This window comes from Streptomyces sp. NPDC000229 (genome assembly GCF_040300825.1).
In the GTDB taxonomy this organism is placed as follows: Bacteria; Actinomycetota; Actinomycetes; order Streptomycetales; family Streptomycetaceae; genus Streptomyces.
On the sequence record NZ_JBEPEL010000053.1, the window covers coordinates 1 to 50,269 of the forward strand.

Here is a 50,269-nt window from a genome sequence, read left to right on the forward strand (position 1 = left end):
GTCTGGCCGACGACGTTCGACCGTCGGCCCCACGGCGTCTCCCTGTACCTGGGCCGTCCCTGGGCCGTCGGTGCGGCTCATCGATTGATGCCCGCTCCACGGTGTGTGGGGCGACGGCAGACGGGATGGGAGCTGGGGAGGGCGGTGGCTGAGGAGAGCGAGCATCTAACGGGCTGTCAGTGCTGGCGCCTACCCTTCCGTCATGCGCAAAGGTGCGATCAGTCGAGAAGCCGTTCTCAAGGCCATGGCCGAGTACGACGATTGGGGCCGTGACCGGTTCCTGGACGAGTATGGGTACAAGCCGGCCACGGGATACCTCCTGATACACGAGGGCAAGACGTACGACTCGAAGGCCATTGCCGGGGTCGCCCACGAGTTCGATCAGGGTCGAGCGCTGAGGCCGGATGAGTTGAGCGGTGGAAGATCCCACGCCGCCAGGTGGCTCGCCCGAGTCGGCTTCGTGATCCGTTCGTCCCGAGATCCCGACTGGACGCGTGACGAGATCATCCTCGCCTGCGACCTGGCGATGGCCATCGGCTGGAAGCGGCTGGAGTACAACGACCCACGCGTGATCGAGCTGTCTGCACTGCTTCAGACCATGCCGATCCACCCTGAAGAAGTGCGTACCGAGCTGTTCCGGAACCCCAACGGCGTCGCTCGCAAAACCGTCGACATCACCTCCCGACACCCGGACTGCCGCGGCAAGCCCACGAACGGCAACGCGCTCGATGTCGAAGTCCTGGAGCCCATCAGGTCGCCGCGCGCCATGAGCCCTGGAATGTCGGCCAGGGGAACCCACTCGATGTGGCCGGCTTCTTCGAGGTCGGTCGGCGTACCTACCTGTTCAGCCCCGTAGCCCACGAAGATTTCGTGTGGCGAGTCAACCATGCCGATCATAGGCTGATAGGTGACCACGTGTTCCAGTGACTTCGGTCGCCAACCGGTCTCCTCGACGACTTCCCGGAGCGCCGTCTCGGCGGCGTCCTCCCCTTCGTCCACGATGCCGCCGGGAAGCTCCCAGCCGAATTGGTGCGGAACGAAGCGGTACCGCCACATCATGAGCACGCGGTCCTGGTCGTCCACGACGGCCGTAATGGCGACGTGGTGCAGCTTCACCACGTGGTGCTCGAACCGCTCAACTCCGGGCGGCTCTACATCCCAGATCTGTAGCTTCACCCACCGGTTGTCGTAGAGGTCGCGCTCACCGTGGATGCGCCCACGGTTCCAGTCCCTCCGGGGTCTACACGCTCACCGCTCCCGGTACGCGGTAAGCGCTCCGTCCGCGCACCTCCAACGCGCCCTCGGATACGAGACGGGCAAGTACCTGGCGCAACGCCGTTCGGCCGATGCCGAGTTCCTCGCTCAGGGTGCGTTCCGACGGGAACTTGGTACCGGGGGCGTACTCGCCTGAGGCGAGCCGTTCGCGGAGCGTTTCGTAGACCTTCGTCGTCTTCGGGCCCATGCGCGGAACACTCTCCGTTCTGCCGTGGTGTGTACCAGCGTAGCGGCCACGTGCAAGGTCGCCCGAAGCCAGGTCGATCTGCTCCGCCTGGGACGCGGAGTGACGGCACTGATGCTTCTAGGAAAGCCAGACCTCCAGAGCAGCTGAAAAGTCGCCTTCGGTCGCTTTGCGGACATTGGCGTGAGCAATGGCGGTACCGATAGCAGTGTTAGTGCAATTCGACAGCGACTTGGCATTGTATGCGTCTATTATCTCACCCAGCGGCGGACTGTAAGTTCGTAGTTCCGCTATGATCGTGTCTCCATTCACCGGCCTTGCAGTGAGGGCTCGCTGCAATGCGGACTCGTATTCTTGAAGTCCAGCCTCTTCTATGAGTCGATCCAATTCCTCGCTATTTACGGCGGCGATTTGAAACCTTGTAGGATCTCTGAGACTCCGCGCTACTGCTGGGGTGTCCTTCAGTTTACTGATGACGGATTCGGGTCCGGTTTCTGCAGTCCCACTCAGTTCCTGGGGGGCAGTGCTGATATCGATTCCTTCGAAGAACAGGCCGGGGTAAGTCGTCTGCAAGATCTGATGAATGGGATTCGATCCCATGGAGATCGTGATGCATCCCAGTGCCGCCAAGTACTGAACATCCGAGTCAGAAAGGCGCACCATGTCGTCCCGCAGAGGGGTCAGACACTGGGCAATCCGCCGATAAACCTGTTCATGGTGGGTGGCTCCGACGAGCCTGAGCTGCTTGAACACGAACAGCGCACTCAGGGCTGCAAATTGGCTGCCCGTGAGTTTTTGTGCAGTGGTAACTGCGGCGCTTAGAGCGAGTGTGGCCGTAGTTCTATCTGTCCTCGCTGTTCTGTCGACTAGTATATCGACGAGCACTTCACCAAGATCTTGGTCGCCACTTTTCGCGAAGCCAGCCTGTGCTTCCAGGATGTCAGACTGAACTCCAGGATCTTCGATATTCCCGACTGCTTGCGGCTCCCTTTCGTGGAGTTCGGCCAAGTAGTTCACGGTGAACTCGTCTGCTCGTTCGATCGCTAGTCGGTGAGCGTTCTGGGATAGTTTGGCAAAATTTTCCTTGAAGACATCCATAGCGATAGCTTTAGCGTCGCCATAGCTAACGCCATATTGCACTACTTGAGCCTGGATGTTTGTCGATCCGTCCCCGCCACGCTGCTTCTGTCGCCAGATCAACTACTGCCACCCACATTGTTACTGTCTCCAAACGTGATGCTTCCACCACTTTGGATGTTCGTGGAGTTGTCCCCACCTCTCTGCACTTGCCGAGGCGTGGAGCCGTCTGCCGAGCTTCCCGCGGACTGGGTGAGCTGGTACAGGGCCACAGCCAATGAGCCGAGTCCAGCGACAGCGCTCACGATGCTGGCGACCTTGTCTGCTCGATCCAGCCCCAGATAGACGCTGGCGGCTAGACACGCCAATCCCACGGCTGCCGTACTGCACACCAAGATGGTCCGTTGTGTTCCGGTCATTCCAGCATTTTGGGCCACTGGAGCTTCGCTGTGGGCGACTTCAGTGCTTCCAGCAGCAGGACGCGCGTCGCGTGCCGGTGGACGAGGCGTGGACGGATCCATGGTGCCGAGCTAGGCCGACTGACATTACCGCTGGTCAGGCACGGTCGATGGGGGGATGCTGCCCAGACTGTAAATCTGCCGTGTTCCGGGAGCGGGGCCGTCTGTGGGCCGTCGAAGGGCGGCCCAGGGTGACCAACGACGACCAACGACGACCCCTTGCGTTTCTGTCAGTGCTGGGTGGACGTCGATCACGCGAGGTCGCTCCCGACCCCTACTACTTCCTCCGCAACAAGAAGCAGGAGTGGGAGGAGTACCGCTCCGAGGTCACCGCCTTCGAGCTGCGCAAGAACCTGCCGGTGCTGTAAGCCCGTGTGGGCCGGCGGTCGTGAACCGCCGGCCCTGTGGAGTCCCCCGGTCAGACGGCCAACGGCACGTGCTCGCCTTCCGCGCGGTGGCCGTGGAGGGCCCATATCTGGTTCATCTCGTGCTGGTAGTACAGCGGGTGCAAGCTGAAGATGAACACCAGGATGAGGCCGATCCACGGATTGCAGGTCGGCTGCATCCCGGCCGCCCGCTGCATGCGGGCGATGCGCTCACCCGTGTTGTACACCGAGATGAACGGCGGCACGATCAGGATCCAGCCCAGCGCGATGGCCACCACCGCCATTCCCGGCTGGACTTCGATGCGCTTGTCGAAGTCACGCGCCTCGCGGTTCACCTTGTAGTACCAGACCAGGTGATAGATCCCGAGGGTGATCAGTGGCCACACGAGCCACACGAGCCAGATGTTGCGGGTCTTGCCGACGCGGCCGGTCATGAGCACCTCCGCTGTGGTCCCTACGTTTCCAGTGCAGCACGACGGGCTGCGGGGCGCGCGTCAGGGCCTCACCGGGCCGTTCGGGGCGGGCTCGACGACCCGCTCCGGATCGTGCAGCCACACCTGCTGACCGCGTGCGGTCACGGTCAGCCCGAAGTCCCCGGCCTCGGGCGATCCCAGGGTCCAGTACTCCTGATAGACCCGTTCGATCTCCTGCCACAGGTCGCGGGCTCCGTACTCGTACGCGTCCTCGCCGGTGACGGCCGTGGCGGCGCAGCCGTCGTAGTCCTGCAACCACACCTGAGCGGCGTCACCGTCACGGTCGGCGTGGACCATGCGTACCCCGGGCAGGCGGGTGCCGGCGTACAGCGCGAAGCCGAGGCAGAGCAGGTCACGCGGGTTCACGGCGGCCGTGGCCGATCTCGCGGTCGCCTCGTCGACCGGAGCGGGCGCGGGTGGTCGGTGGGACCGCATCGGCATGTACGAGGCGGCGCTCTGGAAGCGTCCCGAGGCAGCTCCCTTGCCGTCGGCGGTGAGTTGGACGATGGCTCCGCTCCAGAAGTCGCGCACCACGGGGGCGACGAGGACGCCGCCCGGGGTGAGCTGCCGTACCACCTGGTGGGGGACCGTTCGAAGGGCGCAGGTGGCGATGATGCGGTCGAACGGCGCCTGGTCGGGCCAGCCCGCTTCGCCGTCCGTGCACCGCAGGTGCGGCTCATGTCCGGCGGCGCGGAGGATGGCGGCCGCGTGGTGAGCGAGGCCGGGGTCGATCTCGACGCTGTACACGAGGTGGTCACCGAGGCGACGGGAGAGAAGCGCGGCGACGTATCCGGTAGCGGTGCCGATCTCCAGTACCCGGTGGCCGTCCTCGACGAGCAGGAGCCGCAGCATACGGGCGACCATGCTCGGCTGCGAGTTGGACGAAGTGGCGATGCCGGGACCGCCCGGCTTGCCGTCGTCGAGCTGGATGACGACCGGTTCGTCGGAGTGGATGAGGGCGAGGCGGTCGGCCTCGGTTTTCAGCGGTTCACATGCGGTCGGGGTCTGGCGCCACGCCTGACGGGGGATGAAGGGTTCGCGGGGGACGGCGTGCCACACGGCTCGCCATGTCTCGTCGAGCAGACCGTGCTCGTAGAGCGTCTCCACGAGCACGGCGTGCCCGCCCGCTTGTGCGGTGGTCACATCAGCTCCCGTCGGTGTGCTTGCTGGGGCCGGAGCCGTCGGGGAGGGCGGAGTGGGCGGCAGCGTCCAGGGCTTGTCGGACGGCTCGCCGCCGTGCTTTCCTCCGTCGGCCATGGTGTTGCTCATCGGTACCTCCTCGGCGGGGTGTGGCGGGGGGCAGTGGGCGGGACTCAGGGGTGGCCCCGGCGTCGGCTCTGGTACCAGGCCAGGGCGGACAGCGCGTCATCGAGAGGCGCGGCCAGGAGTGCGGCGTGCTCGGGGCAGGCGCGGACGTCCCTGCCGTCCCCGACGGCGACGACGCGCAGCTCCTGCGTGGATCCGCACGAGGCGCACCCGGCGCTCATCGAGCGGTTGCCGGACGGCAGCACCGGCGGCATCGACAGGGTGGGTACGAGGTGAAAACCGGCGGTGGGGCGCCGGTGGGCCGTACTTCGCGCTCTCGTCGGATGGTGTATGTCGTGCCGTCCGGGCGTACTTGGTACACCTTGATCGTCATCACGAGTCACTCCCCGTCGTGTCAGGGTGGAATCAGCCTTGCCACGACGGTAGGAGTGTGTGACCCGGAACAGGGGCCGGGTTTCGGCCCCTTGCTCAGGCCGCGAGCATGCCGATCTTCACCGCCAACTGCGCCGCCCGCTGCCGCCGTTCGGGCAGGCGGGACTCGGCTTCCTCCAGCACGATCCGGCGCGCGTACCCGTTGTAGCGGATGGTTTCGGGCGCGGCTTCGTAGGCCTGTTCCAGCGTGGACAACGCCGTCTGCGCCTGGCCGTCCAAGTGATACGCCCGGGCCTGCTCGATCCGGTGCCGTGCTCGACGCGGCCGGGACGGGATCGCGCTCGCCTCCGCACGGGCCGCCTGACGTACCGACTCCCCACCCGTACGGAGTTCCACGGCGACCGTCACCGCGTGGGCGCCCATGATGGCCTGCCCGAAGGACGTGACCGGGTGGGAGTACCCGGCCGGCAGGCCGGCGGCCATCCGCTTCGCCCGGTCCCACCACCCCCATGCGGTCCCGGTGTCGGCACGGCGAGCAGCGGTGTACCCCGCCTCGAAGGTGAGCGCGCCCGCAATGGCACGCACCTCCACCGCTGCCTCGGGCAGGAGCGGCTCCAGGAAGGCCAGTGTCTCGCGCGTGACCTCGTCGGCCGCGTCGAAGTGGCCGGGGCCCGAGTCGCGGTGGGCCTGTGCGGCCAGCCATGCCGCGACACCGATCGCGTGGGGGTCTTCCGACTCCTGGGCGGCCACCATGCCGCGGTCCGCGACGCGCCACAGCAGGGCGGCGTCCGGCTGGTAGGCCAGGAAGAACTGGGCCAGCGCGTACACCTCCGACAAGACCGCTTGCGCCGCCCGCCGGTCGGCGGCGGATTCCGCCTGGCGAACCGCGTTTTGGGCATCGCGAATCAGATCCGGGAGCAGATCGCCCAGCACCTGCCGGTGGTTGGGCGCGGAGTGGCGCGCCGACCACGCACGCGCCAGGCGGGCGTGCAGGTGTGCAGCAGGAGGCGCGGGCCGATCATCGCGCAGCCGCACAGAGTTGATCGCCGCCGCGACAGCGGGCAGCTTCTCGTGTCCTGGCCCCACGAACAACTGCACCTGCCGGTCATCGACATCGCCGACGAGGTCGTTCAGCTGACGCACCCGGAGGATCTCGGCGATGCGAAGGATCTCCGGCAGCCGAGGCATTTTCATCTTCCCGGTCTCGACCTTCTTGACCCAGGACGGGTGATGCCCGAGGAGCCCGGCGAGCTGCTCGCGCGTCATCCCCCGGCGCGTCCGGAGGATCTGGACTCTCTGCCCGAAGCGGACGGGGTCCTCGTACGGGTCCGGGGTAGCGTCAGACGGCACGGCCTTGCCCCTCTCTGCGGCTTCGTCACCGTCAGGGTATGGGGGAGGACCGCTCCCGCGTGAGCCCGAACAACGAACTTTCGTTGTTCCGTCCCAGGGCGCGAGAGCGGCGGTTGTCTCCGCCCTGTTCAGGCGCGAGTGCCACGTTCACCGCCGCCCAGGTCTTCACGCATGCGGAGCCGCAGGGTCGTGAGTGCGTCGTCGTAGCTGCGGCGCCCGTCCACATACGCCGGATCGGTGGCCAAGGTTCCCTCCATCACGCGGTCGCGGAGGTCGCGCAGCCGGCGGAAGGCATCCTCGGAGGCGGCCACCACAGGGGCGGGCGCGGTGATGGTCATCTGGTACCGCATTCCGATGCACGGCCCGAACGCCTCACGGGCGGTCGTACGCCGCGCGGAAAGCCGCATGTCCGGGTCACGGGCCACGTTGCCGCACGTGTGGCGCGCCTCGGAGAGGCTCGCCAGGTAGTCCCCGTACAAGGTGCGTCGCATCTGCGTGTCACGATCCAGACGCTCCCGCTGCCATCGGCGCCCGTCGAGCAGCATGGTGGATCCTGTGGCGATCGCTGCGCCCACCACGGTGCTGATCAAGGTGATCCACTGCAACATGGCCGGACCGTATCCACGGACGACCGCAGATATGCGCCGGCGCGGAAGGCGGCTGAGCGGGCCGCACCGCGTCAGCCGTGGCCGTGCGCGGTCGGCCCGGGCGACGACGTACGCGTGACCGCCTGGTCCCCCCGCGGACCGAAGAGGTGGAGGATCTCCACGGCGGTCGTGGTGGCCGGGCCGAACCAGTGGGGTTGCCTGGTGTCGAACTCGGCCACTTCGCCGGGGTGGAGGACGCACTCCTGGTCCCCGAGGACGAGGCGGAGCTCGCCGGCGAGGACGTAGAGCCATTCGTAGCCGTCGTGGGTGACCAGCTTGGGCTCGCGGGGGGCCAGTACCTGCTTGAACACCTGCACCCGGCCCGGGTACTGCGTCAGGGGCACGAGGACGCTGCCGGGGCCTTTGGACAGGGGCTTCAGGTGCACCCGGGGGTCGCCGGTGACCGGGGCGGCCACCAGCTGGTCGAGGGGGACGCGGTGCGCACGCGCGAGGGGGATCAGCAGGTCCAGGGTCGGGCGCCGTTTGCCGGATTCCAGACGGGAGAGGGTGCTCACCGAGATCCCGGTCGCCGTGGCGAGTGCCTCCAGGGTGAGTGCGCGGTCCCGGCGCAGCGTGCGCAGCCGGGGGCCGATGCCGTCGATCGTCTGCCGCAGTTCCGCGTCCATGCGCCCAGTTTTGCAGTCTTCGCAAAGTTCCTGGGTGCCGGCCGGCCCCCGGGCCGAGCATGGCCGGGCCAGACGCTTTGTGGACGTGAGAGGCAGGCCGTGACCGCGACGACGCATCCCCTTCAGCTTCAGCCCGGGTTCAGCGCGCGAAGGCGCTGGACGGTGCTGGCCGTCTGCTGCCTCAGCATGTTCCTGGTGGGCCTGGACACCACCATCGTCAACGTGGGCCTGCCGGAGATCGGGCGCGCCCTGGGGGTCGGGACGCGGAGCCTCGAATGGACCGTGGACGCGTACACCCTCGTCCTGGCCGGTCTGCTGATCTCCTCCGGTGCGCTGGCGGACCGCTTCGGACGCCGACGGGTGTTCCAGACCGGGCTGGTCGTCTTCGGCGCCGCCTCGCTGGTCTGCGCGATCGCGCCCTCGGTGGGTGTGCTGGTCGCGGCCCGCGCCCTCCAGGGGGTGGGCGCCTCGATGCTCAGCCCGGTGGCCCTCGCGATCGTGGTGAACGCGGTGCCCGACCCGAAGGAACGCGCGCGGGCGATCGGCGTCTGGGCGGCGGTCTTCGGGCTCAGCATGGCTGCCGGTCCCGTCGTGGGCGGCGCCCTGATCGAGGGCTTCGGCTGGCGGGCGCTGTTCTGGATCAACGCGCCGGTCGTCGTCGCCGCCCTCGTCCTCAGCGCGGTGTTCGTGCCGGAGTCCCGGGCCCGGCGGGCGCAGCGGCCCGACCTGCCCGGTCAGGCGCTGCTGACGGCGGTCATCGCCGTGTCGGTCGGCGTCCTCATCGAGGGACCGCACATCGGCTGGACGTCACCCCTGGCGCTGGGCGCGTACGCCTTCACCGCCGTGGCGGCGGCCGGGTTCGTGTGGGTCGAGTCCCGCCGCCCCGAGCCGCTGATGGATCCGAGGCTGTTCCGGCACCGGGCCTTCAGCGGTGCCGTCCTGGGGGCGGTGGCCGTCTTCGTCGCCCTCAACGTGACCCTGCTGCTCAACACCCTGTACCTCCAGGACGGCCGGGGATGGACGCCTCTGGCAGCCGGGACGGCGACCCTGCCCATGGCGGTCGGCGCGACCGTGTGCGCCCCCTGGTCCGGCCGCCTCGTGGGCCGGAGAGGACCGCGCCCGCCACTGCTGCTGGCGGGCGGTTTCCTGACGGCCGGCGGGCTCTGCCTGGTCGGCCTCGACCAGGACACCGGCGTGCCACTGCTCCTGCTCGCCTACGCGCTCATCGGCATCGGGTTCGGCTTCGCCAACGCCCCGCTCACCAACACCGCGATCAGCGGGCTGCCTCCCGGCCGCGCCGCCGTCGCCGGGGCGATCACGTCCACCGCGCGCCAGTTCGGCTCCGCGCTCGGCATCGCCCTCGCCGGCGGCCTGGTGGCGGGCACCGCACCCACGGGGCTCGCAGAGGCGTCCCGGCCGGGCTGGGCCCTGGTCGCCGCCTGCGGACTGTTCCTGTTCCTCGTGGCCCTCGCGTCGCGGCCGGGGAAGGCCCCCGCGGGCTCTTGACGGTACGTCGGAAAACCCGGTGCGCGCACCGGCCGGCTGCGCTAGCGTCCGCGCGCATGACTCTTCCCCGTATACGTCCCCCCTTCGTCGCGGACGAGCGGACCCAGCTCGTGGGATGGCTCGACGCACAGCGCGCGATCGTCCAGTGGAAATGCGAAGGGCTGTCGGAGGAGGACGCGCACCGCGCCGTCCTGCCGCACTCGCCGAACATGACGGTCGCCGGTGTCATCTCCCACCTGCGGTGGGTGGAGAACTCCTGGTTCGAGGTGCTGTTCCTCGGCGGGCCCGCCGAGGGCCCCCAGTTCGACGAGAGCGACGAGGACCTCGACATGAAGGTCGAGGGCGTGCCGCTCGCACACCTCCTGGAGGAGTACGAGCGGCAGTGCGCCACCTCGAACGAGATCATCGCGGCGCACGACCTCGACGAGGTGGGCCGTCACCCGGACTACCGGTCGGCGCGGGCGAACCTGCGGTGGATGCTGATCCACATGGTCGAGGAGACCGCGCGGCACGCCGGGCACCTGGACGCGATGCGGGAGCTGCTCGACGGGCGGAAGGGCTACTACTGAGCGCTAGCGCTCCGACAGCTCGGAGGGGGCCTCCTGGACCGTCCAGCCGTTGCCGTCCGGGTCCTTGAAGAACATGAACGAGTTCCAGGTCTCGCCCTTGCCCTCCGTCCAGCCGTCCGGGCCCACGTGCTGGACGGGGCTCACCTCCACACCCCGCGAGAGGAGCTGCTCACGGGCCGCCTCGATGTCGGTCACGCACAGCTGGAGGCCATGGAGCGAGCCGGGGGCCATCAGCTTCTCGCCGGGCGCCGCGGGCATACCGCTCTGCAGGGCGACCGAGCAGCGGGAGCCCGGCGGGGTCAGCTGGATGATGCGGATCCCCGGGGCCACCTCCGTGTCCAGGTCGACCGTGAATCCGCACTTCGTGCCGTAGAAGTCCTTCGCCCGGTCCAGATCGGTGACCGGGACCAGGACCACTTCGAGTGTCCAGTTCATGCGTTCTCCTCCATCGGTGAATACATCCATGAAAGCCGGACTCGACGCGGCGCGCCGACTCATCGCTCCCAGGGCGACCAGTTCAGCCGGCCGTCCAGGCCCAGCGTCGCGAAGCCCGCCGGGCCGGCCGCCGGGGCACCGGCGAACAGCGGCCCCCCGCTCACCCACCGGCCCCCGTCCCGAGCCGTCGCCACCGCGCCGGTGCGCCCGCGCACGGCGAGCCGGTCGCCCGACGCGGCCACCGCGCCGTGGCCACCGACACCGCCCGGTACGTCCCGCGCCTGCGAGGGGTGGCCGCTCCCGGCGAAGCGGGCCGTGCGGACGTCGCCGGATGCGGGCTTGCGGAACCAGAGCCGGACCCCGTCGGCGCCGTCCGGCGTGGCGCTCAACGCCACCGTGGTCGCCGGCAGCCCGGTCGGCACCGGCCCGCTCACCGGCCCGCCCGGGGCCGCCTGCGTCCATGCCAGAACCGTCTTCGGGGTGCCCGCGAACACATGGCCGCGCCCCTTCGCGTCCATCGCCGCCACCGGGTCGCCCCGCAGGTCCCGGCCCCCGGCCGACCGCCACGGCGCCCAGCCGCCGTCCGCCCGCTGGGTGCTCACCCGCATCGTGTGGCCGGCGTCGCGCACGTACACCGACATCAGACCCGCCCGGTCCACCAGGACCGCCGGCAGGCTGATGTCGGACGTCCCGGTCTCGTCGTCCGGCTCCGGGGTGCCCAGCGAACGCCACGCGCCGAACGCCCCGCCCGGCGCCGCCTGCACGGACGTCACGACCTCGCGGCGGTACTCCCCGTCCAGTTCGGTACGCGTGCCGAACACCGCGATCCGGCCGTCCGGCAGCCGTACCGAGGTCACCCCGCTGTCCAGGCCGGTGCCCTGCTGGAGGACCGGGCCGGTCCACGCCGCCGTGCCGTTCTTGCGCCACACCGCCAGGCGTCCGTCGAGCACCGAGAACGCGTACAGCTCACCCTCCCCCGCGCCCTGCTGCACCCAGGAGGCCGAGCCGCCGCGGGAGTAGCGGATCGACTGGGCCCAGCCGTGCCCGGCGGGACGCGCCGCGACCTTGCGGTCGCCGCAGCCGGCCGGGTCGTCGCAGTAGTCGGTGTGGTCCCACCACGCGTACGTCTTCAGCGTGCGCAGCTTCGCCTCGGTGGTCCGCGGGTCCAGGGAGTGCGGCATGCCGCCGGTCGAGTAACCGAGGTAGTTCTGTACGGAGAAGGCGGGGCGCCCCGGCTTCTCCGCGTACCGGGCGAGGGCCGCCTGCGCGAAGCGGGCGCCGTACATGTGGTCCTGGTGGTCGGAGAGCTTGCCGGTCTTGTCGTTGCGGCCCGGCGTCGGGTCCATGAGCCGGACGAAGGTCGGCCTGAACCGGTCGAGGACGCCGGTGATCGTCTCGATGGTCCCGGCCTTGGTGTACGAGAAGTCCTCGCGGACCGGGGAGCCCGCGGCCAGCTGAGACTCCAGGTGCTCCACGCGGCCGTCCCACAGGCCGTGCAGGCTGTGCGGCCGGTCGCCGGAGATGCTGCCCGCCTCGCGCAGCTGGAGCCAGACCAGGCTGATCTGCGGCTTGGCGCGCAGCGTGTCCAGCTCGGCCCGGCCGCCGCCGGCCGTGGCTATGGAGGTGCGGTCCCAGGGGCTGGTGCGGTTGCCGGTCGCCATCTCGGCGTACGCGGCGCGTATGCCGTTCTGCCGGGCCTCCGCGTACGCCGCCTTGTCGGAGGGCGGCTCGGGGTCCTGGCGGCGCGCGTTGCGGCCGTCGGACTCACCGGCGGTCAGGTAGACGGACGTGAGGCTGCGGCCGGAGGCTATGGACAGGCTGGTGTCCGGGTTCATGAAGAACAGGTCGTCGTCCGGGTGGGCCATGACCTGCACGACCGCCTCCCCGCTGGTCCGCACCGGCTTCACCGCCTCCGCCTCGGGCACGCCCCGGCTCGGTACGTCCGACGCGTCCGACGGCCCGGCGGTCAGCGCCAGGGTCCCGCCCGTGATCCCGGCCAGCACGGCGATCGGCGCGGCCAGGAACAGGCCACGGCGGAAGGAGGACAAGGCGGGGCGAGGCATGGCGGCGGCTTCCGTTACGCGGGTGGAGTGGGGCGAACCGGGAGAGAAGAGGGGCATGGCCGCCATCCGGTTCATAGGAGGCCGTGTGGGGTGCCTCACGCCGCGCGTGCGGGCGGGGCTTGCTTCGCGGATGGGCCCGCGCCGGTGGCGGGGTGCCGGGGGCCGGGCCTGGCACTGGCACCGGCACGGGAGTGCACCCCCACGAGGGCGTGACCATGCGGTGCCTGTGGGGGCCGATAGGCTCGGGAGGTGGGAGCCGACCACGTGGAGGGAAGCCGATGACCGTGCCGGTGCCGGGGCGCAGGAGCAGCACCTTCACCCGACTGCTGCGGCACGGCTTCACCGATCCGTCCGCCGCCGAGCGGCTCCTCGACCTGCCCGTGCTGTCCACCGTGCGCGGCGACCCGGTCCTGCTGGACGCGCTCGGTGCCACCGCCGACCCCGACCTGGCGCTGCGCGGGCTCGTCCGGCTCGCCGAGGCGCAGGGCGACGACGGGCGGCAGCTGCTGGGTACCGTCCTGAGCGCCAAGCCGCTGCGCGACCGGCTCCTCGGTGTGCTCGGCGCCTCCGAGGCGCTGGCCGACCACCTGGCCCGGCACCCGCGCGACTGGGAGGCGCTCGTCACGTACGAGGCGGCCGACCTGCACCCGGGCGTCGACGACTTCGAGCGGGGGCTGGCCGGGGCGACCGACCCCGTGTCGCTGCGCGTCGCCTACCGCCGCTGCCTGCTGGCCATAGCCGCCCGCGACGTCTGCGGCACCACCGACATCGCCGAGACCGCCGCCGAGCTCGCCGACCTCGCCACGGCCACCCTCCGCAAGGCCCTCGCCATAGCGAGCGCGGCCGCTCCGGAGGACGCCGCGCTGTGCCGGCTCGCGGTCATCGCGATGGGCAAATGCGGCGGCAACGAGCTGAACTACGTCTCCGACGTGGACGTCATCTTCGTCGGCGAGCCCGTCGACGGCGCCGACGAGGGCAAGGCGATGCAGGCCGCGACCCGTCTGGCCTCCCACCTGATGCGCATCTGCTCCGAGCAGACGGTCGAGGGCACGATCTGGCCGGTCGACGCCAATCTGCGCCCCGAGGGCAGGAACGGGCCCCTCGTGCGCACCCTGTCCAGCCACCTCGCCTACTACCAGCGCTGGGCCAAGACCTGGGAGTTCCAGGCCCTGCTCAAGGCCCGCCCGGTGGCCGGGGACCCGCAGCTGGGCGCCGCGTACATCGACGCCGTCTCACCGCTGGTGTGGCAGGCAGCCGAGCGGGAGAACTTCGTCACCGACGTCCAGAAGATGCGCCGCCGCGTGGTGGACAACATTCCGGTCACCCAGGTCGACCGTGAGCTGAAGCTGGGGCCGGGCGGGCTCAGGGACGTCGAGTTCGCGGTGCAGCTCCTCCAGCTGGTGCACGGTCGCAGCGACGCCACCCTGCACAGCGGAACCACCCTGGAGGCGCTCAAGGGGCTGGCGGCGGGCGGCTACGTGGGGCGCGCCGACGCGGCCCAGCTGAACGAGGCGTACCGCTTCCTGCGGGCGATGGAGCACCGCATCCAGCTGTTCCGGCTGCGGCGGACGCACCTGGTGCCGGAGGCCGAGGAGGACCTGCGGCGGCTGGGCCGGTCCCTGGGGCTGCGCACCGACCCGGTCGCCGAGCTGAACCGGGAGTGGCGGCGACACGCGGCGGTGGTGCGCCGGCTGCACGAGAAGCTGTTCTACCGGCCGCTGCTGGACGCCGTCGCCCAGCTCACGCCCGGGGAGACCCGGCTGAGCGCCAAGGCCGCCGGTCAGCGGCTGGAGGCGCTCGGGTACGCCGATCCGGCGGCCGCCCTGCGTCACCTGGAGGCCCTGTCGTCGGGCGTCACCAGGAAGGCCGCGATCCAGCGGACGCTGCTGCCCGTGCTGCTGGGCTGGTTCGCCGACTCCGCGGACCCGGACGCCGGGCTGCTGGGGTTCCGCAAGGTCTCGGACGCGCTCGGGAAGACGCCCTGGTACCTGCGGCTGCTGCGGGACGAGGGCGCGGCGGCGGAGAACCTCGCCAGGGTCCTGTCCGCCGGGCGCCTCGCCCCGGACCTGCTGCTGCGGGCTCCCGAGGCGGTGGCCATCCTGGGCGCGCCGGAGGGGCTCCGGCCGCGCGGCCGTGACCATCTGGAACCGGAGATCCTCGCGGCCGTCGGCCGTGCGGAGGACGCCGAGCTGGCCGTCGCCGTGGCCCGTGGCGTACGGCGCCGGGAGCTGTTCCGCACCGCCGCCGCCGACATCATCGGTTCGTACGGCACCGAGGACAGCCCCGCCGAGGCCGACCCCGGCGCCCTGGTCGACCGCGTCGGCCAGGCGGTCACCGACCTGAACGCGGCGACCATCGCGGGCGCGCTGCGGGCCGCCGTGCGCGAGCAGTGGGGCGACCGGCTGCCGACCCGGTTCGCCGTGATCGGCATGGGCCGCTTCGGCGGCCACGAGTTGGGCTACGGGTCGGACGCGGACGTGCTGTTCGTGCACGAGCCGCGCGAGGGCGTCGACGAGCAGGAGGCGGCGCGGGCCGCCAACACCGTGGTCGCCGAGATGCGGCGGCTGCTCCAGCTGCCCACCGCCGACCCGCCGCTGCTGATCGACGCGGACCTGCGTCCCGAGGGCAAGAGCGGGCCGCTGGTGCGCACCCTCAAGTCGTACGCGGCCTACTACCGCCGCTGGTCGCTCGGCTGGGAGAGCCAGGCGCTGCTGAGGGCCGAGCCGATGGCCGGCGATCCCGACCTCGGCCGCCGGTTCATCGAGCTGGCCGACCCGCTGCGCTACCCCGAGCGGGGTCTGGACGACGCCGCCGTACGCGAGATCCGGCGGCTGAAGGCCCGGATGGAGACGGAACGGCTGCCGCGCGGCGCCGACCCGGCCCTGCACACCAAACTGGGGCGCGGCGGCCTGTCGGACGTCGAGTGGACCGTCCAGCTCCTCCAGATGCGCCACGGCCACGCCGTGCCCGCTCTCCGCACCACCCGCACCCGCCGGGCCCTGGCCGCCGCCCGCGAGGCGGGCCTGATCTCCGACCAGGACGCCCGGACCCTGGACGAGGCCTGGGTGCTCGCCACCCGGGTCCGCAACGGCGTGATGCTGGTACGCGGCCGGGCCGGCGACACCTTCCCGTCCGACACCCGAGAGCTGGCCGCCGTCGGGCGGTACCTGGGGTACGGGCCCGGGCACGTCGGCGAGATGGTCGAGGACTACCGCCGTACGACGCGCCGGGCGCGGGCGGTGGTGGAGGAGCTGTTCTACGGCGGGTGAGCCCGCCGGCCGGGCCCCGGGGCCACGGCTGCCGTCAGCGGCGTGCCTTCAGCAGGGCCGGCGCGGCGGCCCGGGGCACCACGTGGCGCGGCAGCCGGTGCGGCACCTTGCCGTACCAGGCGTATGCCAGCGTGTAGCCGAACGCCAGGCAGATCAGGCCGCCGACCGCGTCCAGCCAGAAGTGGTTGGCGGTCGCGACGATGACGACGAGCGTCGCGGTCGGGTAGAGCAGGCCGAGGATCCTGCCCCAGGGCGCTTTGGCCAGCGCGAAGATCGTCAGCCCGCACCACAGCGACCACCCGATGTGCATGGACGGCATCGCGGCGTACTGGTTCGACATGTTCTTCAGGTCGCCCGACGCCATCGATCCCCAGGTGTGGTGCACCAGGACGGTGTCGATGAACTTCTCGGAGGTCATCAGGCGCGGAGGAGCCAGCGGGTACAGGTAGTAGCCGAGCAGGGCGATCCCGGTGGTGGAGAACAACACCAGGCGGGTGGCGGCGTACCTGCCCGGATGCCACCGGTACAGCCACACCAGGACACCGACGGTGACGATGAAGTGCAGGGTGGCGTAGTAGTAGTTCATGCCCACGATCAGCCACGTCACCGAGTCCACGGCGTGGTTGACCGTCTTCTCGACGGCGATGCCGAGGGACTGCTCGGCCCGCCAGATCCAGTCGGCGTTGCGCAGCGCCTCGGCCTTCTGCTCCGGCACGGCGTTGCGGATCAGCGAGTACGTCCAGTAGCTCACCGCGATCAGCAGGATCTCGAACCAGATGCGGGGGCGGCGCGGAGCGCGCATCCGCTGCCACACGGTCCGGCTGTCCGCCACGCGGGCCGGACCTTCGTCGATGGGTGATTCCACCGGTGGTGCCGGGGCCTCGCGGCCTTCCAGTGTCCTCACAGTCGTGTCACCCATGGGCCAAGAGTCTGCCAGATAGGTCTACTCGGTCGATCATCCGTCAGTCTGGTCCTCGACGCCATCGCTACGCCTTTCGGAGGAGGGCCTCGGGGAGGACCGCTGCCCCTCGGGGCCGGATGCGGTGGAACCGCGGACGACCAGCTCGGGCATGAAGACGAATTCGCTGTGGGGGGCGGGGGTGCCGCCGATCTCCTCCAGCAGGGCCCGCACCGCCGCCTGGCCCATCGCCTGGACGGGCTGGCGGATGGTGGTCAGCGGGGGGTCCGTGAAGGCTATGAGGGGCGAGTCGTCGAATCCGACGACGGAGACGTCCCGGGGGACGTGCAGGCCCTTCTGGCGGGCGGCGCGGATGGCACCCAGTGCCATCATGTCGCTGGCGCAGACGACGGCGGTGCAGCCGCGGTCGATCAGCGCGGTGGCCGCGGCCTGCCCGCCCTCCAGGGTGTACAGCGAATGCTGGACGAGTTCCTCGCACTGGTCCGGCGCCAGCCCGAGCCTCGCCTGCATGCCGAGCCGGAAACCCTCGATCTTGCGCAGAACGGGCACGAACCGCTTCGGGCCGACCGCGAGGCCGATACGGGTGTGGCCCAGGGAGGCGAGGTGGGTGACGGCCAGCTGCATCGCGGCCCGGTCGTCGGGGGAGACGAACGGCGCCTGCACCTTCGGGGAGAAGCCGTTGATGAGGACGTACGGGACGCCCTTGCCGCGCAGCTGGTCGTAGCGCGTCATGTCGGCGGTGGTGTCGGCGTGCAGTCCGGAGACGAAGATGATGCCGGAGACGCCCCGCTCGACAAGCATTTCGGTGAGTTCGTCCTCGGTGGAGCCGCCGGGGGTCTGGGTGGCGAGGACGGGGGTGTAGCCCTGGCGGGTCAGGGCCTGGCCGATGACCTGGGCCAGGGCCGGGAAGATGGGGTTGTCCAGCTCGGGGGTTATCAGCCCGACCAGTCCGGCACTGCGCTGGCGCAGCCGTACGGGGCGTTCGTAACCGAGCACGTCGAGGGCGGCCAGCACGGACTGACGGGTGGCCGCCGCCACGCCGGGCTTGCCGTTGAGCACGCGGCTGACTGTGGCTTCGCTGACCCCCGCCTGGGCTGCGATGTCGGCTAGCCGCGCGGTCATGGGATGCGACTGTACCGGCCGCACGTCAGCTTGCCCACCAGACGCAGGACTCGGCGGCGAGGAGCACGGTCCGCCCGCCGTCGCCCTGTCCCGCCTCGACCGCCAACTCGCGTGCGGGCGGCGGCACTTTCCCCGCCAGGGCGGCGGTCCCGTCCGCAGGCTCACCGCCGTTGCCGGGTACGGCGCTCCGGCTCTCGGCCCGGCCGTCGCCGTCGGCCGTGTCGGGCCGCGAGCCGTCACGTGCGCCCTCGCCGTCCGGTCCGCCGCCCGGACCGGTGCCCACCGCGTTGTCCGGTGGCGGGACGGCCGCCGGGGCGTCGGCCGGTGACGGGGGAGCCGTGCTGGACAGGAGCACCCGGCTGCCCGGGGCGCGGAGGGCGACCGGGCGGTCCGTGAGGTTGACCGTGCAGATCAGGTCGCCCTGCCAGGGGCCGGTGCCGGCGCCCCTCGCGCGGCGGCGGAAGGCCAGGACCCCGTCGGGCGCCGGCAGCCATTCCACCGCGTCGCCCGCGCCGAGTGCCGGGTGGTCGCGGCGCATCGCGAGCGCGCTGCGGTACAGCTCCAGCGTCGAGTCCGGGTCACCGGTCTGGGCCTCCACCGACAGCTCACGCCACGACGACGGCTGCGGGAGCCAGCTGCCGCCGGGGCCGAAGCCGTACGAAGGGCCCTCCACCGTCCACGGGATCGGCACCCGGCACCCGTCGCGCAGCCCGTCCTGGCCCTCGCCCCGCTGGAAGGCGGGGTCCTGGCGGACCTCGTCGGGCAGCTCCGTGACCTCGGGCAGTCCGAGCTCCTCGCCCTGGTACACGTACGCCGAGCCGGGCAGCGCCAGCATCAGCAGCGCGGCCGCCCGCGCCCGCCGCAGCCCGGCGGCGCCCTGGCCGTACCGCGTGGTGTGGCGGACCACGTCGTGGTTGGACAGCACCCAGGTGGTCGGCGCGCCCACCGACGCGGTGGCCCGCAGCGAGTCGTCGATGACCCGCCGCAGCGCGGCCGCGTCCCAGGGGCAGTTCAGGAACTGGAAGTTGAACGCCTGGTGCAGCTCGTCGGGGCGTACGTACAGCGCGAGCCGCTCCGCCGTCGGCGCCCACGCCTCGGCGACGGCGATGCGCTCGCCCTCGTAGGTGTCCAGGAGCCGCCGCCAGACGCGGTGGATCTCGTGGACGCCGTCCTGGTCGAAGAACGGCAGCTGCTGGGTGCCGATCAGCCGGGCCTGCTCCCCGTGCCCGATGTCCGGCATCCCGGGCGCCTTGACCATGCCGTGCGCGACGTCGACGCGGAACCCGTCGACCCCGAGGTCCAGCCAGAACCGCAGCACGGACTCGAACTCGGCCTTGACCTCCTCGTTCTCCCAGTTCAGGTCCGGCTGCTCGGGGGCGAACAGGTGCAGGTACCAGTCGCCGTCGGGCACGCGGGTCCAGGCCGGGCCGCCGAAGACCGACTCCCAGTCGTTGGGCGGCAGGCAGCCGTCCGGGCCCTTGCCGGGGCGGAAGAGGTAGCGGTCGCGGCAGGCCGGATCGCCGGCGAGCGCCTCACGGAACCAGGGGTGCCGGTCCGACGTGTGGTTCGGGACGATGTCGACGATCACCCGCAGCCCCAGGTCGTGGGCCGTGCGCACCAGGTCGTCCGCGTCCGCGAGGCCCCCGAAGACCGGGTCGACGGCGCGGTAGTCGGCCACGTCGTACCCGCCGTCCGCCTGCGGCGAGGCGTAGAAGGGGGTGAGCCACACCGCGTCCGCGCCCAGCCGCGCCAGGTGGGGGAGCCGCTCGCGGGCCCCGCGCAGATCGCCGATGCCGTCCCCGTCGCTGTCCGCGAAGGACCGGACGTACACCTGGTAGATGACGGCCTCGCGCCACCATCCCGGGCGGTCGCTGGAAGAGCTTGCACGGCGCAGATCCTCCGGCGCCTGGACGGACGAGGTCAGCTCGTGGGCCATGTGCGGTGTCCCTCTCGGTGGGCCGGGATGGGGGCTACATACATTCAACGAGGTGAGAGCGGTAATGAAACGGTCCTGCAAGCCCTTACGAAAAAGCTTGCAGAGCGCTCCCGACCCGCGCAACCCCGCCTCGCCGCGTCTGTCAAGCGATGCATCGGCAACTGTAGGGACACGCGGATGTAACGATCAGCGTGCCTTGCAGAAATTTGCCGCAAGGTCTTTCGGCGCGTTTTCATCCCTGTTACGTTCCTGGCAACCCGGCGCACCGCGAGGGAGCGGTCTGCAGGAGGCACGAGATCCAGACATGTGATCCGCCTTCGTCTTCCCGGGATCAGTTGAAGGAGTTCACATGCGGCGTGGCATAACGGCCACCGCGCTGGTCGCGGCCCTCGGTCTGACGACGGCGGCGTGCGGAGGCGGTGGCGGCGACCAGGGCGGGTCCAACAGCTCTGGCGAGCTGTCCGGCACGGTCACCTTCTGGGACACCTCGAACGAGGCCGAGAAGGCGACGTACCAGTCCCTGGCCGAGGGCTTCACCAAGCTGCACCCCAAGGTGAAGGTCAAGTACGTCAACGTGCCGTTCGGCGAGGCCAACGCCAAGTTCAAGAACGCGGCGGGCGGCAACTCCGGAGCCCCCGACGTGATGCGCACCGAGGTCGCCTGGGTCGCCGACTTCGCCAGCCTCGGCTACCTCGCCCCGCTCGACGGCACCCGCGCCATCGAGAACCAGGGCGACTGGCTGCCGCAGGCCGCCGCGAGCACCAAGTTCAACGACAAGACGTACGCGGTCCCGCAGGTCATCGACACCATGGCGCTCTTCTACAACAAGAAGATGCTCAAGGAGGCCGGCGCGGAGGTCCCCACGAACCTGAAGGCGCTGAAGGACGCGTCCGCCAAGGTCAGCAAGAAGTGGCCCGGCAAGACCGGCCTCTACCTCCGCGGTGACGACCCGTACTGGTTCCTGCCCTTCCTCTACGGCGAGGGCGGCGACATGGTCGACGCCGAGGCCAAGAAGGTCACGATCGACGACCCGGCCGGCGTCAACGCGTACAAGACCATCAAGGACCTGGTCGACTCGAAGGCGGCGATCACCGACGCCTCCGACGGCTGGAACAACATGCAGAACGCCTTCAAGTCCGGCAAGGTCGCGATGATGCTCAACGGCCCGTGGGCCATCGCCGACTCCCGCGCCGGTGCCGAGTTCAAGGACCCGAAGAACCTGGGCATCGCGCCCGTCCCGGCCGGCAGCGCCGGGCAGGGCTCCCCGCAGGGCGGCTGGAACCTGTCCGTCTACGCCGGTTCCAAGAACCTCGACGCGTCCTACGAGTTCGCCAAGTACATGAGCTCGGCCAAGGTGCAGCAGCAGACCACCGAGAAGCTCAGCCTGCTGCCCACCCGCCTCTCGGTGTACACGAAGCCGACCGTGTCGGACAACGAGATGGTCCAGTTCTTCAAGCCCGCCGTCGACAAGGCCGTCGAGCGCCCGTGGATCCCGCAGGGCAACGCCCTCTTCGAGCCGATCCGCCTCCAGATGGCCAACGTCCTCGGTGGCAAGACCACCCCGGAGAAGGCCGCCCAGGAGACCGGCGACGCCTACCGCAAGATGCTCAAGGACTACAAGTAAGCAGTGGGAAGGGCTGACCGACCAATGGCTGTCGAGACCAGCCAGTCGGTGGCGAAGGCCGCGGGCGCCAGCAGCGCCCGCGGCCGCGGCCACCGCACTGACAACACCCCGGGATCACCCGGTCCGGGCCGGCTGCGCAGAGCGCTGAGCACCCACTGGTACGCCTGGAGCATGGTCGCTCCGGTGGTGACCGTGATCGGCGTGATCATCGGCTACCCGCTGGTGCGCGGCATCTATCTGTCGCTGACGGACGCCAACGAGGCCAACGTCGAGCGCACGATCGGCATCAACCACATCCCCGCGACGTACGAGTTCGTCGGCCTCGAGAACTACAAGGCCGTCCTCACCGACAACGTCTTCTGGGACCGGCTCGGCTGGACCGTGGTCTGGACCGTCAGCTGTGTGGCCCTCTCCTTCACCCTCGGCCTCGTCCTGGCCAACATGCTCAACCGCAAGCTCAAGGGCCGCACGTTCTACCGCATGGCCCTGATCCTGCCGTGGGCCGTCCCGGCCTTCGTCTCCGTCTTCACCTGGCGGCTGCTGTTCAACGAGCGCAGCGGCCTGTTCAACGAGCTCCTCGCCGGCGGCGGCATCGACGCGATCTCCTGGCTGAACGACCCCACCTGGGCCAAGGTCTCCGTCATCGCCGTCAACGTCTGGCTCGGCGTGCCCTTCATGCTCGTCGCCATGCTGGGCGGCCTCCAGTCCATCCCCGGTGAGCTGTACGAGGCCGCCGAGATGGACGGCGCGACCGCCTGGCAGCGGTTCCGCCACATCACGCTGCCCGGGCTGCGGCCGGTCTCCGGCACGGTGATCCTGCTCAGCGCCATCTGGACGTTCAACATGTTCCCGGTGATCTTCCTGCTCACCCGGGGCGGGCCGGGCGACGCCACCGAGATCCTGGTGACGTACGCCTACAAGCTTTCCTTCGTCGTCAGCCCGCGCGACTTCGCGGGATCCGCAGCCTGGGGCGTACTGATCCTGGCGCTCCTGTCGCTCTTCGCGGTGGCCTACCGCCGCGCGCTCCGCAAGCAGGGAGACATGTGGTGAGCACCAGCACGCAGACTTCTCGGACGCGCAAGGTACGGACCCGGGGCGAGCGTTCCCCGCTCGCCTCCCTGGGGCTGCACCTGACGCTGCTCGTCGCCGCCCTCGTCGCGGTCTTCCCGCCGCTGTGGCTGGTGATCACGTCGTTCAAGCCGAAGACCGACGCCTTCGACACCTCGGTCGTCAAGAACTTCACCTTCGGCAACTACAGCCACGTCCTCGCGGACACCCAGTTCTTGGCCTGGCTCGGCAACTCGCTGGTCGTCGTCGGCATCACCACCGTCATCGGCGTCTTCATCTCGGCCACCACCGGCTACGCCGTCAGCCGCTTCCGCTTCCCGGGACTGAGGCCCCTGATGTGGCTGCTGCTGATCACCCAGATGTTCCCGGTCGCGGTCCTGATCGTGCCGCTGTACAACCTGCTGGCCTCGCTGGGCATGCTGAACCAGCCGGTCGGCCTGGTCATCACGTACCTCACCGTCGCCGTGCCGTTCTGCGCCTGGATGATGAAGGGCTACTTCGACGGCATCCCCGCCGAGATCGACGAGGCGGGGCGCGTCGACGGGCTGACCCCGTTCGGCACCTTCTGGCGGCTGATCATGCCGCTCGCGAAGCCCGGCCTGGCCGTCACCGCGTTCTACACGTTCATCACCGGCTGGGGCGAGGTCGCCTACGCGTCGGCGTTCATGACCGGCGAGGAGAACCTCACCCTCGCCGGCGGTCTGCAGACCTTCGTCAACCAGTACACGGCCGACTGGGGTTCGCTGACCGCCGCGGCCGTACTGATCGCGGTGCCCGCCGCGGTCGTCTTCGGCCTCGTCCAGCGCCACCTGGTCTCCGGCCTGACGGCCGGCGCCACCAAGTCGTAGGGGGACGGCGTCATGGACCTCGCGCACCGTGGGCGCCCGGCGCCGCACGGGCACGTCGTCCCGGCGCCGCCACCACCGGCCGGCCGGACCGTGCCGGGCAGACCGACCCCGGCCGGCCCGGCCGCGCACGGGCGTTCCGCCCGTCACCGGCCGGCCGCCGGTCCCGGCTGAACCGCCGACCCCCCTTCCGTATCCCGGTCCGCGGCGCCGGCCCGGCCTGTTCCCGGGCCGGCGGCCGCTCCACTCCTCCACTCCAGGGAAGACATGACCCAGCACCTCGCTGCCCCCGCCGCCCCCGCAACCGGTACCACCGGCACGGACACCGGCTGGTGGAGAGACGCGGTGATCTACCAGGTCTATCCGCGCAGCTTCGCCGACGGCAACGGCGACGGCATGGGCGACCTGGAAGGCATCCGCAGCCGTCTGCCGTACCTGAAGGACCTCGGCGTCGACGCCGTGTGGCTCAGCCCCTTCTACGCCTCGCCGCAGGCCGACGCCGGGTACGACGTCGCCGACTACCGCGCCATCGACCCCATGTTCGGCAACCTCCTCGACGCCGACGCGCTGATCCGCGAAGCCCACGAACTGGGGCTGCGCATCATCGTCGACCTGGTGCCCAACCACTCGTCCGACCAGCACGAGTGGTTCCAGCGCGCGCTGCGCGAGGGCCCCGGGTCGCCGCTGCGCGAGCGCTACCACTTCCGCGCGGGACGCGGCGCGGACGGTTCCGAGCCCCCGAACGACTGGGAGTCGATCTTCGGCGGCCCGGCGTGGACGCGGGTCGAGGACGGCGAGTGGTACCTGCACCTGTTCGCCCCCGAGCAGCCCGACTTCAACTGGGAACACCCCGCCGTGCGCGACGAGTTCCGCTCCATCCTCCGCTTCTGGCTCGACATGGGCGTCGACGGCTTCCGCGTCGACGTCGCCCACGGCCTCGTCAAGGCGGCCGGCCTGCCCGACATCGGCGCCCACGACCAGCTCAAGCTGCTCGGAAACGATGTCATGCCGTTCTTCGACCAGGACGGCGTCCACGAGATCTACCGCAGCTGGCGCAAGGTCCTGGAGGAGTACGACGGGGAGCGCGTCCTGGTCGCCGAGGCCTGGACCCCGACCGTGGAGCGCACCGCCAACTACGTACGCCCCGACGAGATGCACCAGGCGTTCAACTTCCAGTACCTGGGCACCTACTGGGACGCGGCCGAGCTCCGCAAGGTCATCGACGCCTCGCTCGCCGCGATGCGCCCCGTCGGTGCCCCGACCACCTGGGTGCTGTCCAACCACGACGTGACCCGGCACGCCACCCGGTTCGCCAACCCGCCCGGTCTCGGCACCCAGCTGCGCACCCCCGGCGACCGGGAGCTCGGGCTGCGCCGGGCGCGCGCGGCGACCCTGCTGATGCTGGCGCTGCCCGGCTCCGCCTACGTCTACCAGGGCGAGGAGCTCGGCCTGCCGGACGTCACGGACCTGCCCGACGAGGTGCGCCAGGACCCGTCGTTCTTCCGGGCGACCGGCCAGGACGGGTTCCGCGACGGCTGCCGGGTGCCGATCCCGTGGACGGTGCGGGGCTCCTCGTACGGGTTCGGCAACGGCGGCAGCTGGCTGCCCCAGCCGGCGGCCTGGGGGTCCTTGAGCGTCGAGGCCCAGACCGGTGACCCGGGCTCGACCCTGGAGCTGTACCGCAGCGCGCTGGCGGTGCGCCGCGAGCAGCCCGGACTGGGTGCGGGCGACGGCGTGGAGTGGCTGGACGCGCCCGAGGGCGTACTGGCGTTCCGGCGCGGTGCCTTCATGTGCCACGCCAACACCACGGCGAGCCCGGTGCGGATAGCGGTGCCCGGCCGGATGCTGCTCTCCAGCGAGCAGGTGCGCGTCAGCGTGGACGGCACCGCCGAGCTGCCCGCCGACACCACCGTCTGGTGGGCGGTGTGACGATCGTGTCGCCCCGTGGCGACGCACGGACCGAGCCGCGGGGCGACGGAGGAGGGGGCGCCCCGCGGCTCGCGGACATCGCGGCACAGGCCCGCGTCAGCGAGGCCACGGTCAGCCGGGTCCTCAACGGCAAGGCGGGCGTCGCCGGACCCACCAGGACCCGGGTGCTGGCCGCCCTCGACGTACTCGGCTACGAACGGCCGGTGCGGCTCAAGCGGCGCAGCGCCGGCCTGGTGGGCCTGGTCATCCCCGAGCTGACCAACCCGATCTTCCCGGCGTTCGCCCAGGTCATCGAACAGGTGCTGGCCGGGCACGGCTACACCCCCGTGCTGTGCACCCAGATGCCGGGCGGCGCCACTGAGGACGAGCTGGTCGAGCAGCTGGAGGAGCGCGGCGTCACCGGCATCGTGTTCCTGTCCGGGCTGCACGCCGACACCAGCGCCGACCCGTCCCGGTACGTCGAACTGGCGGGCCGGGGCGTGCCGTTCGTGCTCATCAACGGCTTCAACGAGCACATCGACGCCCACTTCGTCTCGCCCGACGACCGCTCGGCCGCCCGGATGGCCGTGCGGCACCTGGTCGAGCTGGGCCACGAGCGGATCGGGCTGGCCATCGGCCCGACCCGGTACGTCCCGTCGCAGCGCAAGGCCGAGGGGTTCACCGCCGCGCTGCGCGCTCTGCTCGGGGTGAGCGCCGAGGAGGCGGAACTGCGGGTCCAGCCGACCCTGTTCGGGGTCGAGGGCGGGCACGCGGCGGCCGGGGCGCTGCTGGACCAGGGCTGCACGGGGATCGTGTGCGCCAGCGACCTGATGGCGCTCGGCGCGATACGGGCGGTGCGCGGGAGGGGCCTGGACGTGCCCTCGGACGTGTCGGTGGTCGGCTTCGACGACTCACCGCTGATCGCGTTCACGGACCCGCCGCTGACGACGGTGCGCCAGCCGGTTCAGGCGATGGCGACGGCGGCGGTGGACGCGCTGCTGGAGGAGATCGACGGCAACCCGGTGCTGGGGGCACCTCCCAGCGGTAGCTGGGGGAGGACGGAGTTCGTCTTCCAGCCGGAGCTGGTGGTGCGGGGTTCCACCGCCGGTCGCAGGTGAACGGGTGAGGGGGCCCGGGGCCCGCCCGTGATCGGGCGCGGCGGGGTCTTCATCGGCCCCGGGCCTCCCGGCTCGTGACACCGGCCGCCTTCGGGTGACCGGTCCGGCCGGCCGGGCGCGTGGAGCCCCGGGGTACGGGGACCCTCGGCCGACCGGACCGGAGTCGAGGTTGAACGTAACACCACTGCAAGTGCTTGCGAAAGACCTTGCAGCCAGGGACCCGATGGATCTCGCTCACGTAAACCGCGCGTGTCCAAGGGGTTGACCGCGTAGCTGGGGGCTCGTACGGTCACGACCGAAAACTGTTGCTGCTGTCTTGCAGCAAGAAGCTTCACCAGGGCCTTGCGGGCATGGCGCGTTGCCGTACGAGGCTGCACCGTCGCACTCCGCACCTCCCATTCCCCAGGAGGAAACATGGCCCGAAAGACCGTGGCCGCTGCACTCGCCCTCGTGGCGGGAGCCGCTGTGGCCGTCACGGCGCCCCCCACTCCCGCCGCGGCCGCCCCGCCCGGCGACAAGGACGTCACCGCCGTGATGTTCGAGTGGACCTTCGCCTCCGTCGCCAAGGCGTGCACCGACACACTCGGCCCGGCCGGGTACGGCTACGTCCAGGTCTCCCCGCCGCAGGAGCACATCCAGGGCGGCCAGTGGTGGACCTCGTACCAGCCCGTCAGCTACAAGATCGCGGGCCGGCTCGGTGACCGCGCCGCCTTCCAGTCCATGGTGAACACCTGCCACGGCGCGGGCGTCAAGGTCGTCGTGGACACCGTCATCAACCACATGGCGGCCGGAAACGGCACCGGTACCGGAGGCTCGTCGTACACCAAGTACGGCTACCCCGGCCTGTACTCCGGGCCCGACTTCGACGACTGCACCGCGCAGATCACCAACTACCAGGACCGGGTCAACGTCCAGAACTGCGAGCTCGTCGGCCTCGCCGACCTGGACACCGGTGAGGAGTACGTCCGCAGCAGGATCGCCGGCTACATGAACGACCTGCTGTCGCTCGGTGTCGACGGCTTCCGCATCGACGCCGCCAAGCACATGCCCGCGAACGACCTGGCCGCCATCAAGGCCAAGCTCAGCAACCCGGGCGTGTACTGGAAGCAGGAGGCGATACACGGCGCCGGTGAGGCCGTCTCGCCCAGCGAGTACCTCGGCAACGGCGACGTCCAGGAGTTCCGCTACGCCCGCGACCTCAAGCGCGTCTTCCTCGGCGAGAACCTCGCCCACCTGAAGAACTTCGGGGAGGCATGGGGCCACATGGAGTCCGGCAAGTCCGGCGTCTTCGTCGACAACCACGACACCGAGCGCGGCGGCGACACGCTGAACTACAAGAACGGCTCCGCCTACACGCTGGCCAACGTCTTCATGCTGGCCTGGCCCTACGGCTCACCGGACGTCCACTCCGGCTACGAGTGGACCGACAAGGACGCCGGCCCGCCCGGCGGCGGAAACGTGAGCGCCTGCTACAGCGACGGCTGGAAGTGCCAGCACGCCTGGCGCGAGATCGCCTCCATGGTCGCCTTCCGGAACGTGGCCCGCGGTCAGGGTGTCACGAACTGGTGGGACAACGGCGGCGACCAGATCGCCTTCGGCCGCGGCACCAAGGCGTACGTCGCCATCAACCACGAGGCGTCCGCCCTCACCCGTACGTTCCAGACGTCACTGCCCGCCGGTGACTACTGCGACGTCCAGAACAACCGCCCGGTGACCGTCGGCGGCGACGGCCGGTTCACGGCGACGCTCGGCGCGGGCACGGCCGTCGCCCTGCACGCCGGGGCCCGCACCTGCGGCGCCGGTCCCACGACACCGCCGCCCGCCGTCACCGGCGCGTCCTTCGCCGTCAACGCCACCACCGTGCCCGGCGAGAACATCCACGTCACCGGGAACCAGGCCGCCCTCGGCAACTGGAACACCGGCAGCGCGCCCAAGCTGGACCCGGCGGCCTACCCGGTGTGGAAGCTCGACGTGACGCTCCCCGCCGGAACGTCCTTCCAGTACAAGTACATCCGCAAGGACGCCGCCGGGAACGTCACCTGGGAATCCGGCGCCAACCGCACCGCCACCGTCCCGGCCTCCGGGACGGTCACCCTGAACGACACGTTCCGCTCCTGACCCCCGGCGGGCGCCCCTCACGCGGCCCGGACCACCGGGCCGCGGGAGCCGGGAGCGAGCCCGAGCCGAGCGAGCCCGAGCCGAGCCCGGAGCCGCGTCCCCCGGCACGTACACCCACCCGCCGCCCCGCGCCCCTCCCGGGCCACGGGGCGGCACGCAATCCCGTCTCCGTAACCCTCTTCGAGGAGATCCGGCCTTGATACGCCCCCGATCCCTGCCGCGCGCCCCGCGCCTGCCGCGCAGAACCGCGGCCGCCCTGGCGGCGGCGACGGTCGTGGCACTCGTCCCGGCCCTGCCGGCGACCGCCACGCCCAAGCCACCCGCCCCGCCGTCCGACAAGGCGCTCGCGGCCGCGCCCGCCCGGCACGACCTGACCCGCGAGCAGTTCTACTTCGTCCTGCCCGACCGGTTCGCCAACGGCGACCCGGAGAACGACCGCGGCGGACTGACCGGATCCCGCCTCACCACCGGCCACGACCCCACCGACAAGGGGTTCTACCAGGGTGGTGACCTCAAGGGGCTCACCGAGAAGCTCGACTACATCAAGGGTCTGGGCACCACCGCCATCTGGCTGGCGCCGATCTTCAAGAACCAGCCCGTCCAGGGCGAGGGCAAGGACGCCTCGGCCGGCTACCACGGCTACTGGATCACCGACTTCACCCAGGTCGACCCCCACTTCGGCACCAACGCCGACCTGGAGAAGCTCATCGACAAGGCCCACGCCAAGGGCATGAAGGTCTTCTTCGACGTCATCACCAACCACACCGCCGACGTCGTCGACTACGAGGAGAAGTCCTACAACTACCTCTCCAAGGGCGCCTTCCCCTACCTCACCAAGGACGGCGTCCCCTTCGACGACGCCGACTACGCCGACGGCACCAAGCCGTTCCCGAAGACCAACCGCGACTCCTTCCCGCGCACGCCGGTCGTCCCCGACGCCAAGAAGGACCTCAAGGTCCCCTCCTGGCTCAACGACCCGACGATGTACCACAACCGGGGCGACTCGACCTTCGCCGGGGAGTCGTCCACGCACGGCGACTTCGCGGGCCTGGACGACCTGTGGACCGAGCGGCCCGAGGTCGTCGAGGGCATGGAGAAGATCTACCAGCGCTGGGTGCACGACTTCGACATCGACGGCTTCCGCATCGACACGGTCAAGCACGTCAACTCGGAGTTCTGGCCCCAGTGGGCCACCGCCCTCGACGCGTACGCCGCCAAGCGCGGCCGGGACGACTTCTTCATGTTCGGCGAGGTGTACTCCGCCGACCCGGCCGTCACCGCCCCGTACGTCACCCGGGGCCGCCTCGACGCCACGCTCGACTTCCCCTTCCAGGACGCCGCCCGCCGGTACGCCTCCCAGGGCGGCCCCGCCACCAAGCTCTCCGAGCTGTTCGCCCAGGACTACCGCTACACCACCGACAAGGCCAACGCCTACGAGTCGGTGCCCTTCCTCGGCAACCACGACATGGGCCGCTTCGGCACGTTCCTGAAGCAGGACAACGCCCAGGCCGACGAGAAGGAGCTGCTGGACCGCTACCGGCTCGCCAACGAGCTGATGTTCCTGACCCGCGGCAACCCGGTCGTCTACTACGGCGACGAACAGGGCTTCACCGGCGCCGGCGGCGACAAGGACGCCCGCCAGACGCTGTTCGCGTCGAAGACCGCCGACTACCTCGACGACGACCAGCTCGGCACCGACCGCACGCACGCCACCGACGCGTACGACACCGGCCATCCTCTCTACCGCTCCATCGCCGCCCTCTCCCGGCTCACCAAGGCCCACCCGGCCCTCCGCGACGGCGTCCAGACCGAGCGGCACGCCGACACCGGGCAGGGCGTGTACGCCTTCTCCCGTACGGACGCGGGGATGCGCACCGAGTACGTCGTCGCCGTCAACAACGCCACCACCCCCAAGACCGTGGAGCTCGCCACCGACTCCCCGGGCGCGGGCTTCCGGTACCTGTACGGCGGCGCGGGCACCGTCACGAGCAGCGGCGACAAGCTGAAGCTGACCGTCCCCGCCCTCTCCTCCGTCGTCCTCAAGGCCTCCAAGCCCGTCCCGGCCCCGGCCACCGCGCCCACCATCGACCTCAAGGCCCCGGCCGCCGGAGCCACCGGCACCGTCGAGATCACGGCGGACGTCGACGGCGGCGCACTGAACCGGGTCGTCTTCGCCGCCCAGACCGGCAACGGGAAGTGGCGGACCCTCGGCTCGGCCGACCACGCCCCGTACAAGGTCACCGACACCGTCACCGCCCCCGCGGGCACCGCCCTGCGCTACAAGGCCGTCGTCGTCGACAGCACCGGCCGCACCGCCAGTGACCTCGCCACCACCACCGCCGGGCAGGCGCCGAAGCCCGACAGGCCCAGCGCCGTCGACCGCGACTACGCCGTCGTCCACTACCAGCGCCCCGACGGCGACTACGACGGATGGCAGCTGAGGACGGGCGCCACCACCGCCGCCTTCACCGGCCGCGACGCGTACGGAGCCTTCGCCTGGGTCAAGGTCGAGGACGGCGCGACGTCCGTCCCGTACACCGTCGAGAAGAACGGCACGGCCGACGGCCCGCAGCGCACCCTCGACCTCTCCGCCACCGGCGAGGTCTGGATCAAGCAGGGCGCGGACGGCCAGCAGAACAAGGCCCCCGACGGCGCCTACCCGCCGCAGGACCAGGGCAAGGCCGTCATCCACTACCACCGCCCGGACGGAAACTACGACGGCTGGGGGCTGCACACCTGGACCGGCGCCGCCACGCCCACCGACTGGTCCAAACCGCTCCAGCCCGTGAAGAAGGACGCCTTCGGCCTCACCTTCGAAGTACCGCTCGCCGCGGGCGCCACGTCCCTGTCCTACATCGTCCACAAGGGCGACGAGAAGGACATCCCCGCCGACCGGTCCCTCGACTTCGGCGCGTACGGCAAGGAGGTCTGGCTCCTCACCGGCGACACCGGCTACCTGCTGCCCACCACGGGCGCCGCACCCGACCTCGACCTCACCAAGGCCGAGGCCCAGTGGATCGACGCGAACACCGTCGTCTGGAAGGTCAAGGCCGCACCCGGCACCAGCACCCAGCTCGTGTACGACAGGAACGGCTCCATCACCGCGAGCAACGGCGCCCTCTCCGACGAGGGCCGCTGGCTGCGGCTGAACCCGGGCACGCTCAGCGACGCGCAGAAGGAGAAGTACCCGCACCTCAAGGACTACCCGGCCTTCACCCTCGACCCGCGCGACCGCGACCGGATCCGCGACGCCCTGCGCGGCCAGCTGATCGCCACCCACCGCGCAGCCAACGGCGCCCTGCTCGCCGCCACCGGTGTGCAGATCCCGGGCGTCCTCGACGACCTGTACGGCACGAAGGCGCAAGCCAAGGCGCTCGGCCCGGTCTTCCGCAACGGCACGCCCACCCTGTCCCTCTGGGCGCCCACCGCCCAGAGCGTCGCCCTCGAACTCGACGGCCGGCGCGTGACCATGAAGCGTGACGCGGCGACCGGCGTCTGGTCGGTCACCGGCAACAAGAGCTGGAAGAACAAGCCGTACCGGTACGAGGTGAAGGTCTGGGCGCCCACGGTCCAGAAGGTCGTCACCAACAAGGTCACCGACCCCTACTCCACCGCCCTCACCACCGACTCCGCCCGCAGCCTGGTCACCGACCTCACCGACCCGAAGCTCGCCCCCAAGGGCTGGTCCTCGCTGAAGAAGCCCGCCGCCACCCCGCTGCGGGACGCCCAGATCCAGGAGCTGCACGTCCGCGACTTCTCCATCGCGGACCGCACCTCCAAGCACCCGGGCGGCTACCTCGCCTTCACCGACACCACGTCGGACGGCATGAAGCACCTGAAGAAGCTGGCCGCGAGCGGTACCTCGTACGTGCACCTGCTGCCCGTCTTCGACATCGGCACCATCCCCGAGAAGAAGTCCGGCCAGGCCACGCCCGACTGCGACCTGAAGGCGTACGCCCCCGACTCCGACGAGCAGCAGGCATGCGTGTCCGAGGCGGCCGCCAAGGACGCGTTCAACTGGGGCTACGACCCGCTGCACTACACCGTCCCCGAAGGCTCCTACGCCTCCGACCCGGACGGCACGCGCCGCACCGTCGAGTTCCGGCAGATGGTCCAGGGCCTCAACGGGGCCGGGCTGCGCACCGTCATGGACGTGGTCTACAACCACACCGTGGCGAGCGGCCAGTCGGAGAAGTCCGTGCTCGACAAGATCGTGCCCGGCTACTACCAGCGCCTGCTGCCCGACGGCACCGTCGCCACCTCCACCTGCTGCGCCAACACCGCGCCCGAGAACACGATGATGGGCAAGCTCGTCGTCGACTCGGTCGTCACCTGGGCGAAGGAGTACAAGGTCGACGGCTTCCGCTTCGACCTCATGGGCCACCACCCCAAGGCCAACATGCTCGCCGTCCGCAAGGCGCTCGACGAACTCACCGTCGCCAAGGACGGCGTCGACGGCAAGAAGATCATCCTGTACGGGGAGGGCTGGAACTTCGGCGAGATCGCCGACGACGCCCGCTTCGTCCAGGCCACCCAGAAGAACATGGCCGGCACCGGCATCGCCACCTTCTCCGACCGGGCCCGCGACGCCGTCCGCGGCGGCGGCCCCTTCGACGCCGACCCCGGCGTCCAGGGCTTCGCCTCCGGCCTGTTCACCGACCCCAACACCTCCACGGCGAACGGCACCCCGGCCGAGCAGAAGGCCCGCCTCCTGCACTACCAGGACCTCATCAAGGTGGGCCTGTCCGGCAACCTCGCCTCCTACTCCTTCACGGACAGCCGAGGCCGTACGGTCAAGGGCTCCCAGGTCGACTACAACGGCGCCCCCGCCGGCTACGCCGCCGCACCCGGCGACGCCCTCGCCTACGCGGACGCCCACGACAACGAGACCCTGTACGACGCGCTCGCCTTCAAGCTCCCGGCGGACACGTCCCCCGACGACCGGGCCAGGATGCAGGTCCTCGCCATGGCGACCGCCGTGCTCTCCCAGGGCCCGGCGCTCTCCCAGGCGGGCAGCGACCTGCTGCGCTCCAAGTCGCTGGACCGCAACTCGTACGACAGCGGCGACTGGTTCAACGTCCTGAACTGGGACTGCCGGGCCGGTAACGGCTTCGGTCGCGGCCTGCCGCCGGCGGCCGACAACAAGGACAAGTGGCCCTTCGGCAAGCCGCTGCTGTCGTCCCCGTCCCTGACGGTCGGCTGCCCGCAGATCACCGGCGCCTCCGCCGCCTACCAGGACCTGCTGAAGCTCCGTACGACGGAGAAGGCGTTCAGCCTGTCCACGGCCGGCGAGGTCCAGGCCGCGCTGTCGTTCCCGCTCTCCGGCAAGGACGAGACCCCGGGCGTGATCACGATGCGCCTCGGTGACCTGGTCGTGGTCTTCAACGCCACGCCCACGGAGCAGGCGCAGACCGTCCCCGCCCTCTCCGGCGAGGGCTACGCCCTGCACCCGGTGCAGGCGAAGGGCTCCGACGCCACGGTGAAGGCCTCCTCGTACGAGGCGGCCACCGGCACCTTCACGGTGCCGGCCCGCACGGTGGCGGTGTTCACCCAGCGGTAGGAACGACGGGCGGGGCGCCACGGTTCGGACACCTGTGCCGGACCGTGGCGCCCCGCTCTATCGTGGCCCGGACACGTCCACGACCGGGAGCGATACCCATGCCGCAGATCACCGTCGACTACTCCGCCTCCCTCGACGAGGACTTCGACCGCCGGGGCTTCGCGCTGGCCCTGCACCCCCTTGTCGTCGAGACGGTCGACGCCCGGCTCGCGGCCTGCAAGACGCGCACGCGCAAGGTGGCGGACACCGTGATCGGCGACAGCGCGGCGGACGACGCCCTGGTCCACGTGGGCATCGACCTGCTGGCCGGGCGCAGCGACGAGGCCAAGGCGCATCTGACGGAGGCCGTCATCGCGCTCGTCCCGCGGCACATCAAGCCCGTCGAAGGCCGCGTGCTGCACATCTCCGCCGAGGTCCGCGACCTCGACCCCTCCTACCGTTCGAGCTGATCAGACCTCCGGCTGCTGCTGGGTGGCGCAGTGGATGCCGCCGCCGCCCTCGGCGATGGTGTGGATCTCCACCGGGACCACCTCCCGGCCCGGGTGGAGCTCGCCGATGATCGACACGGCGTTCCGGTCCGCCTTCCGGTCGCCGAAGCGGGGGACGATCACGGCGTCGTTGACGACGTAGTAGTTGGCGTACGAGCCGAGGAAGGCCGGCCCGCGGCGGCCGAGCGCGGCGGGATCGGGTTCGGGCAGGTCGACGATCTCCGGTCTCCGGCCCCGTGCGTCGGTCGCCGTTTCCAGCACGCCACGCGCCTGGTCGTACGCGCGGCTCCAGACGTCCGGTCCGTTCGCCGGGTGCGGGCGGCTGAGCAGGACGGCGCCGTCCTCGGCGAAGCGGGCCAGGGCGTCGACGTGGCAGTCGGTGATGTCCTGGCCCCGTACGCCCTTGAACCAGATGACGGTGGAGACCCCGAGCAGCTCTCCCAGCGCCTTCTCCATCTCGTCGCGTGACCGGCCCGGGTTGCGGTTGGGGTTGACCAGCGAGCTCTCGGTGACCATCAGCGTCCCGTGGCCGTCGACCTCCAGCGACCCGCCCTCGGCGGTGACCGGCGCGTCGACGCGGGGCAGCCCCTCGCGCTGCAGGACGGTACGGGCGACCTTCGCGTCGCGCCGGTGGTCCTGCTTGCCGCCCCAGCCGTTGAAGTGGAAGTCGATACCCGCCAGGCCCTTAGGGCCGGTGACGAACGTGGGCCCGGTGTCGCGCACCCACAGGTCGTCCACGGCGACCGGGACCACCTCCACGCCCGATCCGCAGGCCCGCCGGGCCGCCTTCACCTCCTCGGGGGCGGCCAGCAGCACCACGGGCTCGAACCCGGCGATCGTGCGGGCCACCCGGGCGATGTCGCCCTGGACCTCCTCCGCCCAGTCCGCCCACTCCGAGTCCGCCGACGGCCAGGCCATGAACGTCCGGGCGTGCCGCTCGCCCTCCGCCGGCATGTGGCGCCGCCCGGCGGGCCCGTCCTCGCCGGGCCGGCAGGCCGCCCCGGTGGCCGCGGTCAGTGCCACCGCCGCCCCGGACCTCAGCAGCGTGCGGCGGTTGAGTCCCCTCATGGTGCTGCCTCTCGGTGTCGCCCGACATCCTGACTGAAATTTCAGTCAGGATGTACGGTAGCATCGAGGACATGTCCGATCGCCGTACCGCCATCCTCGAAGCCGCCGCCCGCGTCATCGCCCAGCGCGGCATCCGGGGCCTGCGCGTGGAAGAACTCGCCGAGGAAGCGGGGGTCTCCACCTCGCTGCTCTACTACCACTTCCGGGACCGGGCCGGTGTGCTGGCCCACACGCTGGAGTTCATCAACACCCGGGCCGAGCGCTACACCGACCCCACCGCGGACCCCGAGACCGACCCACGCGGCCACCTCGAAGAAATGCTGCTGCTGGAACTCCAGGACACCCCGGCCGTCATCGAGAACAGCACCGCCTGGGGCGAACTGCGGTCCACCGCCGTCTTCCAGCCCGAACTGCGCGACCAGCTCCGCACCACCACGGCCCGCTGGACCGACTACGCGAGCGACCTCGTCCGCCGCGCGCAGCGAGACGGCACCGTCCCCCCGGAGGTGTCCCCGGACGACACCGCCGAACGCCTCACCGCGCTCGTCGAGGGCCTGAGCAAACGCTGGCTCAGCGGCTCCCTCACCCTCGACCGCGCCCGTGACCTGCTGCGCGGCGCACTCACCGCCGAACTCGGCGGCCCCCCTTACGGGACGGGCTGAGCCGTCACCGCCGGCACCTTCGGCAGCAGCGCCCCCAGCCGGTCGACCAGCTCGCCGAACGGCCCGTCGACCGGCTCGTCGGCGAGCATCTCCAGCAGCAGCGTGGCCATCTCGTCGTCGTACGCCGCGCTCACCGCCGCCAGCGCCGCGAAGTCGTGCACCAGCTGCAACTCCAGCTCCGCACGCGGTATCCGGCACCCGTCCAGCCACAGCAGCGCCGTCGACTCGGCGAGGGACACCCAGGACCGGACGACCAGCTCCAGGCGGGCCGGCGGGTCCGTGACCCCGAGGTGGGCGAGGATCTGCTCGTACGCGGCCTGCCGCACCTCGTCGATCATCGCGTTCGTCGTCGTGGAGCCGACCGCCGGACCGCCGCGCATCAGCGCGGAGAACCCCGGCCCGTGCTCCTCCACGAAGTCGAAGAACCGCCCCATCACCCGCAGCAGCCGCGCCCCCAGCGGACCTTGCCGCGGCTCCACGAACCGCCCGGCCAACTCGTCCGCCGCGCGCCGCAGCGCCGCCTCGTACAGGCTCTGCTTGCCCGGGAAGTAGTGGTAGACCAGCGGCCGGGAGATGCCGGCGGCGGCGGCGATCTCGTCGATCGACACCTCGTCGGGGGAGCGGTGGCTGAACAGCTCCAGGGCCACCCCGATCAACTGCTGCCTGCGCTCCTCGACGCCCATCCTGCGCCGCGCCCCGGTCGTCATACGAACAGCCTAACGTTCGCCACCGACAGCCCTTCGAACAGTGGCCGATACACAGTTCGCTACGCTGCCGAGCATGAGCATCTCCGACCCCGAGACCCCGGCACCGCGCACCGGCCTCACGCCGCGCCAGGCCCGGCGCCTGCGGATCGCCGCGGCATCCGTCCTGCTGGTGACGATGGCGGTCGTCCTGGTGCTCCGGCTGGCCAGCCGCACCTCCGTGCTCGTGGTCGGCGTCTACGGACTGGCCATGATCCTGTGCGGCGTCGTCATCGAACTCAGCCGCAACGGCCGTACCCGCCTGGGCACCTGGCTCCTCGGCGCGGGCCTGCTCGCCGCCCTGGCCGCCGACTGGCTGCTGCTGCCGTAGCTACAGGTCGAGCACCAGCCGTTCACCGCGGCACCGTGACACACAGATCAGCATCGTGTCGTGCCGCTCGTCGTCGTTGAGCAGCTCGTCCCGGTGGTCGATCTCGCCCTCGACGACGCGCTGTTGGCACGTACCGCAGAAGCCCTGCCCGCACGAGTACGACACATGCGGCACCTCCGCCCGCACGGCCGCCAGCACCGACTGGTCCGCCGCCACCGTGACCGTACGCCCGGACCGCCGCAGCTCGACCTCGAAGGCGGCGCCGGGCGCGGAGGCCGCGGGCGCGAACCGCTCCAGGTGCAACCGGCGCCCCTTCGGCAGCCGCTCCGCCACCGCGTCCATCAGCCCGTCGGGGCCGCAGCAGTAGACGGCCGCCCCCTCCGGGACGTCGGCGAGGAAGGCGAGGTCCGGCAGGCCGGCCTCGTCCTCGGGGACGACGGTGACGTCGCCGCCCAGCTTCTCCACCTCGTCCAGGTACGGCATCGTGGCCCGGCTGCGCCCGCAGTACAGCAGCCGCCAGTCCGCGCCCGCCGCCCGCGCCGCGCGCAGCATCGGCAGCACCGGTGTGATCCCGATACCGCCCACGACGAAGACGTACGCGGAAGAGGCGACCAGCGGGAACCGGTTGCGCGGCCCCCGGATCTCGATCTCCGTGCCCTCGTGGAGCTGTTCGTGCACCTCGCGCGAGCCGCCCCGCCCGTCCTCGACGAGCCGGGTGGCGACGGTGTACGTGTCGGTCTCCGCCGGGTCCCCGCACAGCGAGTACTGCCGCACCAGCCCCGACGGCAGGACCAGGTCGAGGTGCGCGCCCGGCTCCCAGGACGGCAGCCCTGTGCCCTCCAGCCGCAGTTGGACGACCCCCTCGGCGGGCGTGGACCGCTCGGTGACCAGGACGTGGCGGCGGGCCGTGGACGAGCGGCGGCTCTGCCCGGATATCGGCTCCTCCAGGGCGGGCAGCGGCCACAACGGGGCGGTCCGGATGCGGCGGCGCACGGCACGCCTCACCAACAGGGCCGCTGTGGCGGCGAGGACGACGGTACGCGCGCGTGGCATGGGTCAGTGACCTCCGTTGGCGGCCGGGGACGAGGCGAGGTAGGCGACCGCCTGGGCCGTGCTGCCCTCCTGGGAGGGGTGGTAGGTGCGGCTCAGATAGCGGGGGATGGACCGCAGCATGTCCGGCGTCGAGGGCAGCACACCCTGTCGGCCGCGGGTGACGAAGTCCTTCACCGACGCCTTGCCGTTCAGCAGCGACGGGTCGTTCTCCATGAAGAACCGGGCGCCGCGCTGCCACAGGAACACCAGCGCCGAGAACGCCGTCGCCCAGGTCCGTACACGCCGCCGGTAACCGCCGTCGACGTGCATGAACAGCTCGAACGCGACCGACCGGTGCTCGACCTCCTCCGCGCCGTGCCAGCGCAGCAGGTCCAGCATCATCGGATCGGCGCCGCGCCGGTCCAGCTCCTCGGCGTTGAGGACCCAGTTGCCCAGGAACGCCGTGTAGTGCTCGATCGCCGCGATCAGCGCCACCCGCTCCATCAGCCACCACCGCCTGGCCCTGCCGGGCGGCAGCGTCCTGTCACCGAGGAGCTTCTCGAAGAGCCAGTCGACCTGCGCGGTGTACGGGGTCGGGTCGAGCCCGAGCTTCTTCAGGTGCGGCAGGACGTCGTCGTGAGCCTGGGAGTGCATCGCCTCCTGGCCGATGAACCCGATGACGTCCTCGCGCAGCCGGTCGTCGCGGATGTAGGGCAGCACCTGCCGGTAGACGTGGATGAACCAGCGCTCTCCGGCCGGGAGCAGCAGGTGCAGCACATTGATCGTGTGGGCGGTGAACGGGTCGCCGGGAACCCAGTGGAGCGGGGTCTCCTCCCAGTCGAAGGAGACCTTGCGGGCCTTGAGCTCGGTCCGCTCCGACGCTGTCTCCGCCGGCTGCGTATTAGACATGGCGTCAATGTACTGACGGGTACGCCGTTGGCAACAGGGCCGTGCACCCGGATTTTCCCCGCACGGGGCCTACCGCAGGGAGGCGATCTCCGTACCGTCCTCCAGTCGTCCGGTCAGTTCGACCTGCTTGCCCGGCTTGCCCGGCAGCTTCACCTCCAGGAGCCGGTCGTCGTCCACGCCGCCCCTCACCCCGCCCGACACGGTGACCGACGCCACCCCGGGGCTACCGGCCGCCAGCATGTACAACTGCCCGCCCGGGGCCTGCCACAGCCCGCCCGCCAGCACGCGCGGCTCCCGCGTCCCGCACGCCGGTGACTCCTCCGCCTTCGCCACCACCGCACCCGCCCGCGCGGGCGGCGCCTGGAACTGCGCCAGCACCGTGCCACCCGTACCGCGCCAGGTGTCCGCGCGCGTGCACAGCCAGGCGGCCGTACCGGCGGCGTGCGGCAGCTCCTGCTCGGCGAAGCGCCAGGAGTTCACCGACCGGACGCCCTGGGAACGCACCATGGGCAGCAGGCACGCCGTCCGTGCCCACTCCGCGCGTGCCGTGACGCCGGCGCCCGCCAGATCGGCCGGCGCCGACGGCGGGCCCGACGTCAGCCGGGCCGGGGCCAGCTCACCGAGGTCGGTCAGCGTCCGGGTCGTCGTACCGTCCCGCACCTCCAGCACGTCCCACGCCCGGCACTCGCTCGGCGCCACCGGGCTGAGCAACGCACCGGTCACCCCGTGCGCGTCCCGCTCCACCGGACGTGCCGCGGTCAACGGCTGGAGCAGGTCGCGGGCCGACACCTCCCGTACCCACGGCGCCGTCAGGTACCGCGCATTGGCATGCGTACGCCCCACCACCAGGGCGAGCGCCGACGCCGTGTCCGCGCCGTCCGTCCGGGCGAAGTCCAGTGCCGCGCCCTCCGTGCCGTCCTTCGGCTCCGCGTACCGCACCGCCCGCAGCCCGTCGTGGAACAGCACCACCCGCGCCTGGTCCACCTCCCCGGCGAACAGCAGCTGCGGCGGCCCCATCGGCGGCCCCGGCGGTGTGCCGGGCGTCGCCGAGGCCTGCACCGTGGCACCCGGCCGCGCCCACACCGCCAGCGCCCGCCGCAGCAGCGCCCGGTCGTCGACGAGACCGCCCCGCGCGGGCCACACGGAGAAGTCCGTACGCGCCGAGCGCTGCCACGCGGCCGGGGCGACGCGCCGCAGGTTGCCCGGGTCCAGGGCCGCCTCCGACACCGGATTGCGCGCGTACGACGGGGCGGCCGCACCGTCCGGGCCCCAGCCGTCGCCCGGCAGCCCGAGCAGCGCCCCACACACCACGGCCGCCGCGAGCGCGGCCAGCGCCGCCTTGCCGTGCTGGCGCCGCCGCATCAGGTCGGTGGGGCGCGCCTGCAACGAGCACGGATCGAACTCGGGTGACTCCAGCAGCCCGTACAGGGCCTCCACGCCGTCCGCCTCGGCCAGCGCCGCCTCCGGGTCCTCGACCCCGGCGGCCGCCAGCACCCGCCGCACCTCGGCGTCGCCCTGCCGCTCCAGACCACGCAGCACATAGGCGGCCCGGGCCGGCCCGGACAGTGCCGACAGCCGCTGGTCCAGGGCCAGTTCGTCGGCACCGCCCGCGCGCGGGAACAGCCTGAGCCCCCACACCTGGGGCAGCAGCGGCGGCAGCTGCGCCCGCTTGGGCCACGCCTTCCGCTTCAGCGGCAGCCCCGCCTCCAGCGCCTGGCGCAGCACTCGGACGCGTACGTACGCGTACCCCGCGTCGACCGCGTCCTCGGGCCGCCGCTGCCCCGGCATCCCGCCGTCGTCGCCCGACGTGCGGCGGCGCGGCAGCGAGCGCTGCACCACGGAGTGCGCGGTCAGCACGCGGCGGTTGCGGCCGAGGGCGGGCGGCAGCACCAGGTAGGCGATGCGCACGAGCCTGGGGTAGTGCTCGACGAGGGCCGCCTCGGCCTGGTCGACGTCGACGGGGGAGGGGGTGGCGAGTTCCTGGGTGCTCACGTTCAGCAGAACGAGCGAATCCAGGGATGGTCACCTGCCGGCCGGGTCCGCCCAGCCGGTCACGCCGCTGAACACGGCCGTCCCGCGTGCCCCGCCACCACCGTGTATCGCCGTCATGAACAGCCCCGCGTCCTGCGCCGCCGCCGCGCCCGGGACCTGGACCGTGGCGACCGTACGCCAGGTGGCGCCACCGTCGGTCGAGCACGACCCGGTGAAACCGTCCCCCGCCCGGGACAGGCGCAGCAGGACCGGCGCCTTGATCCCGGTGATCCGCCGGTATGTGTCCAGGGTGCCGTCGCCGGTCGAGTCGTAGGAGAGGACCGCGCCATTGAGCGGGGTCACCGCCAGGTTGAGGAAACCGGGCGCTCCGGGCGTCGCCAGGGAGTTCCGTACGACGATCCCCGCGCGTGCCCAGGGGCCGGTCGCGTCCTGGGAGTCCACCCGTACGGTCAGGACCGCGCCGTCCGTGAAAACCCCCTCCATGTACAGGGTGCCGAACTCGGCGGTCGCCTTCCACATGTCCTGGCCGCCGCCGTTGATGGCGTACCGGTCCCGGGCCTGGCCGAAGACGGCCCCGTTGTTGGCGTACGTACGCCACGCCCGGTCCAGGGGCCCGGCCACGTACAGATCGCCCTGGTGGACGGTGGTGACCGGGGTCTCGCCCTCGGGGCCGTAGGTGGCGCGCAGCTCGTAGGGGACGGGCTCGACGGGGGTGGTGAGGGGACCGGCGGGGGCGGAGACGCCCCACGAGACGGTGCCCGTGCCGGCCGCCGGGACGGACGGGATCCTCAGGGGCGGCTGGTCGCCGAAGCCGACGAGCGTGAACGCGGCGGGCCCGGTGGGGCGCAGCCCGTTCATGTTCCGGAAGGTGACGGTGACCTCGGCGTCGGCGCCCGGGCGGAGGGCCTCGGGGGTGCTGGAGACGGTGACGGCGCCCTGGAAGGGAGCGCGGGCGAGGGTCTCGTACACGCGCCTGGCGGTCCGGTACGGGTCGTGGAGCGGGCGGAGCGGGTAGGTCTTCCTCTCGTACGTCCAGGGCTCCTCGATCGCGTACCAGTCGAAGGCCGCGGGCGGGCGGTTCCGCGCCAGGGCGTCCTCCAGTTCGTCGAGGTACGCCCGCCAGTGCGGGAGGTGGAAGTCCGCGATCAGGCCGGACCAGTCGCGGTTGGCGTAGTTGGCGAGCCGGCCGCCGTCGGCGGTGGGGCGGTCGGCCCAGGTGGTGACGAGGACCCGGGCGGTGCGCTCCAGTCCTTCGCGGCGGGCGTCCGCGAGCCAGGGGCCGAGGAGGAAGGCGTGGTGCGAACCGGCCATGTCGTCGCTCAGCCGCATCAGCTTCAGCCACAGCCGTGACAGGGCCCGGAAGGTGTCCAGGTCTTTGCGCGTGAACGCGGCTTTCAGCTGTCCGATCAGTTGCCAGGAGCGGTTCGCGAGCACCTGGCGGCCGAGATCGGTGAGGTCGTGGCGGTAGGCGTCGGAGCGGCGCAGCGGCTCCCGTACGACGAGCAGCGCGGCGAACGCCTTGTCGAAGCGGGCGGGGTCGAAGGCGGGGGAGTGGGTGGCGTAGTGGGTGCCCGAGTTGGCGGCGAGGCTGGGCCGGGCGGCGAAGATGGAGTCGTGGGGGCGGCCGTCGCGGCTGGTGATCCGGTACGCGGTGTCGCGCAGCACCGCGAACGCCTCACGCGCGTGTGCGTCCCGGCCGCCGTAGCGCAGGTCGGCGTACTCCTCGAACCAGCGGACCCGGTCGACGGGCTCGCGCCGCCAGGCCAGCTCGGAGAACAGCTCCAGGGCGGCCGGGTCGCGCTCGGCGGCCTCCGGCATGTAGGCCGTGCCGACGAGGGCGGAGCCGGGCTTGTCGCGCCAGGCCGTGAAGCGGTCGGTCCACATATGGGTCTTGGCGCCGATGGTGGTGCGGCCACCGAAGTTGGGGATGGTGCCGAAGGCGTACGGGGCGCCGCCCCAGTCCTTCTCGCGGTCGGTGACGGTCTCCAGGTCGGACAGCCCGTCGACGACGAGGAGCCGGGTCTTGTCGAGCGCGTCGAGCAGGTCGCGGCGCGGGTTGGCCTGCCAGCCGAGGATGACCCAGGTGGCGCCGGGGCACCCTTCGTGGAGGGCGGCCTCGACGGCGCGGGCGGCGTCGGGGACGGGCACGTCACCGGCCGAGCCGCCCTCGTGCAGCAGGTCCATCTTGAAGTGGCGTACGTCGCCGAAGAGGTCGGCCTGGTGGCGGTAGAAGGACGCCGCCACGCGGGTGAAGGCGTCGGTGCGCGGGTCGAGCCAGTCGGGGCGCTTCAGGCCCGCCCACACTCCCTGAGGGATGGTGCGGGCGCCGGGGTTCCGGTCGGCGAAGCCGTCGGGGACGGTGCCGAAATAGCCGGGCAGGACGGGATGCATGCCGAGCTCGCGCAGCCGGTCGGTGATACGGCGGGCCAGGGCGGCGCGGCGGGTGATCGGCCCGGGGTCGAGGGGGCCGCCGTACCCGCTCATGTTCTGCAGCAGCCACCAGGGCTGGTGGGAGGGTGCGGGCAGCCAGGCGCGCGCCTCGGCGTCCGTGTACCCGAAGTCCGTCAGGAGGCGGTGGTAGACGGCCTCCTGTCCGGCGGTGACGAGGACCTCGTTGCAACCGTGCAGGGCGAGCACGTCGATCAGCCGCTCCCAGCGCGCCCAGTCGGCGTACGGGGCGGTGTAGCCGTCGTGCGTGTCGTTGAACGCGAACCGGTGCGGGACGGTCGCCTCGTGGGCGAGCGGCTCGCGTGGCGCGGGCAGGCGGGACGGGAGGCCGAGTTGTGTGCCGGACCAGGAGATGTGCGCCCCGCACACGTACTTCAGGTACCAGTGGACGCCCGTGAGGGCCGTGGCCGGGCCGGTGGCGGCGACCTCGATGCGGCCGGCGGAGCCCGTGACGCGGAACCGGTCCGGCCCGCTCCTCAGGTGCCCCAGCTCGAACTGGTCCGCGTGACGGGGCAGGAGCCGCCTCAGGGCGGCGAGGGCCGGACCCATGCGGTTCTCCTTCGCGAGGGCGGGCGGCTGCGCCGCTCCGGCGAGCGCGGCGCCCACACCGATCGCACCGGCGGTCCCCAGCAGGGTTCGTCTCGACAGGTCGGTCACGGCCCGCTCCTCCACGATGCTGACGGGACATCAGGTGGGTACGTGTCGCACGTTACTCGGCGTTCGCCCCCGGGACAGGGGTGCGAACCGGCACGATGGCGAGATGCGTACGGAGCGAACTCGTTTGGCGTTGGTGACGGCCGCCCTGGTGGCCCTGGCTCTGCCCGCCGCGGCGGCGTGCGGCGCGGGCGGGGACGAGCCCGACGCCGTACCGAAGACGGCGACGGGCTCCCTGGAGGAGCTGGCGGCGAAGGTCACCTGCAAGCCGAACATACAGACGGATGCGAAGGAGATCCGCCAGGCCAACTGCGAGACGAAGGACGGCAAGTACGTGCTGGCCACCTTCGCCACCGATCGCGGTCAGCGCGAGTGGATCAACGAGGCCAACGACTACGGCGGCGCGTACCTGGTCGGCCGCAAGTGGGTGGCCGTCGGCGAGGAGAAGGTCGTGACCGCGCTGCGCGACCGGCTCGGCGGCGCGGTGGAGACCGGTGCGTCGCACCACAGCGAGGGCACCGGGGGCGGCGAAGGGGACCACTCGGGTCACTCCGGTCAGCCGGACGACTCGGGGCACCACGGGAGCTGACCGCGCAGGAATGAGGGCCCGGACCACCATCTGGTGGTCCGGGCCCTCATCGGTTGCTGATCAGGGCCTGGTCAGGGCGGGTCAGGGCCTGATCAGGCGCATCGGCGTCCGCCGTTGATGCAGTTCACCATCTGCTGCATCAGCCGGTTGTTGAAGACATTGATGAAGTCTCCGTGGTCGGTGATCGGCTTGTGGAGCTGCTCGGGGAAGGAGTCCACCGCGAACACCGTCCCCTGCGGAACGTCGTAGACGATCCGCTGCACGAGCTGCGGAATCGCCTGGAACCCATTCGGGCAGCGGCCGTTCCCGTCGGCGAAGGCGACATGAGTGCGGTGGTTGGCACTGTCGGTGTTCTGGCCGTCCCAGCAGCTCTGGAATTTGAATGTCCGTACGACCTGGCTGCCCTGGGGGCAGATCGGGTACTTGTCCTTCAGCTGCCGGTCCTCGAAGCCGGTGCAGCTCCAGGACGCGTTGGCGTTGGCGTCACCGTTGGTGAACGCCTTGGCGTCACCGGTGATGATGCGGAGGAACTTCGGCATGGCCGTCACCCGGGAGACCGGGCTGCCGACGAAATTCATCGTGACCTGGCTGGGCGTGAGGATTTCACCGACGTTCTGGTCCTTGCCACCGCCGTCCGCGTTGGCGTCGTTCTCGTTCTGGCCGTTCTGCAGACGCAGCACCGGCCAGAAGTAGGTGGACTTGTCGCCCTGGTTCCGGCAGGTCGTCCGCCCATTGGCGAGGTCGTCGTCACTGGCGAAGGCGTCGTTGGCCTGGTTGCCCACGTAGTCGTGCATATGGTGGGCGCCGTTGCTCACACCGGGCGCGACGATGACATTGTCCGGGTTGAACTTGCCGTTCTCGTTGCGCCCGCAGTCGGTGACGAAACTGCCGCGCGAGGCGCCGCTCAGCTTGCGCGGGTTACGGACATTGGGCTGGACGTTCTGGATGTCGACGAAGTCGGACGCGACGGGCCCATTGCCTGCCTGACCCTGGCCCTGGCCCTGTCCTTGGCCCTGGTCACCCTGGCCTTGGTCCTGACCCTGGTCGCCCTGGCCTTGGTCCTGGCCGTCGCCGTTCTGGCCGTCTCCGTTCTGGCCGTCTCCGTTCTGATCGCCGCCGTTCTGGCCGAAGTCGCCGTTCTGGTCCTTCACCTGGTTGGCGTCGTCCGCGCGCAGCGAGCAGGGCGCCAGGCTTTCCAGACCGCTCGGGCGCTGCGCGATCCTGTCAATCGCGATCACGATACGGCCGATAGCGGCAACCCGTTTGTCCTTCAACGGATTGAGAATGGCATTCTGGGCAAAGGCCGGGTCCTGCTCGATCTGTTCCTTCTGGTCGGCGAACCGCTGGTACGCCTCCGTGATCTGGGAATCCATCGCCGCCAGTTCCCGGTCCACTTCGGCGCGTGCCTGGTCCGGCACTTGCGAAAGGCCGTTGGCGACTTCGGGGCAGTCGATGGTCGACATCTGCTGTCCGGCGTTCAGAGGCTGCTGCTGCTGTGACCCGGACCAGCCCGACCAGCCCTCGCCGGCGGATGCGTAGACGTTGGCCGCAATCAACCCGCCGCCGCCCAGTATCAGGGCAGCCGAGGCGGCGATCGCCCGGTTGGCCAGTGTCGAGCGTTTTCTTGTGCGTCGCATGGAACTCCAATCCTGGGCGGGGTGAACCGCTCCGTTCCATACGGGCGTCATCCGGGGCCCGTTCAGCGCCCCTCCGATTTCGTAGGTTGCTACGTCCGCAAAGCGGGCGAACCGCTACTCCTCACCCGGTGGTGACGGCGCCGCCCCGGACAGGGTGAGGTCACAGGCCGAGTGCCCCGAGTGCCTTCGCCTCCTGCTCCGGTGTCAGGCCCAACCGCGGCCGGTCCGCCCGCTGGGGCGCCGCCCCGCCCAGCCCGCGCAGCCACGCCCAGGTGTCCTCGACCGTCTCGGCCACCGGGCGGCACCGCAGGCCCGCCGCCAGCGCCCGGGACACGTCACCACCGTGTATCGCGTCGTACAGCTCACCGCGCGGTATCCAGATCGGCAGCCCGGTCCAGGGCTCGATGCCCGCGCCGAGGATGGCCTCCGGGTCCGTCCACCGCAGCTCGGCGTCCGAACCGGTGGCTCGCACGCAGGCGTCGAGCAACTCGCCCATGGTCGTGTGCCCGGGCGGGCTCACCAGGTCGTACGGGCCGGACAGCCCCGCCTCCGCCGCGTCCAGCAGCCACTCGGCCATGTCGCGGACGTCGATGTACTGCAACGGCAGGTCCCGCGGGCCCGGGGCGAGCACCGGTCCGCCGCGGGCGATCCGGTTCAGCCACCAGGGCAGGCGGCCGACGTTCTCCCACGGGCCGATGATCAGCCCCGCGCGGCCCAGCAGCACCCGTTCCTCGCCGAGCGCGGCGAGCGCCGCCAGTTCCCCGCCCCGCTTGGCCTCCGCGTACGGCACTTCCGTGGCGTCCGGCGACGCCTCCACCAGTGGGCCGTCCTCGGCCGGCCCCGCCGCCGGCGGCCACGCGTAGACGCTGCGGCTGGAGACGTACACATAACGGCCGACCCGGTCGGCGAGCAGCCGCGCGGCGTCCCGTACCGCGGTCGGGTCCGACGACCAGGTGTCGACGACCATGTCCCACCGGCCCTCGGTGAGAGCCGCGAGCCCGTCCGGCGCGGTGCGGTCGCCCAGCAGCGACTCGACACCGGCGGGCGGCTCGTGGCGGCCGCGGTGGAAGACCGTCACTTCCCAGCCCCGGGCCAGCGCGGCCGTCACGACGGCGCGTCCGGCGAACTCCGTACCACCCAGCATCAGAAGTTTCATGATCCGACTCTCCCCCGCCCGGCACCTCCGCGAACAGGGGTTCTGCTGCCAGAAGAACCGCCGGTCTCCCGCCCCCGCCGCCGGGGTGGCAGCATGTGGCCACGATGACCAACGTCCTGTCGCCGATGCGCACCGTCCGCGCCGCCCTTTTCGCGGCGGTGTGCGTGACATTGGCCGCGATGGGGCATTCGTCCATGTCTGCGCATGGGGTTCCGCCCGGCTCGCTGCTCGTGGCGTTCGGTGTCACCAGTGGCCTGGCCTGGCTCGCGGCGGGCCGCCGCCGAGGGGCCGCCTTCATCGGTACGGGACTCCTCGCCGTGCAGGGCGCGCTGCACCTGACGTTCATGGGCGGCGGCGGCCACCACGGCCACGCGTCGGTGCCGGGCACGGTCCCGGAGCCGATGCCGGGCATGACGTCGCACGGGGCCACCATGCCGGGCGCACCAGGCGCACCGGCCGGATCCGGCGGCGTGGCCGACCTCCTCGCGGGGATCACCGCTGGCGCCTCCGCCGGCATGGTCGCCGTCCACCTGCTGGCCGCCGCCGTCTGCGCGCTGTGGCTGGCCCGGGGCGAGGCCGCCTTCTTCCGCCTCGCCCGCGCCGTCGGCGCCCTCGCCTTCACCCCGCTGCGGTTGCTGCTCGCCGTCGTCCGCCTGCCCGACGCCCCGCGCAGCCCGCGCCCCCGGACCCGTGACGCCCGCCGCCACCAGGGCCGCGTCCTCGCGCACACCCTCTCGCGGCGCGGCCCGCCCACGTCCCTCGTACCCCGCGCCACGGTCCCCGGAGCGACGCACGTCTGACCCGGGGGCTGCTTCCCCCTGCAGACATGCAGCAACACCGACTCCTAGGACAGTCATGGCCATTGACGACCGCACGACGGCCGAAACAGCCGAACGCCCCGCGGAAACCACTCCCACGGGCACCGGATCGACGTGGAGCGCCCTGCGCCCCCTCTTCCTCCGCGTCCATTTCTACGCGGGTCTCCTGATAGCCCCGCTCCTCCTGATCGCCGCGACCAGCGGACTGCTGTACGCCCTCTCCTTCCAGGCGGAGAAGGTCCTCTACCGCCATGAGCTCCAGGTTCCGGCCGGCGACCGGATCCTTCCGCTCTCCGAGCAGGTCGACGCGGCCCGCAAGGCCCACCCCGACGGCACGGTGACCGCCGTCTGGCCGTCCTCGGAGGACGGTGCCACCACCCGCGTCCTCATGAGCAGCCCGGCCGTCGAGGAAGGCAAGTCGCTCGCCGTCTTCGTCGACCCGTACACCGCCGAGGTACGGGGCGACCTGCCCAGCTACGGCAGTTCGGGCGCCCTGCCGCTGCGCACCTGGCTCTCGGAGTTCCACGCGAACCTCCAGCTCGGCGAGGCCGGCCGCAACTACAGCGAGATGGCCGCCAGCTGGATGTGGGTCGTCGCCCTCGGCGGCCTGGCGCTGTGGATCGGCCGCAGGCGCACCGCCAAGCGCGCCCTGATCCTCCCCGAGCGCGGCCCCAAGTCCCGCCGCCGCACCCTCTCCTGGCACGGTTCGGTCGGCCTGTGGGCGGTGACCGGCCTCGTCCTCCTTTCCGCGACCGGCCTGACCTGGTCCCGGTACGCGGGCGAGAACATCGACGCCGTGCAGTCCCAGCTCGGCGGCGCCACCCCCACCGTCTCCGCGACCCTCGACGGCGCGGCCGCCGGTGGCGACACCGGACACGAGGGCCACGGCTCGGGCCACCACACCGCCCCCGCCCCCCAGGGCCCCGACGTCGGCATCGACCGGGCCGTCGAGGCCGCCCGCGACGCCGGGGTGACCGGGAAGATCGCCGTGACCCTCCCGGCCGAGGGCCGGGGGTACGTCGTCAAGGAGACCGACACCCAGTTCCCGGTCCACCTGGACTCGGTGGCGGTCGACCCGGCCGACGGCACGGTCATCGACGAACTGCGGTTCGCCGACTACCCCGTCCTCGCCAAGCTGACCCGCTTCGGCATCGACGCCCACATGGGCGTCCTCTTCGGACTCCCCAACCAGCTCGTGCTCGCCGCCCTCATGGTCGCGCTCATCCTCCTCGTCGTCTGGGGCTACCGGATGTGGTGGCTGCGCAGGCCCACGAAGGAGCGGAAGCTGAGCGTCGGCCGGCCCATGCCGCGCGGCGCCTGGCGCAAGGTACCCGTGACGCTGCTCCTTCCGCTCGCCGCCGCGACGGCCCTGGTGGGCTGGTTCGTGCCCATGCTCGGCATCAGCCTGCTGGTGTTCCTGATGGTGGACGTGACCCTGGGCCTGGTGGCCAGGGCCCGGATCCGTCGCGCCGCCTAGGGTCTTTCGTTTGGATCAGGCTGGATCAGGGAGTGGCGTCTGGTGCCGTGCATCGCAAGGCGGAGGAGGGAGCCACTGCGGAGCATTGGCG

General features: G+C 71.3%; 36 protein-coding genes and 2 pseudogenes. 17 read left to right on the forward strand and 21 right to left on the reverse strand.

Annotated elements, in window-relative coordinates; translation table 11 throughout:
• Positions 1-735 precede the first annotated feature (735 nt).
• A pseudogene (locus ABT360_RS23510) lies at positions 736-1,462 on the reverse strand (NUDIX domain-containing protein); the annotation flags it as partial.
• 117 nt (positions 1,463-1,579) lie between these two features.
• Positions 1,580-2,599 (reverse strand): LPO_1073/Vpar_1526 family protein, encoded by a 1,020-nt coding sequence (locus ABT360_RS23515; protein ID WP_351819904.1) that lies wholly within the window; start codon positions 2,597-2,599, stop codon positions 1,580-1,582.
• Between the two features lie 673 nt (positions 2,600-3,272).
• Between ABT360_RS23515 and ABT360_RS23520 the strand changes: the two are divergent.
• A pseudogene (locus tag ABT360_RS23520) lies at positions 3,273-3,362 on the forward strand (glutamine synthetase); the annotation flags it as partial.
• 50 nt (positions 3,363-3,412) lie between these two features.
• Here the strand turns inward: ABT360_RS23520 and ABT360_RS23525 are convergent.
• The 6 genes from ABT360_RS23525 to ABT360_RS23550 form a co-directional block, all read right to left on the reverse strand.
• Entirely contained in the window at positions 3,413-3,814 is a 402-nt protein-coding gene (locus tag ABT360_RS23525) for a DUF4234 domain-containing protein (RefSeq protein WP_351819818.1), read from the reverse strand.
• A gap of 60 nt (positions 3,815-3,874) precedes the next feature.
• Positions 3,875-5,122: a methyltransferase domain-containing protein gene (locus ABT360_RS23530; RefSeq protein WP_351819820.1), complete on the reverse strand. Its 1,248-nt coding sequence runs from the start codon at positions 5,120-5,122 to the stop codon at positions 3,875-3,877.
• A gap of 44 nt (positions 5,123-5,166) precedes the next feature.
• Complete coding sequence (locus ABT360_RS23535; RefSeq protein WP_351819823.1) at positions 5,167-5,373, reverse strand: hypothetical protein; 207 nt, start codon at positions 5,371-5,373, stop codon at positions 5,167-5,169.
• A gap of 214 nt (positions 5,374-5,587) precedes the next feature.
• Positions 5,588-6,841, reverse strand: a complete 1,254-nt coding sequence (locus tag ABT360_RS23540) for a helix-turn-helix domain-containing protein (protein WP_351819825.1) — start codon at positions 6,839-6,841, stop codon at positions 5,588-5,590.
• Between the two features lie 128 nt (positions 6,842-6,969).
• Positions 6,970-7,449, reverse strand: a complete 480-nt coding sequence (locus ABT360_RS23545) for a hypothetical protein (protein WP_351819828.1) — start codon at positions 7,447-7,449, stop codon at positions 6,970-6,972.
• 71 nt (positions 7,450-7,520) lie between these two features.
• Positions 7,521-8,114 (reverse strand): helix-turn-helix domain-containing protein, encoded by a 594-nt coding sequence (locus tag ABT360_RS23550; RefSeq protein ID WP_351819831.1) that lies wholly within the window; start codon positions 8,112-8,114, stop codon positions 7,521-7,523.
• Positions 8,115-8,213: 99 nt separating this feature from the next.
• On the opposite strand from ABT360_RS23550, the gene ABT360_RS23555 reads away from it, so the two are divergent.
• The gene (locus ABT360_RS23555; RefSeq protein WP_351819833.1) at positions 8,214-9,620 is read left to right on the forward strand and encodes an MFS transporter; all 1,407 of its coding nucleotides are present in this window, start codon (positions 8,214-8,216) and stop codon (positions 9,618-9,620) included.
• Between the two features lie 56 nt (positions 9,621-9,676).
• Positions 9,677-10,189 carry a DinB family protein gene (locus ABT360_RS23560; protein ID WP_351819836.1) on the forward strand — a complete coding sequence of 171 codons (513 nt, stop codon included), beginning with the start codon at positions 9,677-9,679 and terminating at the stop codon, positions 10,187-10,189.
• A 3-nt stretch (positions 10,190-10,192) separates the two neighbouring features.
• On the opposite strand, the gene ABT360_RS23565 is transcribed toward ABT360_RS23560, so the two are convergent.
• Together ABT360_RS23565 and ABT360_RS23570 are read right to left on the reverse strand one after the other, a co-directional pair.
• Complete coding sequence (locus ABT360_RS23565) at positions 10,193-10,624, reverse strand: VOC family protein (RefSeq protein WP_351819839.1); 432 nt, start codon at positions 10,622-10,624, stop codon at positions 10,193-10,195.
• A gap of 59 nt (positions 10,625-10,683) precedes the next feature.
• The gene (locus tag ABT360_RS23570; RefSeq protein ID WP_351819842.1) at positions 10,684-12,687 is read right to left on the reverse strand and encodes a PIG-L family deacetylase; all 2,004 of its coding nucleotides are present in this window, start codon (positions 12,685-12,687) and stop codon (positions 10,684-10,686) included.
• Positions 12,688-12,965: 278 nt separating this feature from the next.
• Between ABT360_RS23570 and ABT360_RS23575 the strand changes: the two genes are divergently transcribed.
• Positions 12,966-15,956, forward strand: a complete 2,991-nt coding sequence (locus tag ABT360_RS23575) for a bifunctional [glutamine synthetase] adenylyltransferase/[glutamine synthetase]-adenylyl-L-tyrosine phosphorylase (protein ID WP_351819845.1) — start codon at positions 12,966-12,968, stop codon at positions 15,954-15,956.
• 34 nt (positions 15,957-15,990) lie between these two features.
• Here the strand turns inward: ABT360_RS23575 and ABT360_RS23580 are convergent, their stop codons facing one another.
• The 3 genes from ABT360_RS23580 to ABT360_RS23590 are packed head-to-tail and all read right to left on the reverse strand — an operon-like array spanning position 15,991 to position 19,933.
• The gene (locus tag ABT360_RS23580; protein ID WP_351819848.1) at positions 15,991-16,875 is read right to left on the reverse strand and encodes a phosphatase PAP2 family protein; all 885 of its coding nucleotides are present in this window, start codon (positions 16,873-16,875) and stop codon (positions 15,991-15,993) included.
• A 36-nt stretch (positions 16,876-16,911) separates the two neighbouring features.
• A complete protein-coding gene (locus ABT360_RS23585) occupies positions 16,912-17,997 on the reverse strand; it encodes a LacI family DNA-binding transcriptional regulator (protein ID WP_351819851.1) in 1,086 nt (361 codons plus the stop codon).
• Between the two features lie 25 nt (positions 17,998-18,022).
• Entirely contained in the window at positions 18,023-19,933 is a 1,911-nt protein-coding gene (locus ABT360_RS23590; RefSeq protein ID WP_351819854.1) for a glycoside hydrolase family 13 protein, read from the reverse strand.
• Positions 19,934-20,282: 349 nt separating this feature from the next.
• On the opposite strand from ABT360_RS23590, the gene ABT360_RS23595 reads away from it, so the two are divergent.
• The 8 genes from ABT360_RS23595 (at position 20,283) to ABT360_RS23630 (ending at position 34,623) form a co-directional block, all read left to right on the forward strand.
• Complete coding sequence (locus tag ABT360_RS23595; RefSeq protein WP_351819857.1) at positions 20,283-21,557, forward strand: extracellular solute-binding protein; 1,275 nt, start codon at positions 20,283-20,285, stop codon at positions 21,555-21,557.
• Positions 21,558-21,581: 24 nt separating this feature from the next.
• The gene (locus ABT360_RS23600) at positions 21,582-22,607 is read left to right on the forward strand and encodes a carbohydrate ABC transporter permease (RefSeq protein ID WP_351819859.1); all 1,026 of its coding nucleotides are present in this window, start codon (positions 21,582-21,584) and stop codon (positions 22,605-22,607) included.
• Positions 22,604-23,473: a sugar ABC transporter permease gene (locus ABT360_RS23605; RefSeq protein WP_351819862.1), complete on the forward strand. Its 870-nt coding sequence runs from the start codon at positions 22,604-22,606 to the stop codon at positions 23,471-23,473. The genes ABT360_RS23600 and ABT360_RS23605 overlap by 4 nt, the downstream gene beginning before the upstream one ends.
• Before the next feature lie 264 nt (positions 23,474-23,737).
• Entirely contained in the window at positions 23,738-25,399 is a 1,662-nt protein-coding gene (locus ABT360_RS23610) for a glycoside hydrolase family 13 protein (RefSeq protein WP_351819865.1), read from the forward strand.
• On the forward strand, positions 25,384-26,496 hold the full coding sequence (locus ABT360_RS23615) for a LacI family DNA-binding transcriptional regulator (protein WP_444852315.1): 1,113 nt from the start codon (positions 25,384-25,386) through the stop codon (positions 26,494-26,496). The genes ABT360_RS23610 and ABT360_RS23615 overlap by 16 nt, the downstream gene beginning before the upstream one ends.
• A 414-nt stretch (positions 26,497-26,910) precedes the next feature.
• Positions 26,911-28,614 carry a carbohydrate-binding module family 20 domain-containing protein gene (locus ABT360_RS23620; protein ID WP_351819867.1) on the forward strand — a complete coding sequence of 568 codons (1,704 nt, stop codon included), beginning with the start codon at positions 26,911-26,913 and terminating at the stop codon, positions 28,612-28,614.
• Positions 28,615-28,846: 232 nt separating this feature from the next.
• Complete coding sequence (pulA, locus tag ABT360_RS23625) at positions 28,847-34,174, forward strand: pullulanase-type alpha-1,6-glucosidase (RefSeq protein ID WP_444852316.1); 5,328 nt, start codon at positions 28,847-28,849, stop codon at positions 34,172-34,174.
• A gap of 98 nt (positions 34,175-34,272) precedes the next feature.
• Positions 34,273-34,623: a 5-carboxymethyl-2-hydroxymuconate Delta-isomerase gene (locus tag ABT360_RS23630; RefSeq protein ID WP_351819869.1), complete on the forward strand. Its 351-nt coding sequence runs from the start codon at positions 34,273-34,275 to the stop codon at positions 34,621-34,623.
• Here ABT360_RS23630 and ABT360_RS23635 read toward each other — a convergent pair whose 3' ends face one another.
• Complete coding sequence (locus ABT360_RS23635) at positions 34,624-35,730, reverse strand: agmatine deiminase family protein (RefSeq protein WP_351819871.1); 1,107 nt, start codon at positions 35,728-35,730, stop codon at positions 34,624-34,626.
• A 71-nt stretch (positions 35,731-35,801) separates the two neighbouring features.
• Between ABT360_RS23635 and ABT360_RS23640 the strand changes: the two genes are divergently transcribed.
• Entirely contained in the window at positions 35,802-36,392 is a 591-nt protein-coding gene (locus ABT360_RS23640) for a TetR/AcrR family transcriptional regulator (protein WP_351819874.1), read from the forward strand.
• Here the strand turns inward: ABT360_RS23640 and ABT360_RS23645 are convergent.
• The gene (locus ABT360_RS23645) at positions 36,377-37,099 is read right to left on the reverse strand and encodes a TetR/AcrR family transcriptional regulator (RefSeq protein WP_351819877.1); all 723 of its coding nucleotides are present in this window, start codon (positions 37,097-37,099) and stop codon (positions 36,377-36,379) included. The genes ABT360_RS23640 and ABT360_RS23645 overlap by 16 nt on opposite strands.
• A 73-nt stretch (positions 37,100-37,172) precedes the next feature.
• Between ABT360_RS23645 and ABT360_RS23650 the strand changes: the two genes are divergently transcribed.
• On the forward strand, positions 37,173-37,466 hold the full coding sequence (locus ABT360_RS23650; RefSeq protein ID WP_351819880.1) for a hypothetical protein: 294 nt from the start codon (positions 37,173-37,175) through the stop codon (positions 37,464-37,466).
• Here the strand turns inward: ABT360_RS23650 and ABT360_RS23655 are convergent, their stop codons facing one another.
• From ABT360_RS23655 to ABT360_RS23670, 4 genes are all read right to left on the reverse strand, one after another.
• Positions 37,467-38,519 carry a PDR/VanB family oxidoreductase gene (locus tag ABT360_RS23655; protein WP_351819883.1) on the reverse strand — a complete coding sequence of 351 codons (1,053 nt, stop codon included), beginning with the start codon at positions 38,517-38,519 and terminating at the stop codon, positions 37,467-37,469.
• 3 nt (positions 38,520-38,522) lie between these two features.
• Positions 38,523-39,407 carry a metal-dependent hydrolase gene (locus ABT360_RS23660; RefSeq protein WP_351819886.1) on the reverse strand — a complete coding sequence of 295 codons (885 nt, stop codon included), beginning with the start codon at positions 39,405-39,407 and terminating at the stop codon, positions 38,523-38,525.
• 69 nt (positions 39,408-39,476) lie between these two features.
• Positions 39,477-41,408 (reverse strand): hypothetical protein, encoded by a 1,932-nt coding sequence (locus tag ABT360_RS23665; protein ID WP_351819913.1) that lies wholly within the window; start codon positions 41,406-41,408, stop codon positions 39,477-39,479.
• 21 nt (positions 41,409-41,429) lie between these two features.
• On the reverse strand, positions 41,430-44,504 hold the full coding sequence (locus ABT360_RS23670; protein ID WP_351819889.1) for an alpha-N-acetylglucosaminidase: 3,075 nt from the start codon (positions 44,502-44,504) through the stop codon (positions 41,430-41,432).
• 103 nt (positions 44,505-44,607) lie between these two features.
• Between ABT360_RS23670 and ABT360_RS23675 the strand changes: the two genes are divergently transcribed.
• Positions 44,608-45,090, forward strand: a complete 483-nt coding sequence (locus ABT360_RS23675; protein ID WP_351819892.1) for a hypothetical protein — start codon at positions 44,608-44,610, stop codon at positions 45,088-45,090.
• Positions 45,091-45,182: 92 nt separating this feature from the next.
• On the opposite strand, the gene ABT360_RS23680 is transcribed toward ABT360_RS23675, so the two are convergent.
• On the reverse strand, positions 45,183-46,727 hold the full coding sequence (locus ABT360_RS23680; protein WP_351819895.1) for a DUF1996 domain-containing protein: 1,545 nt from the start codon (positions 46,725-46,727) through the stop codon (positions 45,183-45,185).
• Positions 46,728-46,887: 160 nt separating this feature from the next.
• Positions 46,888-47,883, reverse strand: a complete 996-nt coding sequence (locus ABT360_RS23685) for an NAD-dependent epimerase/dehydratase family protein (RefSeq protein ID WP_351819898.1) — start codon at positions 47,881-47,883, stop codon at positions 46,888-46,890.
• Between the two features lie 104 nt (positions 47,884-47,987).
• Here ABT360_RS23685 and ABT360_RS23690 point away from each other — a divergent pair, with 104 nt between their 5' ends.
• Together ABT360_RS23690 and ABT360_RS23695 are read left to right on the forward strand one after the other, a co-directional pair.
• Positions 47,988-48,683 (forward strand): hypothetical protein, encoded by a 696-nt coding sequence (locus ABT360_RS23690; RefSeq protein ID WP_351819916.1) that lies wholly within the window; start codon positions 47,988-47,990, stop codon positions 48,681-48,683.
• 55 nt (positions 48,684-48,738) lie between these two features.
• On the forward strand, positions 48,739-50,178 hold the full coding sequence (locus tag ABT360_RS23695) for a PepSY-associated TM helix domain-containing protein (protein WP_351819901.1): 1,440 nt from the start codon (positions 48,739-48,741) through the stop codon (positions 50,176-50,178).
• The last annotated feature ends 91 nt before the right edge of the window (positions 50,179-50,269 follow it).

What these genes read in the sequence shown, in the direction of transcription:
- ABT360_RS23635 (WP_351819871.1), bottom strand. Translation starts at nt 35,730, where the DNA reads ATGAGGGGACTCAACCGCCGCACGCTGCTGAGGTCCGGGGCGGCGGTG.
- ABT360_RS23610 (WP_351819865.1), top strand. Translation starts at nt 23,738, where the DNA reads ATGACCCAGCACCTCGCTGCCCCCGCCGCCCCCGCAACCGGTACCACC.
- ABT360_RS23650 (WP_351819880.1), top strand. Translation starts at nt 37,173, where the DNA reads ATGAGCATCTCCGACCCCGAGACCCCGGCACCGCGCACCGGCCTCACG.
- ABT360_RS23680 (WP_351819895.1), bottom strand. Translation starts at nt 46,727, where the DNA reads ATGCGACGCACAAGAAAACGCTCGACACTGGCCAACCGGGCGATCGCC.
- ABT360_RS23685 (WP_351819898.1), bottom strand. Translation starts at nt 47,883, where the DNA reads ATGAAACTTCTGATGCTGGGTGGTACGGAGTTCGCCGGACGCGCCGTC.
- ABT360_RS23660 (WP_351819886.1), bottom strand. Translation starts at nt 39,407, where the DNA reads ATGTCTAATACGCAGCCGGCGGAGACAGCGTCGGAGCGGACCGAGCTC.
- ABT360_RS23655 (WP_351819883.1), bottom strand. Translation starts at nt 38,519, where the DNA reads ATGCCACGCGCGCGTACCGTCGTCCTCGCCGCCACAGCGGCCCTGTTG.
- ABT360_RS23620 (WP_351819867.1), top strand. Translation starts at nt 26,911, where the DNA reads ATGGCCCGAAAGACCGTGGCCGCTGCACTCGCCCTCGTGGCGGGAGCC.
- ABT360_RS23560 (WP_351819836.1), top strand. Translation starts at nt 9,677, where the DNA reads ATGACTCTTCCCCGTATACGTCCCCCCTTCGTCGCGGACGAGCGGACC.
- ABT360_RS23575 (WP_351819845.1), top strand. Translation starts at nt 12,966, where the DNA reads ATGACCGTGCCGGTGCCGGGGCGCAGGAGCAGCACCTTCACCCGACTG.
- ABT360_RS23570 (WP_351819842.1), bottom strand. Translation starts at nt 12,687, where the DNA reads ATGCCTCGCCCCGCCTTGTCCTCCTTCCGCCGTGGCCTGTTCCTGGCC.
- ABT360_RS23525 (WP_351819818.1), bottom strand. Translation starts at nt 3,814, where the DNA reads ATGACCGGCCGCGTCGGCAAGACCCGCAACATCTGGCTCGTGTGGCTC.
- ABT360_RS23590 (WP_351819854.1), bottom strand. Translation starts at nt 19,933, where the DNA reads ATGGCCCACGAGCTGACCTCGTCCGTCCAGGCGCCGGAGGATCTGCGC.
- ABT360_RS23640 (WP_351819874.1), top strand. Translation starts at nt 35,802, where the DNA reads ATGTCCGATCGCCGTACCGCCATCCTCGAAGCCGCCGCCCGCGTCATC.
- ABT360_RS23550 (WP_351819831.1), bottom strand. Translation starts at nt 8,114, where the DNA reads ATGGACGCGGAACTGCGGCAGACGATCGACGGCATCGGCCCCCGGCTG.
- ABT360_RS23595 (WP_351819857.1), top strand. Translation starts at nt 20,283, where the DNA reads ATGCGGCGTGGCATAACGGCCACCGCGCTGGTCGCGGCCCTCGGTCTG.
- ABT360_RS23545 (WP_351819828.1), bottom strand. Translation starts at nt 7,449, where the DNA reads ATGTTGCAGTGGATCACCTTGATCAGCACCGTGGTGGGCGCAGCGATC.
- ABT360_RS23530 (WP_351819820.1), bottom strand. Translation starts at nt 5,122, where the DNA reads ATGAGCAACACCATGGCCGACGGAGGAAAGCACGGCGGCGAGCCGTCC.
- ABT360_RS23585 (WP_351819851.1), bottom strand. Translation starts at nt 17,997, where the DNA reads ATGACCGCGCGGCTAGCCGACATCGCAGCCCAGGCGGGGGTCAGCGAA.
- ABT360_RS23535 (WP_351819823.1), bottom strand. Translation starts at nt 5,373, where the DNA reads ATGCCGCCGGTGCTGCCGTCCGGCAACCGCTCGATGAGCGCCGGGTGC.
- ABT360_RS23630 (WP_351819869.1), top strand. Translation starts at nt 34,273, where the DNA reads ATGCCGCAGATCACCGTCGACTACTCCGCCTCCCTCGACGAGGACTTC.
- ABT360_RS23580 (WP_351819848.1), bottom strand. Translation starts at nt 16,875, where the DNA reads ATGGGTGACACGACTGTGAGGACACTGGAAGGCCGCGAGGCCCCGGCA.
- ABT360_RS23675 (WP_351819892.1), top strand. Translation starts at nt 44,608, where the DNA reads ATGCGTACGGAGCGAACTCGTTTGGCGTTGGTGACGGCCGCCCTGGTG.
- ABT360_RS23690 (WP_351819916.1), top strand. Translation starts at nt 47,988, where the DNA reads ATGACCAACGTCCTGTCGCCGATGCGCACCGTCCGCGCCGCCCTTTTC.
- ABT360_RS23695 (WP_351819901.1), top strand. Translation starts at nt 48,739, where the DNA reads ATGGCCATTGACGACCGCACGACGGCCGAAACAGCCGAACGCCCCGCG.
- ABT360_RS23600 (WP_351819859.1), top strand. Translation starts at nt 21,582, where the DNA reads ATGGCTGTCGAGACCAGCCAGTCGGTGGCGAAGGCCGCGGGCGCCAGC.
- ABT360_RS23565 (WP_351819839.1), bottom strand. Translation starts at nt 10,624, where the DNA reads ATGAACTGGACACTCGAAGTGGTCCTGGTCCCGGTCACCGATCTGGAC.
- ABT360_RS23645 (WP_351819877.1), bottom strand. Translation starts at nt 37,099, where the DNA reads ATGACGACCGGGGCGCGGCGCAGGATGGGCGTCGAGGAGCGCAGGCAG.